This is a genomic window from Acidithiobacillus marinus (assembly GCF_002847505.1).
GTDB lineage: Bacteria > Pseudomonadota > Gammaproteobacteria > Acidithiobacillales > Acidithiobacillaceae > Acidithiobacillus > Acidithiobacillus marinus.
Map to the genome: position 1 here is coordinate 1 of NZ_MXAV01000002.1, position 41,928 is coordinate 41,928.

General features: G+C 54.2%; 47 protein-coding genes and 1 pseudogene. 20 read left to right on the forward strand and 28 right to left on the reverse strand.

The annotated features are described in order from the left end of the window. Positions 1–52 precede the first annotated feature (52 nt). Complete coding sequence (locus tag B1757_RS00200) at positions 53–1,267, forward strand: ISL3 family transposase (RefSeq protein ID WP_101536405.1); 1,215 nt, start codon at positions 53–55, stop codon at positions 1,265–1,267. On the opposite strand, the gene pelF is transcribed toward B1757_RS00200, so the two are convergent. From pelF to B1757_RS15280, 9 genes are all read right to left on the reverse strand, one after another. Continuing rightward, a complete protein-coding gene (pelF, locus tag B1757_RS00205; protein ID WP_101536406.1) occupies positions 1,225–1,947 on the reverse strand; it encodes a GT4 family glycosyltransferase PelF in 723 nt (240 codons plus the stop codon). The two genes, B1757_RS00200 and pelF, sit on opposite strands and share 43 nt — an antisense overlap. Beyond that, positions 1,941–2,864, reverse strand: coding sequence for a HEAT repeat domain-containing protein (locus B1757_RS00210; protein WP_101536407.1), 924 nt, complete (start codon positions 2,862–2,864; stop codon positions 1,941–1,943). The genes pelF and B1757_RS00210 overlap by 7 nt, the downstream gene beginning before the upstream one ends. After that, complete coding sequence (locus B1757_RS00215; protein WP_101536408.1) at positions 2,861–4,156, reverse strand: PelD GGDEF domain-containing protein; 1,296 nt, start codon at positions 4,154–4,156, stop codon at positions 2,861–2,863. Before B1757_RS00215 ends, B1757_RS00210 begins: the two co-directional genes overlap by 4 nt. Before the next feature lie 13 nt (positions 4,157–4,169). After that, positions 4,170–4,700 (reverse strand): hypothetical protein, encoded by a 531-nt coding sequence (locus B1757_RS00220; RefSeq protein WP_101536409.1) that lies wholly within the window; start codon positions 4,698–4,700, stop codon positions 4,170–4,172. A 23-nt stretch (positions 4,701–4,723) separates the two neighbouring features. Beyond that, on the reverse strand, positions 4,724–6,409 hold the full coding sequence (locus tag B1757_RS00225) for a hypothetical protein (protein ID WP_101536410.1): 1,686 nt from the start codon (positions 6,407–6,409) through the stop codon (positions 4,724–4,726). Beyond that, positions 6,402–8,066 carry a tetratricopeptide repeat protein gene (locus B1757_RS00230; protein WP_101536411.1) on the reverse strand — a complete coding sequence of 555 codons (1,665 nt, stop codon included), beginning with the start codon at positions 8,064–8,066 and terminating at the stop codon, positions 6,402–6,404. The genes B1757_RS00225 and B1757_RS00230 overlap by 8 nt, the downstream gene beginning before the upstream one ends. Further along, complete coding sequence (locus tag B1757_RS00235; RefSeq protein WP_143484184.1) at positions 8,063–8,698, reverse strand: hypothetical protein; 636 nt, start codon at positions 8,696–8,698, stop codon at positions 8,063–8,065. Before B1757_RS00235 ends, B1757_RS00230 begins: the two co-directional genes overlap by 4 nt. Positions 8,699–8,888: 190 nt before the next feature. Continuing rightward, complete coding sequence (locus B1757_RS00240) at positions 8,889–11,651, reverse strand: bifunctional glycoside hydrolase/polysaccharide deacetylase family protein (RefSeq protein WP_101536413.1); 2,763 nt, start codon at positions 11,649–11,651, stop codon at positions 8,889–8,891. 195 nt (positions 11,652–11,846) lie between these two features. Beyond that, complete coding sequence (locus B1757_RS15280; RefSeq protein WP_172437547.1) at positions 11,847–11,984, reverse strand: hypothetical protein; 138 nt, start codon at positions 11,982–11,984, stop codon at positions 11,847–11,849. 194 nt (positions 11,985–12,178) lie between these two features. Here B1757_RS15280 and B1757_RS15950 point away from each other — a divergent pair. From B1757_RS15950 to B1757_RS15955, 3 genes and pseudogenes are all read left to right on the forward strand, one after another. Next, a pseudogene (locus B1757_RS15950) lies at positions 12,179–12,517 on the forward strand (Druantia anti-phage system protein DruA); the annotation flags it as partial. A gap of 220 nt (positions 12,518–12,737) precedes the next feature. After that, positions 12,738–13,400, forward strand: a complete 663-nt coding sequence (locus tag B1757_RS14955) for an ISAs1 family transposase (RefSeq protein WP_143484185.1) — start codon at positions 12,738–12,740, stop codon at positions 13,398–13,400. A 43-nt stretch (positions 13,401–13,443) separates the two neighbouring features. Next, positions 13,444–13,836 (forward strand): hypothetical protein, encoded by a 393-nt coding sequence (locus tag B1757_RS15955; protein ID WP_368233151.1) that lies wholly within the window; start codon positions 13,444–13,446, stop codon positions 13,834–13,836. A gap of 168 nt (positions 13,837–14,004) precedes the next feature. Here B1757_RS15955 and nfsA read toward each other — a convergent pair whose 3' ends face one another. Both nfsA and B1757_RS00265 read right to left on the reverse strand, forming a co-directional pair. Continuing rightward, positions 14,005–14,640, reverse strand: a complete 636-nt coding sequence (gene nfsA / locus B1757_RS00260) for an oxygen-insensitive NADPH nitroreductase (RefSeq protein WP_101536417.1) — start codon at positions 14,638–14,640, stop codon at positions 14,005–14,007. A gap of 91 nt (positions 14,641–14,731) precedes the next feature. Beyond that, a complete protein-coding gene (locus B1757_RS00265) occupies positions 14,732–15,466 on the reverse strand; it encodes an SDR family oxidoreductase (RefSeq protein ID WP_101536418.1) in 735 nt (244 codons plus the stop codon). A 223-nt stretch (positions 15,467–15,689) separates the two neighbouring features. Here B1757_RS00265 and B1757_RS00270 point away from each other — a divergent pair, with 223 nt between their 5' ends. Next, on the forward strand, positions 15,690–16,706 hold the full coding sequence (locus B1757_RS00270; protein ID WP_253253633.1) for a potassium channel beta subunit family protein: 1,017 nt from the start codon (positions 15,690–15,692) through the stop codon (positions 16,704–16,706). Positions 16,707–16,788: 82 nt separating this feature from the next. Here B1757_RS00270 and tatC read toward each other — a convergent pair whose 3' ends face one another. The 17 genes from tatC to B1757_RS00355 form a co-directional block, all read right to left on the reverse strand. Next, on the reverse strand, positions 16,789–17,631 hold the full coding sequence (gene tatC, locus B1757_RS00275) for a twin-arginine translocase subunit TatC (RefSeq protein WP_101536419.1): 843 nt from the start codon (positions 17,629–17,631) through the stop codon (positions 16,789–16,791). Between the two features lie 128 nt (positions 17,632–17,759). After that, positions 17,760–18,161 (reverse strand): Sec-independent protein translocase protein TatB, encoded by a 402-nt coding sequence (gene tatB, locus B1757_RS00280; RefSeq protein ID WP_101536420.1) that lies wholly within the window; start codon positions 18,159–18,161, stop codon positions 17,760–17,762. Between the two features lie 6 nt (positions 18,162–18,167). Continuing rightward, complete coding sequence (gene tatA / locus B1757_RS00285) at positions 18,168–18,389, reverse strand: Sec-independent protein translocase subunit TatA (protein WP_101536421.1); 222 nt, start codon at positions 18,387–18,389, stop codon at positions 18,168–18,170. 74 nt (positions 18,390–18,463) lie between these two features. After that, entirely contained in the window at positions 18,464–19,156 is a 693-nt protein-coding gene (hisIE, locus tag B1757_RS00290) for a bifunctional phosphoribosyl-AMP cyclohydrolase/phosphoribosyl-ATP diphosphatase HisIE (protein ID WP_101536450.1), read from the reverse strand. Positions 19,157–19,238: 82 nt separating this feature from the next. After that, positions 19,239–20,000, reverse strand: a complete 762-nt coding sequence (hisF, locus tag B1757_RS00295) for an imidazole glycerol phosphate synthase subunit HisF (protein ID WP_101536422.1) — start codon at positions 19,998–20,000, stop codon at positions 19,239–19,241. Between the two features lie 4 nt (positions 20,001–20,004). Further along, positions 20,005–20,733 (reverse strand): 1-(5-phosphoribosyl)-5-[(5-phosphoribosylamino)methylideneamino]imidazole-4-carboxamide isomerase, encoded by a 729-nt coding sequence (gene hisA, locus B1757_RS00300; protein ID WP_101536423.1) that lies wholly within the window; start codon positions 20,731–20,733, stop codon positions 20,005–20,007. Positions 20,734–20,771: 38 nt separating this feature from the next. Beyond that, positions 20,772–21,437, reverse strand: a complete 666-nt coding sequence (gene hisH, locus B1757_RS00305; protein WP_101536424.1) for an imidazole glycerol phosphate synthase subunit HisH — start codon at positions 21,435–21,437, stop codon at positions 20,772–20,774. After that, a complete protein-coding gene (gene hisB, locus B1757_RS00310) occupies positions 21,434–22,033 on the reverse strand; it encodes an imidazoleglycerol-phosphate dehydratase HisB (protein ID WP_101536425.1) in 600 nt (199 codons plus the stop codon). Before hisB ends, hisH begins: the two co-directional genes overlap by 4 nt. Next, positions 22,030–23,097 (reverse strand): histidinol-phosphate transaminase, encoded by a 1,068-nt coding sequence (hisC, locus tag B1757_RS00315; protein WP_101536426.1) that lies wholly within the window; start codon positions 23,095–23,097, stop codon positions 22,030–22,032. Before hisC ends, hisB begins: the two co-directional genes overlap by 4 nt. Then, a complete protein-coding gene (gene hisD, locus B1757_RS00320; RefSeq protein ID WP_101536427.1) occupies positions 23,094–24,395 on the reverse strand; it encodes a histidinol dehydrogenase in 1,302 nt (433 codons plus the stop codon). Before hisD ends, hisC begins: the two co-directional genes overlap by 4 nt. Further along, positions 24,382–25,038, reverse strand: a complete 657-nt coding sequence (hisG, locus tag B1757_RS00325; protein ID WP_101536428.1) for an ATP phosphoribosyltransferase — start codon at positions 25,036–25,038, stop codon at positions 24,382–24,384. The genes hisD and hisG overlap by 14 nt, the downstream gene beginning before the upstream one ends. Beyond that, positions 25,035–26,312 carry a UDP-N-acetylglucosamine 1-carboxyvinyltransferase gene (gene murA / locus B1757_RS00330; protein WP_101536429.1) on the reverse strand — a complete coding sequence of 426 codons (1,278 nt, stop codon included), beginning with the start codon at positions 26,310–26,312 and terminating at the stop codon, positions 25,035–25,037. Before murA ends, hisG begins: the two co-directional genes overlap by 4 nt. Positions 26,313–26,330: 18 nt before the next feature. Next, positions 26,331–26,654, reverse strand: a complete 324-nt coding sequence (gene grxD / locus B1757_RS00335) for a Grx4 family monothiol glutaredoxin (protein WP_101536430.1) — start codon at positions 26,652–26,654, stop codon at positions 26,331–26,333. A 35-nt stretch (positions 26,655–26,689) separates the two neighbouring features. Further along, positions 26,690–26,944, reverse strand: coding sequence for a BolA family protein (locus tag B1757_RS00340; RefSeq protein ID WP_101536431.1), 255 nt, complete (start codon positions 26,942–26,944; stop codon positions 26,690–26,692). 71 nt (positions 26,945–27,015) lie between these two features. Beyond that, positions 27,016–27,810: an ABC transporter permease gene (locus tag B1757_RS00345; protein ID WP_101536451.1), complete on the reverse strand. Its 795-nt coding sequence runs from the start codon at positions 27,808–27,810 to the stop codon at positions 27,016–27,018. A gap of 22 nt (positions 27,811–27,832) precedes the next feature. Next, a complete protein-coding gene (locus tag B1757_RS00350; protein WP_101536432.1) occupies positions 27,833–29,272 on the reverse strand; it encodes a peptidylprolyl isomerase in 1,440 nt (479 codons plus the stop codon). Beyond that, entirely contained in the window at positions 29,272–31,461 is a 2,190-nt protein-coding gene (locus B1757_RS00355; RefSeq protein WP_101536433.1) for an LPS-assembly protein LptD, read from the reverse strand. The genes B1757_RS00350 and B1757_RS00355 overlap by 1 nt, the downstream gene beginning before the upstream one ends. 29 nt (positions 31,462–31,490) lie before the next feature. Here B1757_RS00355 and B1757_RS00360 point away from each other — a divergent pair, with 29 nt between their 5' ends. The 15 genes from B1757_RS00360 to B1757_RS00430 all read left to right on the forward strand — a co-directional run bounded on the left by B1757_RS00360 (position 31,491) and on the right by B1757_RS00430 (position 41,912). Continuing rightward, entirely contained in the window at positions 31,491–32,513 is a 1,023-nt protein-coding gene (locus B1757_RS00360) for an aminoglycoside phosphotransferase family protein (RefSeq protein WP_101536434.1), read from the forward strand. Next, the gene (gene murU / locus B1757_RS00365; protein ID WP_253253634.1) at positions 32,510–33,187 is read left to right on the forward strand and encodes an N-acetylmuramate alpha-1-phosphate uridylyltransferase MurU; all 678 of its coding nucleotides are present in this window, start codon (positions 32,510–32,512) and stop codon (positions 33,185–33,187) included. The genes B1757_RS00360 and murU overlap by 4 nt, the downstream gene beginning before the upstream one ends. Beyond that, a complete protein-coding gene (locus tag B1757_RS00370) occupies positions 33,177–33,611 on the forward strand; it encodes a hypothetical protein (RefSeq protein ID WP_101536436.1) in 435 nt (144 codons plus the stop codon). Before murU ends, B1757_RS00370 begins: the two co-directional genes overlap by 11 nt. Before the next feature lie 31 nt (positions 33,612–33,642). Continuing rightward, the gene (locus B1757_RS00375; protein ID WP_101536437.1) at positions 33,643–33,924 is read left to right on the forward strand and encodes a hypothetical protein; all 282 of its coding nucleotides are present in this window, start codon (positions 33,643–33,645) and stop codon (positions 33,922–33,924) included. A 12-nt stretch (positions 33,925–33,936) separates the two neighbouring features. Beyond that, a complete protein-coding gene (locus B1757_RS00380; protein WP_101536438.1) occupies positions 33,937–34,920 on the forward strand; it encodes a KpsF/GutQ family sugar-phosphate isomerase in 984 nt (327 codons plus the stop codon). Continuing rightward, positions 34,920–35,468 carry a KdsC family phosphatase gene (locus B1757_RS00385; protein ID WP_101536439.1) on the forward strand — a complete coding sequence of 183 codons (549 nt, stop codon included), beginning with the start codon at positions 34,920–34,922 and terminating at the stop codon, positions 35,466–35,468. The genes B1757_RS00380 and B1757_RS00385 overlap by 1 nt, the downstream gene beginning before the upstream one ends. After that, positions 35,468–36,022: an LPS export ABC transporter periplasmic protein LptC gene (gene lptC / locus B1757_RS00390; protein ID WP_101536440.1), complete on the forward strand. Its 555-nt coding sequence runs from the start codon at positions 35,468–35,470 to the stop codon at positions 36,020–36,022. Before B1757_RS00385 ends, lptC begins: the two co-directional genes overlap by 1 nt. Continuing rightward, on the forward strand, positions 36,012–36,557 hold the full coding sequence (gene lptA / locus B1757_RS00395) for a lipopolysaccharide transport periplasmic protein LptA (protein WP_101536441.1): 546 nt from the start codon (positions 36,012–36,014) through the stop codon (positions 36,555–36,557). Before lptC ends, lptA begins: the two co-directional genes overlap by 11 nt. After that, the gene (gene lptB / locus B1757_RS00400) at positions 36,554–37,279 is read left to right on the forward strand and encodes an LPS export ABC transporter ATP-binding protein (protein ID WP_101536442.1); all 726 of its coding nucleotides are present in this window, start codon (positions 36,554–36,556) and stop codon (positions 37,277–37,279) included. The genes lptA and lptB overlap by 4 nt, the downstream gene beginning before the upstream one ends. Before the next feature lie 12 nt (positions 37,280–37,291). Next, positions 37,292–38,725 carry an RNA polymerase factor sigma-54 gene (locus B1757_RS00405; protein WP_101536443.1) on the forward strand — a complete coding sequence of 478 codons (1,434 nt, stop codon included), beginning with the start codon at positions 37,292–37,294 and terminating at the stop codon, positions 38,723–38,725. Between the two features lie 121 nt (positions 38,726–38,846). Further along, positions 38,847–39,188, forward strand: a complete 342-nt coding sequence (hpf, locus tag B1757_RS00410; RefSeq protein ID WP_101536444.1) for a ribosome hibernation-promoting factor, HPF/YfiA family — start codon at positions 38,847–38,849, stop codon at positions 39,186–39,188. Positions 39,189–39,197: 9 nt separating this feature from the next. Further along, positions 39,198–39,644 (forward strand): PTS sugar transporter subunit IIA, encoded by a 447-nt coding sequence (locus tag B1757_RS00415; protein WP_101536445.1) that lies wholly within the window; start codon positions 39,198–39,200, stop codon positions 39,642–39,644. A 20-nt stretch (positions 39,645–39,664) separates the two neighbouring features. Continuing rightward, positions 39,665–40,597: an HPr(Ser) kinase/phosphatase gene (gene hprK, locus B1757_RS00420; RefSeq protein WP_101536446.1), complete on the forward strand. Its 933-nt coding sequence runs from the start codon at positions 39,665–39,667 to the stop codon at positions 40,595–40,597. Beyond that, the gene (gene rapZ / locus B1757_RS00425; protein ID WP_101536447.1) at positions 40,594–41,496 is read left to right on the forward strand and encodes an RNase adapter RapZ; all 903 of its coding nucleotides are present in this window, start codon (positions 40,594–40,596) and stop codon (positions 41,494–41,496) included. The genes hprK and rapZ overlap by 4 nt, the downstream gene beginning before the upstream one ends. Beyond that, positions 41,493–41,912, forward strand: coding sequence for a PTS sugar transporter subunit IIA (locus tag B1757_RS00430; protein WP_101536448.1), 420 nt, complete (start codon positions 41,493–41,495; stop codon positions 41,910–41,912). Before rapZ ends, B1757_RS00430 begins: the two co-directional genes overlap by 4 nt. The last annotated feature ends 16 nt before the right edge of the window (positions 41,913–41,928 follow it).

A 41,928-nucleotide genomic window follows, 5' to 3' on the forward strand; every position in this document is an offset into this window, starting at 1 on the left:
GGTAGGGGGTAGAATGCTGTGGAGCGGTCGTGCCCTGAATTGGAGTTAGCTGATGGTCCCTGAAGAGCTGTTTTCTCTCGCGTTAGGATTGGTTCCGCCGTGGTTGGTGGATCATGTGACTTTCACGGTGGAGGAGAAACGCCTGGATCTGCACATCAACTTTCCCAAGGGTAGTCGCTTTGCTTGCTCCGTCTGTGGTGAGGAGTGTCCGGTACATGATACCCGTGACCATACTTGGCGGCACATGGATTTCTTCCAGCATGAAGCCTATCTCCATGCCCGCGTACCTCGTGTGAAGTGCCAGGAGCATGGAGTGCATCAGATATCTGTTCCCTGGGCACGGGAAGGCTCGCATTTCACCCTGCTCTTCGAAGCGCTGATCATGACCCTGGTGCGGGAGATGCCGGTATTGACCGTAGCCCGCCTAGTCGGCGAGACCGACACGCTCCTGTGGCGGGTGATTGACCACTATGTGCCAGAAGCCCGTACCAGAGTGGATATGGCCCATGTCCATGCCGTCGGCGTCGATGAAACCAGCAGTCGGCGCGGCCACGACTACATCACGCTCTTCGTGGATCTGGATGCCCGGCGACTCTTGTTCGCTACTCCCGGCAAGGATGCCAAGACCTTTGAGAGATTCTCCGCAGATCTACAGGCCCATGGTGGTAGCGCGGAAGCGATCACCGATGTGAGCATGGACCTCTCGCCGGCCTTCCAGAAAGGGGCTGCCGAGCACCTGCCCAATGCGGAGATCACTTTCGATCGTTTTCACCTCATGAAGCTCGTCAACGAGGCCGTGGACGACGTGCGCAAGGGGGAAGTCCTCACTCAGCCAAATCTCAAAAAGACCCGCTGGCTCTGGCTCAAGAACGATTGCAACCTCAAGGTGAAGCAGAAAGAAAAGCTGCAGGCATTACTCAAAGACCAGAACCTCAAGACGGCGCAGGCCTACCAGTTCCGCCTGACCTTTCAGGACATCTTCACGATCAAGAATCGCCATCAGGGGGCTACCCTCTTGAAAGCCTGGTTGGAAAACGCCAGAACCAGCGATCTGCCGCCTATCGTCAAGGTCGCCTACACCATCATGAATCACTGGGATGGCGTGCTCCGATGGTTCGAGAGCCAGATCACCAATGGAATTCTGGAAGGTTTCAACAGCCTCATTCAATCCGCCAAGGCCAAGGCTCGGGGTTACCGCACGCACAAGAACTTTATCAACATGGCCTACCTGATCCTGGGCAAGCTGGATCTCAGGCTACCCACTTGAAATGACGAGGAACCAATCCGTCTTTCCTTGGTATAAATACCGTGTTCTGAAATAACTAGAGGACAATCTCTATGATTGCTAAGCAAACTTCCCAGATATCCTGCATAACCAGTTGAGGGACAATGGACAATACGTGTTGATGGTGCATTATTGAGCGCATTTTGTAGAAACCAAAGCGGTGCGTGCATTCCACGAATAGTCCAGAAGTAGTCCACAAAAGAGGGTTGATCGCTAATTTCTGAATAACAGGATAAAATGTATTCCCATACTTCCTTGCTTGCATAAAAATCATATTCTGAAATACCAAAATTGGTTGCAAATGCCCTGATCTCTAAATTGTTATGACCATGTAATGGACAATTTTTTATATTGTTATGTGCAGTTCTGGTTTTTTCTATAAGGTCAATCATGGCCCTTTTATGGGTTTTTCTTGATGGTGTTTTCTTATTAACATCGTAAAGAAAGTATTCAGCATAATATTTAACATTTTCGGGCAACGGGTAAGGCTCGCTTGTGTACTCCTCACGCATGCTCCCAAGAAAAATTATTCCAAATTGATATTCCGAAAATCCTGTTATCAGACGATTTACCCATGAAGACACTCCTCCACGGACATATGGAAACGTGCCTTCAAGCACAAGAAGGATATCTACCGACTCTGCTGGTGAGGTGCCTAGCATGTTTTCTGACCTAACCAATAGGATATGGAGGGCCCATAACGGGATGATAAATATATTTCAGGATATTTGCGATATATCTCACGAAGCTTGTCCATATTTTTTTTCTTGAAATATGCGGCCGCTAGATATGGTGCAATTGTAGAGCCAGCGATGTTTGATTTTTCGGCATCTTGGAGATGAGTGATCGCTTCATCTACTTCTCCAAGCTGTAGCGCATCAAGTCCTTGGAGCATTTTCATCGATGGTGATTGATGATAAATTCTTGTGGTGTCCACCGACCTCTTTGTGCTTGATGGGGATGCAGCAGTAGTTATTTCCTGAACGGCAGAGTGCCTTATATTCCAGTATATCCATTGTTTGTAGTCTTGCATGCGGATTAATGTTTTAGAGTTGCGTGTGAGTTTTATTTGTTTATTGAGGTTGATCAATAGTTCGGTATTTTCTTGTTCCCGTCTATCCAACGCGGCGTAAGCTAATAGTCGAACCTCTTCTGCATCATCGGATAATGCACCTCGCAGTAATTGAGATTGGCTATAAAATTGGGAATCAGCTATTTGCGAGATGGCTTCTAGTCGTTGGCGGGGGTCACGGGAATGACGGAGCCTTGCAGATACACTTCCGGGGGCTATAGTTGATAGTGTTAGTCGTGCATCACGCATTACAGCGGGCAGTTGTATTTTTTCAACAATCGGCGCATGCGCTTGTCTTAGAATGCTGCGCAGAAAAAATGCATAGACAAATACTATCACTGGGCCGAAGAGTGGAATGGTTGTTGCTATAATCACGATTAAAGAGAAAGAAAATAGTTTTTGCTGAGCTGCTTCGGATTTTGGGATAACGAGAAAGCTGAAGAGAACAAGGAGGAGCCAATATCCAGCGTATATAAACAGATCAATTTTGCTGAGTAATATACTCATGATGCTATGCCTTCTTCAAGTATCTGTCTGATCTGGCTTTCACAAGATCTATTGTTGACAGCCACAACTTTGTGGCTTGTATAACATTGATCCCATTGCTTACGATAATGAATATTGCTTTCGGCACGCATGCGTTGAAAGTGTCCTTCGGCAGCCATGTTTCCTGCAAAAGGTAATAAAGCGATTAAGTTAACTTTTTCATGGTTGTCATGGATCCAAAGAATATCCAATCCTCGCCGTAATCTCCCCAAATACTCCAGAACCTGATCTGAGGCTGGGCCCTTATGAAATTCATAAAGAACGAACATGCCTACCTGGGGGATGCGTTGTGCGAGTTTCTGTAATTGCATTAAGTCTATGGCAAACTCGGCAGGACAATCAGGCCAGATGTCTAGCAACGTGGCAGCTTTAATCTGAGAATCAGCATAATTACATAAATATTGGAAAATGACTTCAATGGTTTGTAAGCTTTCTTTATTAATGGCAAAAAATGACATGTCTTCGACTGTTAAGATGAAATGCATTCCGGGAGAGCTAGTATGAACATGCGCACTGATATAAGTATCGATCGCGGTTATTTCCAGGTTTGCCAGAGTTTGACTGTGTGCGCTTTCCATCGCTTCTCGCAGGACTGGATCATGGATTTCCCAAGGATGTACATCCCCAAAATTGGCAATGAGTGAAGGATTCGCCGCCCCTTTTTTAGTTTCGAAAATACTAGCAACTTGCACACCAACGAGTTGGTTCAAAAAATAAAGAATGCTTTCGCCAAGATCCTTATCTAAGACTCCCTTTTTTTCAGCAAGTTGTTTTTTCAGCTCGAGCATGGCACTGCGTATGGACATAGGGTGGTAAAGCAAACTTTGCTCTAAGCGATCCTGTGAGATTCTAGTAACATACAGATCATCTGATAACTGCCGGAAGCGCGTGGTGGTAATTTCTTCCTGTAATGATCTGCCTGCTTCTTTCCGTGTCCAGTAACCCGCATATTCTGAGGCAATCAAAATTACCAGTACTGTTCCGGCGAATACCTCAAGACCGCGAATTTCTGGATAGGGGTGCCATAAGAAGGTGCTTGCAAGAATTATGACGGACAGCAATGCTGGTAGTAACTCATAGCGAAGTGCAATCAGCAATGGAATAATCAAAAGCCAAGGGAATGGTTGTTTGAGCAATAGGGGATCTGTGGGGCTGAGCTCCCAGGCCAGCAGTAACCCAAGGACCGGAAACAGGAAAGCCTCTATCCATCCTGCTCCCCAGCGAGGGAGTGCGGTAATTAAGGTTATACGCATGCTGCTGAATTCTTTAGTGTAGAGCGCGCTGGAGCAGGCGCTGAATCAAGCCTTGGGCGAGTCCTCCAGTTCCGCCACGACCCAGACTACCACCATGGGCGCTCCCAACCCCGGTCCAGATGACTTTTTGTTCTGGCACATTGACGATCCAAAGTGTCATCGTCACTACAGGCTCCGCATTTATTCCTGCACGATAATTCCATTCGTCCACACTACCGCCCAAGGCATAGTGGATGCCGTCATTATGGGCACGACTCAGCGCTGCGGTATATTCTTTTTTCCAGTCACCCCCTAATAATGACTGGATACGGCTCCGTATAGGCAGAGTCCCTATCACCTTTTGATTATCACTTTGTAGAATGCCGGCCGCCAGCGCTGCAGCGCGTTCATTGGCCAGTGGGGTTTCGGTATTGTTGGCAAAGGGCAGTATGGTCCAGGTTGCATTCTTGCTCAAGGCAACAGGCTTAGCAGATTGTACGGTCATTCCAGCGCAGCCGCTGAGCATCAATATCAGGACGGGAATCCACAATCCTCTGGTTTTCATGATTTCTCCCTTTACGAGTCGTATTAAAAATAAAATCGATAATTCAATGAGAAGATTTGTTGATTTAATGCCAGACCATTCCCGCCTTGTCCCTGAGAATAGTCCAGACTGAGACGATCGGGCCCCAGTATTGCTGTGCTGATTCCTGCATTGAATTGATATTGAAATCCAAATCGGGAATTATCATATACGCTGAGCTGTAGGTCGGGAGTCCAGTCAGGGCGCAGTTCCTGATCCAGGGCGCCCCACTGGAGCCGCAGGCCATAATCGCCGTAACTTCCTGGTAGCACACTTTGCATGTTGCGATCATTCGCAGAGAGTACCTCTGCGACTACGCCCTCTGGTTCGGCACGGCGTTGGAGCGCGTGGTAGTCTGCAAAGGGACCGATATGAAATTCCCAAGGACCGAGATGGGTCCGCCAGAAAGCACCCAGCTCTCCATATTTATCCGTGCCCTGCTGGATGCCGTCTTGCCCCAGATATTGTGTCCAGCCTAATGCTGCATTAGCTGTCCAGGCATCAACTGTTTGCGTTAACTGCACTTGTGCTCGATTGGCCATGCCTGCAACAGCTAAAGCCGGGCTCTGAAAAGTCTGGGAATGATAACTGAGAAGTGTTGAAAGATTGGTTCCGTTCGTCAACTGCCAGTTCAGCACAAGCTTGCTGGTCCAGTTATTTCGTAGACCTCGGTATTCTCCGGCAGTGATATCCCCCTGCCAATGCAGGGTGCGCCAAAAAAATCCCATACTCGTACGATGTTGCATTCGAGGTGGCCGAACCAGTTGTGCATTTGGGCTGGCGTATTGCCACAAATTTTTACTTTTAAGCAAAATGCCCCAAAAAGGAGAGATGTGGATATGTGCGCTCAGCTCTGGCCCATACAACTGCAGCCCGTTGAAACTCTGCCAACTTCCCTGCACATGCACAAAACTGGACGTACGGGACAGACTCTCGACATACATGAGGCGGAGTTCGCGATCAAACGGGTTTACCTGCAATGCCTTGACGGCTAAGGCTTGCGCCTGAAGAGGGCGTCCCAGGTCTTCTTCGGCCTGAAATATCTCCTTGGGCGGCACGTCGGCAGGATGGGCCACGAGTGTCTGAATGGTATCCATGTCCCGTTTGTGTAAGGCCAGACTCAAAAGGGCCCAAGGTGGTGTTCTCGACGGATTGTTTTTGATAAGAAGCTCTGCCAATCCCCAATATTTTCGGGAAAGGCTCCAGGATATGGCGGGTAAATAGTTCCCACGCTCTGCAGCAGCCATAAGAATGGCTTGCGTTTGATTGCCCTCCTGGGGTGATGCGGACAGAGACTCAGCGAGTGTCTGCAATGCATCTTCCTGGCTTTGAGCCCCGAGCGGAGAAACTGATGATATGGCATTGGGTAGTTTGGCTGAGGCGGGCAGACTAGGTGCTGCCAGAGATGCACCTTCCATTCCTACAGGAATAGCCTCGTGTTCCAGTGCCTCTCTTTCAGCACGGTGTTTTTGATTGATCTCTTGATCGCGCAAAATAACCCGCAAATCAGGTTTGATGTTATTTTGCTCAGGATGGCTGTGCCGCTTTGATAAGGTGCTGGAGTCGGGCTTCGGCACGCTGTTTTGGGTATCCGCCAGCGCTTCCACGCTGGATGCCAAAGCGCAGGTGGCCAACAGCCACTTGCTGAAAATGCCAATTTTGGAATAAAGAGACATGGGAGCATTATTCATGAGTGGTCTCCTTCTTTTGCGGAAGGACGTGATGAAGTTGGGCCAGGCTACCTGCCATAGCTTCTTGGCGCATTGACCAGGCAATACCGGATTGGCCGGTAGATTCCCAAAGAGAAGCTTTATTGAGTAGTTGACGGTTATTCAGTTTTGACGGTTGCGAAGTTCGTTGAGCAAGAAATAATGCGCTTCTGTAGTGTCCCAAACGTTCCAGTGCATTCATAACAACGTCATGAAGCTCAGTTGATGGATGCAGGACGTCACCTACCAGCAAAGCTTGCAAAGCAGGCACATTACCGGAATCAACCAACATCCAGAGGAGATTGTTTTTGGCAATATTATCTTCTGGATTCATATGCAAAGCTTCTGCATATGCGCTCTCGGCTAGGTCATAGTTTTTCAGGGCATTGGCCCATTGACCCATGGCTAACCAATAGGTGGCATAGGAGAGGAGTCCCTGAGGATCATGCTTCGGAACAGATCGCAATAATTGTCCCAAAGTCTTCCAGTGTTGGGCCTGTCCTGCGTATGTCAGGCTCTCAAAATAAAAATAGGGGAGCTGAAATTTTTTCCAGCCCCGTTGGGCAACGGCAAGAGCGGCTTCCGGATTCTCTGCGCCAACCAGCATGATCAAACGTTGCAGGTCATATTGGCTGGCAGCATCAAGCAGATAGAGTTTTTTTTCGGCATCCAGAGCCGCTTGATGATCATGGAGTTCCCAGGCCAGTACGGCAAGTAAATGCCAGAATGGCACATCATTTAAGGTTGCTTGATTCCGTGTCCGGTTCATAGCGGCAAAAGCTTCTGCGTATTTACCTTGCATGGATAGCAGGCGAGCTTCCTGAATGGCAATATCCGGGGTGGCCTTAAAGTGTTTTTGAACACTTTGCAGTGCTGCCAGGCTTTGCGCGATTTCACCCCGCTGATAACTGAGATAAGCTTTTTGCTCTAATAAAAAGCGATTCGGTCCGGTGTGTTGCAGCGACAGATTGATGTCAGAAATAGCCTTGTCTGGCTCGCTCAGTTGTCCATAAGCATAAATCAGGGTTTTCCAGTCGGCATTACTCAGCCGACCGGCTCTTGCCAGAGGCGAAAGTAGCTGGATAACAATATCCGGCCGGGATAGTGCAGCGGCTAATTTGACTGCGGCCGCGAGGGCCCCCGGTTCCTTGTGGCGTGCTAACCAACGCCACTGCTGTAAAACGGTTTCGCGTTGCCCAAGCCAGGTACCCACCTGAATGAGCTTTTGGCGCCAGGAAATACTTTCTGGCTTTTGCAGCACAGCGGTGTAGGCCAGACGATAAGCTTCGTCCAACTGCCCAGATTGCAGGAACGCGCTATAGGCTAAATCGTAAAGTTCAGGAGAATAGCTGCCAGGAAAAGGCTGAACGACCATGGGAGGTTTATACCAGGATGGTGAAATGCCACCCTGATCCAGATATCCCATACCCTTTCCCGATTTGATGCTTTGCGCAAGGCTGGCCGCAAAAGCATCAACATTTGCCTTTTGCTGAGCATATTCTGTTCGCCATTTTGCGTCATCAGCGGCCAGGCTGCCGGGAGCTTTCCACCACGGTGTTACTGTGGCCGCATCATGGGCGAAAGCGGCGGATCCTGTGGCGATGAGAAAAATCCCGAGCAGTAAGGGGAAGTGTTTCATGGCTGATGAGCCTGTACTGGTTTTTCAAGTTCTGCTTTTAACCATCGGGCGGCCTGCTTGGGTTGTCCGGTGGATATGGCCAGACGAGCCATGATCAGAACAATCTCACGTTCCTTGGCGATGCCGGGGAGCCGGGATAAGGTTTTTTCTCCTTGGAACAGTGCGAGCTTGGCGCCCCCTCCTCCTTGAATCAGAGTAAGACCACGGATGAAATAGTCTTTCTGCAGTGGCGCTTGATCACAGTGCAGCGCCATTTGCAGCAGGAGTTGTCCAGCTTTGACGCTTTTGCCATTAGCTGTCCACGCTGCAGCTGCCGCGTGCATGGCATGAACGGCTACAGCAGGGTTTTTCCGGGCTACCGCCAACCAGGCTTCTGCACTTTGATCATAGGCTCCAATTCGCAGGGCATCGTTAGCAAATTGTGTATATTCTTTGGCAGACCAGCCGCCTTCCTTGAGTAATTGCTCCAAATAAAGGATGAGTGCTGCCTGCGCTCTTTTTCTAGCGAGAGAAGCGGGTGGCAGCGCCATGGCATGCGTCCAGTCTATTTTCCATTGCATGTGTTGCGCCTGCCGATATACCGGATCTTGAGGGTTACCAAGAATCGGTTGCAGTTGTTTTCTTGCCGCCATGTACTGGCCGCTGTGCAGCAAAAGCTCAGCGCTCTGGATACGGGCTATACCGTTTGCTGTTGAGCTTTGAAAATTCAGGCGCCCACGCCATCCATAACCCCAGGCAATAGCTACAATCACTATCAGTATGGTGAATACGAAAATCCAAATGCTAGCAGATCGCAGTACAGGTTGCGCCGGCGGCTGAGATTTATGGTGTGCAGGTGACATGCAAAGTGACATGCTGGGCTGAACTTTGAAGTTGTTCACTGGCTGGAACTTTTGTTGTCTGGCCGTTCATGCTTGCACGACAATTGCGGGCATTACCTAATTGTATTTGTACGGGAACAAAGCCCTCCAGTTTGGCGATAAAGCCGTTGTTTTCAGATGTGAATCCAGAGATGGGTGCGTTAGCGCTGACAATATAGGGAAGCGACCTGGGGTTCTTGCTGAGCGATAAATAGATAGATGGAGCTCCATCCATATGCACATAGAGCTTACCGTTGGGGCTCTGATTATATCCTGCTATGCCGTGGCTTTGGGCGATGTCAGGAATCCCGAGGCTGCTCGGCATCCGCAGCTCCCGCAGAGCACCAGCCTCGCCAATCCAGAAACCGCTTCCCTCGCGAGCGAGATGAATCGTATAAAAATTGTTGGCTATATGTGCGTAGTCAGCCACATAAATAGGGGTGATGGACTGCGTCAGCACCCAGTTATAAACTTTATCTACAGCTGAAATGGAAGCCAGTTTCGTGGCGCTGTACCAATGCGTATATATGTCTATGGGTTTAAGTCGATGCGGTTTGTTGGTCATTTCAAAGGTCTGAATGACATTTTCAAAGCCCCAGTATGGTCCGTGCCATTGATTGGTAAAGTAATCTTCATTCGCATCTGGCGCAAAAACCTGCAGCCATTTGCCCCGGAAAATACCAATGGGTGGCACTGCCGTAATACTGGGATCTTTTTTGCTAATGGTGCTTTCGCCGCCGTTGATATTCATAAGCCCGGCCTTGTAGGCAAGACCAACCACCTGAGCATCGGGTTCGCAATCACCTGACCACTGATCAATCACCACCTTTTTGTCCGGTGGGGACAGGTGTTTATCAATCCATTTGGCGGCGCCAACCGCTTCCATATAAGGACTGAATTTGTAACCCGGTACCGGCAGATTGATGCCGGGATAATCCTTGCCGGCCTCAATGGCGGGCCAGTCAAAGGGATGCGACCACATGTGTGAACCAATTTCCACATAAGGTAACCGGAATACCTCACGCGCCACTTTGGTGCCCAAAGGTACCAGAGCCGGATACAGGCCGCGGTCACCCGGTAATAAATCACCGACTATGATAGAGCCGGTAAAGGGTAGTTTATATTTCTCCAGGATCCGGTGCATGTAGACCTCCCCGGCAATGTGGTAGGGAGGAAACTGCGCACGGCTGACAAATCCATCGCCATCGGTATGCGCCATAAACAGTCTGCGTCCACTTTCTGTAGTGGTGTCGGGAACCGGTATATCCGGCAAACGAAATGCCTCGGTGTATAGCTGGAAGGGATTGATCAGCCAACGGGTATCTTTATTAGGCAGGGTAGTGAGGAGATAGGGTGAGAGTACATAGCCTCCCCAAGGGGTTATGGCTGCAGCATCTTCAGTTTGGCCCCCAGGACTTTTCAGCGTGAGCCATACATGGCTATCGGAAGGCGCGGTGATTTGCAAAAAATCTCTGGGGTTTGCCGTAATGGGCATCTCATAGCTCATGTTTTTGTTTTGAGATGTAATGCTCAGGGAACTGACGTTCTGGCTCACTGGCTTGCTCATGCCCAGGTCCATATAAGTTTTGTCATCCAGAGCATCCTGAAAATCGCCGATCAACAATATAGGAATGCCTGCTGCCTTGGCTTCATCCAGCCAGTGAGATATGCCAGCAACATCTTTGACAGGCTCACCATCACTCCAAAGTATGACGCCGGCATATTCTCCGGGGCGAGGACTATCGGGTAATCCTTCGGATAGGCGACGAAATTGCGGAACATAACCGAGGTATTCAAGAGGCATCGCGCCATTGGCAAAGGCAGAGCTATATTGTTTCGGATCAGAGCTGTTATACAAAATGAGCACGTGGCGAGGCATGGGTTCCCGTAAACCAGCACCCACAGCACTTAGCCCAGCATCAGTAACATACGGAACAAAACCCAGAGATTGGATTTTTTGTGCATCTTTCCACCAGCAGTGACGATTCAGCTGGGGTGGCATGTAGTCGATCACAATAGCGGGCAATCCATACGCCTGAACTTTCCTGAGTTCGGAAATCAGCTCTTTCTGGACAGGCTCAGGAACGGACGAGTAGCTTCTTGTTTCTTGATCCCACTGTTTGAACAAAGATTCTGCAACTACTCCGACAATATCTTTATGAATCTCGGGAAGCACTGAAAAACCGCGATTGGCGATGAGCTGAACATTGGGGTGGGCGCTTTTAATGGCCTGGATGAGTTGCACTAATCCATTTTCTTGCGCTTTTTGAGCCATGGGATTTTTATCAACGAGCTTGAATGAATCCAGAGTGTCCATGAAAAAGGCGTGATAACCTTGTTGCCATATAGGATTAATCACCTGCTTCAGCAAATAGTTGCGACAGTCAGCATGAGAGAGATTGATGATTTTCCCTCCCCAAACTGCATTGCTGCCCAACACGCAACTCTCTGGAAGGTTCTGGTAGCGGGCATCTCCCGGGGTGGTTTCGCCGATGCTGACATAAGCAAAAACCTGTTGGTTCTGATCAAAGTCGCTCGGCAGTCGCTGATTGCCGGGGTTTACCACAACCCACTTGAAGTCTCGGAATGCTTCTGGGGCAGAACCAGAACCATAATAGAAGCCTACGCTGGGCAGGGTGCTGGCCAGGGCTGACCAGGGCAGAAGCGTCCAACACAAAAGCAAGATACTTAATCTGGGCCGCAGCAGCGTAATGAATTTTGTCATGAGGTTCGCTCGTTATCACTCCATTTTGCGTATGAGAATAACATAAAAACCTATGCATAACAGGAGCGACTCAGGACATTATCACTTTCTAAAATCTAATGTATGTATTCGCATGAATAGCGAAGTCTATAACAATTTTTTATCAGGGCGCTGAGTTATATTGAAAATATACTCAGGGGGACCTTACTGAATCTCTCAACGCAGTAAAAACCCTTGCTGACGCAAAAATTCCGCCATGTGCGGGCGGGCCTCACGTCCAGTCAGGCCTGCAACCTCCTGACTCCAGCTGCTGGTTTTCTGTCCTGCGGAGCGATTTTGGTAGTAGGTAGCCATGTCAGGGCCCTGTCAACCTTCCATCTAAGCTGCTGATGGAGTAGCACAAAGGGTTTTTCTGGACTTCTCAGGATGAATGCGGTAACTTTTGCCGCATGGAAGTCCCAACTCTCACCGAAAACCAGCAAGCCAGCCTGCACCGTGTTCAGGTGCGACCCATCCTGCCCACGGAGCGGGAACGCTGGAATACGCTGATGCAAACGTATCACTACCGGGGCTTTCGCACCTTGGCGGGCCGTAACCTGCGCTATGTGGCTACGCTCGATGGTCGCTGGGTAGCGTTACTGGGCTGGCATGCCGCCGCTTTTCAATGCCAGGCGCGGGATCGGTGGATCGGCTGGTCCTGGATCTTGCGCCGCCAGCGCTTGCATCTCATCGCCAACAATGCCCGTTTTCTGATCCTGCCCGGAGAATCCTTCCCGAATCTGGCGTCCCGTATTCTGGCGCTGAACCTGCACAGGCTCTCTGCGGACTGGCAATCCGTCTATGGGCATCCCATCGTGCTGGCTGAGACCTTTGTGGAATCCCCCCGTTTTACCGGTGCCTGCTACCGGGCCGCCAACTGGGTGGATGTCGGCGGAACCAAGGGCTTCGCCCGCCGTCCCGGTGGTGGCTATGTCCACCACGGCCAACCTAAACGTCTTCTGCTCTTTCCTCTCCATCCACAGGCGCGGGCCTGGTTGGCCCAGCCGCAGCCCCAACTCGAATGGACCCATACCCCCATGCAAACCGTGACGTTGAGCGACCGCGCAAATGGAAGGCTTGCGCCAAATCTTTTTCCGCCTTCCCGATACCCGCAGCAAACTAGGCAAGCAGCATCCCCTCCCGGCCATCCTGACGGTGGCCGTGGCCGCTGTCCTGACGCGGGCCGAAAGTTATGCCGCCATCGCCGAGTGGGGCGGTCGCTTGACCCAGGCTCAATTGAAGCGCATCCGCGCCCGATTCGATCCCAAAACCAAGCGCTACCTCGCCCCCTCCGAACCGACCATCCGGCGCGTCTTGCAAGGGGCCGATGTGGAGGCGCTGGATGCGGCGATCGGCGCCTGGCTACTGGGTACGGCGGGCTTTGAAGCGGTGGCCGTCGATGGCAAAGTCCTCAAAGGGGCCGCACGCGCAGACGGCGCTCAGGTGCATCTGCTCAGCGCGTTCCTGCATGGACAGGGGGCCACCATCGCGCAAAAAGAAATCGCCCGGAAAACCAACGAAATTCCAGAACTGCGCAACCTGCTCCAGGACGTCAACATCGCGGGCAAGGTCGTCACCGCCGATGCCCTGCATACCCAGCGGGAGACCGCCCGCTTCCTCGTCGAAGACAAGAAAGCCGATTATCTCTTCACCGCCGTCAAAGGCAATCAACGAAAACTCCGCGACCGTCTGACGTGCCTCCCTTGGGGCGATTTTCCCCCTCAACGCTGAAACCACAGAGGTCGGGCATGGCCGCTTTGAATACCGCAAAATCATCGTCGCCACCCGGGCAACCGGCCTCCATTTTCCGCATGTCGGACAAGCTTTCCTGATCCAACGCTCCACCATCAACAGCAAAGAGGGCACGATTCGGGATGATTATGCCTTCGGACTCACCAGCCTGACCCCGGATCGTGCCACGCCCGAAAATCTGTTGGGCTTGGCCCGTGGTCACTGGGAAATTGAAAACCGGAACCATCATGTCCGCGATGTGACTTTCCACGAGGACCTCTCCCAAGTCCGTACCCAGAACGGTCCCCATATGATGGCGACCTTGCGCGAACTGGCCATGAGCATTATGCGTCTCACTGGCGTCAAGAATATCGCCAAAGCGTGCCGGGATTTCGCCGCCAGCGCGCACAAAACGCTCCGCCAACTCGGATACTGAGGCGCCACCACGGGGTTTACCTATCCGAGAATAGCTCCGGAGGGCGAGCTGCGTCCGTCAGCCACCCCATTCACGATTCTGCACCCAAAATCGCCTGAAAATGCCGCATTTCCACCAACTATAGCCCCTTCAAACCACCATTAAAATCAGTGGCGAAAACCTCTGCTACTATATCTGGCGAGCTTGACGGAGCCCTGTAGCCATGTTGCGATCGTAGTCTTCGATGAGTGCTGCATCCTGGCTTTCGTCAAAGCGGTTTTCCTGAAGGACTGCTGCCAATGGTAAGCGGGGTTTGACCTCCACTTCCTGGGCGGGATACCCGAGACACAGGCCAAAGAGCGGATAAACCTGTTGGGGTAATCCTAACAATGTGCTGATTTCGGCAGGATGGTTGCGTACGGCCCCGATATAACAGGCACCCAAGCCTTGAGATTCTGCTGCTACGGTACAGTTTTGCGCACACAAAGCCGTATCAACGGTGGCAATCAGAAAATGCTCAGTCATACCGGCCACGAAGGGCGGCCCTATCTGATCGCAAACCCCTTGAGCACGCCGCAAGTCCGCACAGAACACCAGAAAAACGGGGGCCTCCAGCACATATGTCTGCTGCCCTGCCAGTGTCGACAACTGTTTGCGTAAATCCGGATCGGTAATTTGAATGATGCGATAGGCTTGCAGGTTACTGGAGCTGGAGGCCTGCTGCCCGCATCGGACAATATCCTCAAGAAGACCATCGGGCAGAGGATCAGAACGAAATTTTCGAATCGAACGATGAGACTGCAAAAGTGGGAGAACATCAGTCATGCGTCAGCTCCTGGATAGAAGGGTTCGAAAAGGAGTAAAGCCATTGGCGCAAATTTCATTGAGAATTTGACGATCTCTGCGCGCTTGTTCCTCAAGGCGTGATTTGCTTCACGGGGCGCACCAGAATTTCCTCAACCAGAACATGCGGCGGCTGGGCAAAGCTGTACACGAGTGCCTGGGCTACATCTTCTGGATGCAGGGCCTCCAGGGACTGTCGCCTTTCGCGCATGCTTTCTTCGGGAACATTGAACCCCCATTCTGTCCATACAGCGCCGGGTTCAATGAGCGCCACGCGAATGCCCTCAGGTCCCAATTCCTTACGCAGGGCATCGTGAAATCCCACGACCGCAAATTTTGTCGCATTATAAACGGACCATCCCGGTAGTCCATAGCGGCCCCCCACACTGGAAACCGTGGAAATCATGGCGCCAGGGCGACCTCTGAGTAGAGGAATAGCCAAATGAGTACAGCGCAGGACGCCATATAAATTGGCTTCGATCATTTCCTCCCATTCCACGACCTTGCTCTCTGCAAAAGGGGCGTGATAGCCCAGCCCGGCATTATTGAAAAGTAGATCGATTCCCTGGTATTTATTGCCTATAAGCTCAAAAAGATGGTGAACTTCTTCAGGATTTCGCAAATCGGCCGGAACAACTTGTGCTGATGCACCTATTTCCTGTGCTAATTTTTCGAGGCGCTCTTTTCGCCGCGCCACCAGCACCACTTGCATGCCCTCTGCAGCAAGCAGGCGGGCGCTAGCCTCACCGATTCCACTGGAAGCGCCAGTGATGACGGCAACTTTATGGGTTAAATCTTGCATTTTCATGGTGATTACCTCGTTAAATGGACAGTGCAAGCCGATTTTTGCTATAAATTGCCCAGTGGGTCTAAAATACCGGCTAGTTGGTATTTAAGCTAGTCAATGTGACGTTTTACGTCAAGGCAAAAGTGAATGTCATGCAGCAGTCGTGTCGAATGCAGCGGTATATTCAGTCCGTGTTCTCCGGGAGTTAATGGAGAAATCACCATCATTTCACAAGGAGAAAATCATGTCCGTAAACAAAGACCAGACATCCATGATATACCGCAGGCTCGGACGCAGTGGTTTGCAAGTGAGTCTATTTTCGCTGGGTTCCTGGGTTACCTTCCATAATCAAGTCGATCATGTCGGCGTGCGCGAGATGATGGCCATGGCATGGGATGCCGGGGTCAATTTTTTCGACAATGCCGAAGTGTATGCCAATGGTGAAAGTGAAGTCTTGATGGGAAAAGCACTGAAAGAGCTTTCCTGGAATCGGCTGGATTATGTGATTTCCAGTAAATTTTATTGGGGATTGAAAGGCGGCGAAATGCCGCAGTCGTCGATCAATAGCCGCAATACGCTCAATCGAAAATACTTGCTGCAGGCGGTTGATGGTAGCCTCCAGCGTTTGGGTCTGGAATATCTGGATCTGATTTACTGCCATCGGGCAGATCAGCATACGCCTATCGAAGAAACCGTGTGGGCCATGCACCATATTATCGAGCAAGGCAAAGCACTGTACTGGGGAACCAGCGAGTGGAGTGCCGCTGAAATCATGGCTGCCTGGGAGATTGCCGAACGTCACCATTTGCACAAACCGGTGATGGAACAACCAGAATACCATTTATTCCATCGGCAGCGGGTAGAAAAAGAATATGCGCGACTCTATGAGCATATGGGTTTGGGGTTGACTACCTGGAGTCCCCTGGCTTCCGGATTGCTCACTGGAAAATATTTAAACGGTGTTCCGGAAGGCAGTCGTGCCTCCTTGCAGGCACTCTCTTTTTTGAAAGAAGGTTTGCTGGACCCGGATAAAAATGCTGCTGTCGCAGAGCTGCGGGATTTCGCCCAATCTATCAATTGCAGCGTTTCGCAGTTAGCCTTGGCCTGGGTGGCTCATAACCCCCATGTAAGTTCTGTCATTCTGGGGGCCTCCCGCCAGGAGCAATTGCAGGAGAATCTTGCCGCCCTCCATGTTCTCAAAGCATTAACGCCCGAAAATGTGCAGCGAATTGAATCCATCACGGAAAAATATGCGGACTGAAAAAACAGGATCAGGGCAGAAGATTACTCTCTACAAAGCGCTTCTTTAGGTAGTCCATCGTTATTTTCCATAGCGGGATGACTTATTTCTGGTCATCCCCGTTCTCATTCCTGAAGCTTGCTTCTGCGGCATCCATTTCATCGGCGGCACTACGTTCAGGGATCTGCTCGTCTTCATCGTTGCTTTCTTCCACCACCGGTTTAGGTGTCGGTATTCTGGCCGCGAAGAACAGGCCCAGCTCAAAGAGCATGTACATGGGGATGAGAAGCAGCACCATGGACATGACATCGGGAGGACTCAGAATGGCTGAGGCAATGGCGCAGATTAAAAAAGCGTAGCGTCGGCTTCGCTTTAATGTGGCGACCTGAAGAATACCCACGCGCACCAGTACAACAATCAAAATGGGAATCTGAAAAGCCAGACCAAATGCCAGAGAAAACTTCACGATCAGGGCCAGATAACTGTCCACTTTTGGCATGGCGGTAATATCCGACCCGGAGAAGCTGGTAAAAAAGCGAAAAGCGTTGGGAAAAACGATAAAGTATGCGAAGAGCATACCGCCCACAAACAAAAAAATGGAAGCAAATATAAGCGGGAAAAAAGCCCTGCGCTCGTGTTCATACAAGCCTGGAGCCAGGAATGCCCAGAATTGATAAAGCACCACCGGCAACGCGATCACAAAGCCTGAAATCAGGGATAATTGTACATAGGTCAGAAATACTTCCGGAAGGCTGGTGTAAATCAGATGGCTGCCCTTGGGCAGAACGGCAATCAGGGGAGCGGCGAGAATATTATAAATACTTTTGGAGAATGGATAGGAGACCAGGAAGCCGACAAAAATAGCAATAATAGCAATCAGTACCCTTCGGCGCAGTTCCAGCAAGTGACCGATAAAGGTGTTTTCCGCCAGCTTCTCCTTCTCCATGTTTATACAATTTCCTCAGGCGGAATATCAGAGATAAAGTAAAAACGACAAGATGAGATGATTCCAGAAATCAACGGAAAACCGAGGGCATTGAAGCTCATCAATCCATTAGCGGGCTTGTAAATGCATTAATGAAGCCGATCTTCCGGGCCGGGACGGTCTTCAGCATGAATGCTTGGCGGGAAGGTATCAATATCCAGTTCTGCCTGCCGACCAACATGGCTCTCCGGTGGGGACACAGTGGCGCTGACTGGTGCGTTTTCGCTGCTCGCCCGTAAGGTGGACGATGCAGTAATGTCACCAGGCAGCAATTCCTCATTGGCGTAATCCCTGAGATTGTCGGCCTCTTTGCGCAACTCGTCCAGCAAAAGCTGCTGCTCTACTTCGGAGCGCAGACCGGTCATGGTACGACGCATTACCCCGTACCATTTCCCCGCCGTACGTGCCATCTCAGGCATTTTCTCGGGTCCGACCACGAGCAGGACAATAATCCCGAGAAGCGCCAGTTCGCCAAAACTGAAATCAAACATGGCGGATCAACGATTGACGGTTTCGTGCTCTTTACTGGGCTGGACACTGGCATCTATGGTATGACCGATGCTCGCGTCCTTTTTTTCTTCCTCTTCCTTAACGGCGGAGCGGAAGCTTTTGATGGCGGAACCCAGATCCGAACCGACATTACGTAATTTGGCGGTTCCAAAAAGCGCTACCACAATCAATAAAATGATCACTAAATGCCAGATACTAAAAGCGCCCATCACTGCTCTCCTTGCCCCGAGGGGCTATGCGCTACAAGCTAACTCTTTGACCATAGGAAAAAGTATTGGTTGCGTCAAGCTGGTGGACGGCGTGCTGCCTTTTCCTCCAGACCGGAAACACCCTCACGTCTTGCCAGTTCACCGAGGACGTCATCAATATGCAATTCCTGTTCCTCCAAGGCGACCATCATGTGAAAGAGCAGATCGGCGGCTTCGGCAATAATCTGTTTTTGCTCATGATTTTTGCATGCCAGAACAAACTCCGTGGCTTCTTCACCGACTTTTTTCAAAATCCGGTCCTGTCCGCCATGGAGCAGCTGCGCCACGTAGGACTGGCCGGGATCAGCCTGCCGGCGTTGCTGCAGGGTGGCCTGCAGGCTGTCGAGAATGCTGCCGGGCGGCGGTGCCTGGTGTTGCCAGCCATCGCTGCCCGCCACCCCCTGAAAAAAACAGGTGGGCTCTCCGGTATGGCAGGCTGCTCCTTCCTGAATGACGCGCATCAGCAGGGTATCTCCATCACAATCCAGCCGTAGGTCGACCAGGTGCTGATAATGCCCGGAGCTTTCGCCCTTGCGCCACAGTGCCTGGCGGGAGCGTGACCAGTAGGTGCCCATCTGGTCCTGTAGCGTTGCCTGGAGGGCTTCGGCATTCATCCATGCCAGCATCAATACCTGACCGGTGCGGGCATCCTGGGTGATGGTGGGTACCAGACCATCGGCATTCCAGCGGATCGCCGTCAGCAGCTCCCTGTATTGTTTGTCACCCATGTGCTTGTCCATCTCCATCAGTGTCTCATGCTTGCTCATTGAATACGCAAAATATTCGCGGCTGGATGCAAGCCCACGATTTTCAGGTCGATTCCCGTACGGGAATGCCGGACTTGGCCATCTCGGCCTTGACCTCAGCAATACGAAACTGGCCAAAATGAAAGACGCTGGCGGCCAGGACCGCATCAGCATGGCCTTGCAATATCCCTTCGGCAAAATGATGGATGGCGCCGACGCCGCCCGAAGCAATGACCGGAACTGCAACCGCATCGCTGACTGCGCGGGTGAGATCCAGATCAAATCCCAGGCCGGTACCATCGCGGTCCATGCTGGTCAGTAGAATTTCACCAGCGCCGTATTCTGCCATGCGTTGGGCCCAGTTCACTGCGTCAAGGCCGGTGGCGTGACGGCCGCCATGGGTAAATACTTCCCAATGATCTCCTACCCGCTTGGCATCAATGGCCACGACGATGCAGGAGTTACCGAAACGCCGGGCTGCCGTCCGCACCAGTTCCGGTTCCTTGACAGCGGCGCTGTTGATGCTGATCTTGTCAGCACCCGCCAATAAGATTTGCCGGATGTCTTCTACGCTGCGCACCCCACCACCGACGGTCAAGGGAATGAATACCTGGGCGGCAACAGCAGAAACTACATCGGCGAGGGTACCTCTTTGTTCATGGCTGGCTGAAATATCGAGAAAGGTCAGTTCATCCGCCCCTTCGTCGTTGTAGCGCTTTGCGACCTCTACGGGATCGCCGGCATCGCGCAGGGCCACAAACTGGACGCCCTTGACGACGCGTCCGTGGTCAATATCCAGACAGGGAATGATGCGCTTGGCGAGCATCCTCCTAAGCCTCGGCCTGAGCACGGGCACTGGCGAAATCCAAGCTGCCTTCATAAATGGCCCGACCGGTGATGGCGCCGGTAATACCATCTTCTTCATGGGCCTTGAGTTCCAGCACCTGCTGCAAATCGGCAATTCCTCCGGAGGCGATGACGGGAATCGGCACTGCCTGAGCCAGCGCGACGGTGGCAGGAATGTTGGGTCCGTTCAACATGCCATCGCGGCTGATATCTGTATATATGATGGCTTCGATACCATCAGCAGCAAAATGTTGGGCCAGATCTACCGGATCATGACGCGACAGCTTGGACCAGCCTTCGGTGGCGACTTTCCCGTCCCGGGCGTCGATGCCGACCATGATGTGCCCCGGAAAACTGACGGCCGCGTCTCGCACGAATCCCGGAGCCTTGACAGCCTGTGTGCCGATGATGACATAGCGGACTCCCGCCTGGATGTAGATTTCGATTTGTTCCTCACTGCGGATGCCGCCACCGACCTGGATTTCCAGATCGGGAAAGCGGTCGCAGATAGCGGCAATAGCCTGAGCATTGACGGGGGTGCCTTGGACCGCACCATCCAGATCGACAATATGCAGGCGTTTGGCGCCACCATCCACCCAGCGCTGGGCAGTGGCTACGGGGTCATCGGAAAAAATGGTATGGTCTTCCATCCGTCCCTGGCGCAAGCGCACACAACTCCCGCCCTTGAGGTCGATGGCCGGAATCAACAACATGACAACATCCTCCGTAAATTCACTTTTACATCATCTGCTTAAATGACACATTGGGAGCCGCAATCGCCATCCCAGGTCAGAAAATTACCGAGCAGGCGGAGTCCGGCATTGCCGCTTTTTTCCGGGTGACATTGCAAGGCAAATAGATTGTCTGCCGCCACTGCTGCGCAGAAAGGGAAAGCGTAGTCGCTGAAGGCTGCCAGAATTTCCGGTGCCGCAGGCTCCACGTAGTAGGAATGCACAAAGTAAAACTGAGCATTCTGAGGGACACTGGCAAAAAGCGGATGATCCACCAATTGATGCAATTCATTCCAACCCATATGGGGGATTTTCAGGCGTTGGCCATCAGGTTTTTGCAGGGTTTCTTCGGGAAAAGGAATGACCCGCCCCGGCAGCAGGCCAAGCCCGGCATGTTCGCCATGTTCTGCGCTACTGTCCATGAGCATTTGCATCCCCAGGCAGATCCCCAGAAAGGGACGGGTCTGGGCTGCCACCCGGACAAAATCACTGAGTTCACGGGCTTCCAGGGCGGCCATGCAATCCCCGAAAGCACCGACACCGGGAAAAATGATCCGATCGGTAGTGGCCAGTTCGCTCACCTGATCGCTGACGACGGCTTTACCACCCAGATATTCCACGGCTTTGGCCACGGAATACAAATTGCCCATGCCATAATCAACAATGCCCACCCGCGCGCCATTCATAGGCTCAGAGTACCTTTGGTGCTGGGCACATGGCCGGCCATGCGCGGATCGGGAGTAATGGCCATACGCAGGGCGCGGCCACAGGCCTTGAACAGGGTTTCGGCAATGTGGTGGGTATTACGGCCGCGCAAGGCATCCAGATGCAGGGTGAGCATGGCATGGTTGACAAAACCCTGGAAAAACTCATGAAAAAGATCCACGTCAAAGCCGCCGACCTGGGCACGGGGGAACTCCACGGCAAAAACCAGACCCGGGCGACCGGAAAGGTCTACCACGACCCGGGACAAGGCTTCGTCCAGCGGCACATAGGCATGTCCGTAGCGCTGAATGCCAGATTTATCCCCTACCGCCTGAGCAAAGGCCTGGCCCAGCGTGATGCCGATGTCTTCGACGCTGTGGTGGGCATCAATATCCAGATCTCCCTGCGCCTGAATGTGCAGATCAAAAAGTCCATGGCGGACAATCTGATGGATCATATGGTCCAGGAAAGGCAGGCCGGTGTGTAAATCTGCCTGGCCGCTGCCATCCAGGTTGAGCTGCACACGAATCTGGGTTTCCAGAGTGTTTCTTTCGACTTCGGCTTGACGCGACTTCACAGTAATGACTCCAGCACGGAGAGGAAACGATCATTTTCGGCGGGTTTGCCGACACTTACCCGCAGATAGTCGCCGAGACGGGGGTGACCTGTAAAGGCCTTGATCAATACCCCGGCGTTTTTCAGGCCTTCATAAATGGCGGGAGCTTTGCCGGGAGCGTGAAACAGCAGGAAATTGGCGGCACTTGGCCATGTCTTCAGATGCAGGGTGGTGATGGCCTGGAACAGCCTTTCCCGTTCAGCCCGGAGAATCTCTGCCTGATTATCCAGCACTTGACTGTGCTGAAGAAAAAAAGCGGCGCTGCGCTGGGTGAGGACGTTGATGTTGTAGGGCAGGCGCAATTTATCCAGTTCCTGAATCCATGCGGTGGGCCCGGCGAGCATGCCCAGGCGTAATCCTGCCAGCCCCTCCTTGGACAGTGTGCGCAAGAGCAGCAGGTTGGGATGCTGTCCCAGTCTCCCGGCAAAAGTGGTCTGGCTGAAGGCATGATAGGCTTCATCCACCACAACCAAACCTGGCGCTGCCTGAATAATGGCCTCTAGAGCGGCCTCAGGGAACAGGCTGCCACTGGGGTTGTTGGGCCAGTCGAGAAAAACGATGGCTGGCTGATCCTCGCTCATGGCCCGAAGCATGGCGGGCAGGTCCAGCTGAAATTCCGCATCCAGAGGCACACCGACAAAGGGCAGCCCCAACTGCTGGGCTAACAGGCGATACATGACAAAACTCGGATCTAGCGCCATGATCGGCCGCCTCGCCCCGGCTACGGCGGTGACCAGAATCTGAATCAACTCGTCGGAGCCGTTACCGAGCATCAGTTCGATGCCAGCTGGCAAGCCAATGTGGGTCTTGAGCGCAGTAATGAGGGATTCGGGACGAGGATCCGGGTAGCGATTCAGCGGGGCATCCGTCAGGCTCTCCAGCCAGGCCTGGCGGAGCAGATCGGGAAGTCCATAGGGATTTTCCATGGCATCCAGTTTGATCAGCCCAGTACTGGGCGCGACCGCATAGGCCTTGCTGGCCAGTAGTTCCGGGCGCAGCAGCGCGGCCATCAGGCTGCTACTCATGATTGAGGGTCCGTCACCCGGCAGGCAGCCGAACGGGCATGGGCGGTCAAACCTTCCCCCAGGGCCAGGCGTTCGGCCAGACGCCCCAGGGTGTTGGCACCGGCGGAGCTGGCCTGAATCAAGCTGCTGCGCTTGACGAAATCATACACTCCCAGCGGGGAGGAGAAGCGGGCGCTGCCGCCCGTGGGCAGGACATGGTTGGGTCCTGCCACATAGTCACCCAAGGCTTCGCAACTGTGGATGCCCATAAAGATGGCGCCGGCATTGTGAATATCGGGCAACCAGCTTTCCGGGTCGCTGACGGCCAGTTCCAGGTGCTCGGCGGCGACCAGATTGGCAATATGGCAGGCCTCGGCGCGATCCCGCACACGGATGACCGCACCGCGATCGGCCCAGCTCTTGCCGGCGATGGGCGCACGGTCGAGCATGGTCAGGGCCTTGTCCACGGCGGCGACCACAGCTTCAATGTGGGCGTCATCCCAGCTGATAAAAATACTCTGGGCGATTTCATCATGTTCGGCCTGGGAGAGCAGATCCCAGGCCAGCCATTCCGCTGGTGCTGAAGCATCGCTGAGAACCAGGATTTCACTGGGTCCGGCAATCATGTCTATGCCGACCCGACCAAAAACCATGCGTTTGGCAGTGGCCACATAAATATTGCCGGGCCCGACAATCTTGTCGACGGCGGGCACCGTCTCCGTGCCATAAGCCAGTGCGGCAACGGCCTGGGCACCACCGATGCGAAACACCCGATGCACGCCGGCAATGGCGGCAGCGGCCAGCACCCAGGGATTCACCTGCCCTTTGGGAGTGGGGACCACCATAATGATTTCTTCAACGCCGGCGACCTGGGCAGGAATCGCATTCATCAGGACGGAGCTGGGATAGGCCGCCTTGCCGCCGGGTACATAAATCCCCACGCGGGATAACGGAAGAATGCGTTGCCCCAGTCGGGTTCCATCGCTTTCCGTGAAGCTCCAGCTCGCACTGCGCTGATGTTCGTGATAACTGCGAATACGTTGGGCGGCGGCTTCTAAGGCTTCGCGCTGCAAAGGCTCCAGGCTGGTGAGGGCTTTTTCCAGATCTGCCCGGGGTATTTCCAGTTCGCCAGCGGTGCTGGTAGTGAGACCATCAAAACGCTCGGTAAAGCTGCGCAGGGCCGCATCGCCCTGATCTCGCACGGCCGTGACAATCTCCCTGACGCGGCTTTCCACCTGCATATCCAGATTGGCATCCCAATCATGCAGGGCATGAAATTGCCGGGTGAAATCGGGGTCGCGGGTGTCAAGACGGTTCATGGCTTACCTGTGCCTCCAGTTGAGCGATCAATTGTTCGATGGCACGGCGCTTCAGTTTCATGGCGGCTCGGTTGACCACGAGGCGGCTTGAAATCGGCATGATTTCCTCCACCTCGACCAGGCCGTTCTCGCGCAGGGTGCGGCCGCTGGATACCAGATCGACAATACGATCTGCCAATCCTACCAGAGGCGCCAGTTCCATGCTGCCGTAGAGCTTGATGATTTCGGTTTGTACGCCCCGGCCATGAAAATAGTCGCGGGTAATGTGCGGATATTTGGTGGCAATGCGCACCCGTTCCCAGCGTTGCGGGACATCGGTGGCCGCCAAGGCGGCGGGTTCAGCGACCGACATGCGGCACAGGCCAATACGCAGGTCCAGTGGCTCATAAAGATCCAGTCCCTCCTGCTCCAGGAGCACATCCTTGCCGGCAATGCCGACATCAGCGGCACCCCAGGTCACATAGGTAGGCACATCACTGGCGCGGATGACCAGAAAGCGGACCTGGGGATCCGTACTGGGGATGATGAGCTTGCGCGATTCGTCAGGATCTTCGGCCAGTTCAATGCCCGCCCCGGCGAATAAAGGGATGGCTTCCTGCAGAATGCGGCCCTTGGAGAGGGCGATGGTAATGCCGGTATTCATGATGCGCTCCTGAGACTACTACTACTGATGCGTCGAATATCCGCGCCGAGAGCGCCCAGTTTTTCCTCGATGACTTCATAACCGCGATCGAGATGGTAAATGCGATCAATGAGGGTTTCCCCTTCTGCCACCAGGCCCGCAAGCACGAGGCAGGCTGATGCCCGCAAATCCGTGGCCATGACCGGCGCACCATGGAGTTTGGGGACACCGCGCACCACGGCAGTTTTGCCGTCGGCAGTGATTTCGGCACCGAGGCGCTGCAATTCGGATACATGCATGAAGCGGTTTTCGAAAATAGTTTCAGTAATCACGCCGCTGCCCTCGGCTATGCAGTTGAGGGCCATGAACTGGGCCTGCATGTCGGTGGGAAAGGCTGGAAAGGGAGCCGTGCGAATATCCACGGCATTTGGACGTTTGTGCATACGCAGACGAATAAGATCGGCGCCCGTGGTTACTTCAGCCCCGGCCTCACGTAATTTGAGGATGACACTTTCCAGCAGGCTGGCATCAGTACGTTTCAGGCAGATGTCTCCCCCGGCCATGGTTGCCGCCACCAGATAAGTACCGGTTTCAATGCGGTCGGCTACCACGCTGTGTTCGGCACCATGCAGTTCCTTGACCCCTTCGATTTCGATGACCGAAGTTCCGGCACCAGAAATGCGCGCTCCCATGGCATTGAGGCAACGCGCCAGATCGACAATTTCTGGTTCACGAGCGGCATTTTCCAGGGTGGTGCGCCCTTCGGCGAGGGTAGCCGCCATGAGCAGATTTTCAGTTCCGGTGACAGAAACGATTTCCATGACAATCCGGGTACCGATGAGACGCGCCGCCCGGGCTTTGACAAAGCCATTTTCTACCGTGATTTCTGCGCCCAGAGCCTGTAAGCCGCTCAGATGGACGCTGACTGGACGACTGCCGATGGCGCAGCCACCGGGAAGACTGACCTCCGCCGAACCGTGACGAGCGAGCAGCGGGCCGAGCACAAGAATGGAGGCCCGCATGGTTTTTACCAGTTCGTAGGGAGCTACCAGGGAGTGTACGGGCCTCGGGTCTACTTCAATGCCGAGTTGACCATCCACCAGTACCCTCGCTCCCAAGGTGCTGAGCAGTTCTAAGGTAGTGGTAATATCCCGCAGATGAGGGATGTTGCGCAACTGCACCGGCTCTTTGGCCAGTAAAGTAGCAGCCAGACAAGGCAGCGCCGCATTTTTTGCCCCGGATATCCGTAGCTCGCCACGCAGGGGGCCGTTACCACGCAGCAGCAATTTGTCCATAAGGTCGTTAAAAACTCCTCAGGCGCTTTGGGCTTTCTCCACCAGTTTCTGGAGTTCACCCTGCTGGTAGAGGTCAGACATGATATCGGAGCCGCCGACAAATTCACCCTGAATATAGAGCTGGGGAATGGTCGGCCAGCTGGAAAACTGCTTGATGCCATCGCGGATTTGCGGATCGGCCAGGACGTCTACGGTGAAAAGTTCCTTGACGCCGGATTGTTGCAGCAACTGTACCGCACGGGCAGAAAATCCGCACTGGGGAGCGCGGGGGTTACCCTTCATGTAGAGTACAACCGGATGCTTTCCAACTTGTTCCTGAATCAGTTCTTGAATGGTAGCCATGCTAATCCTCGTTACGTGTACAGCGTGAATGGGTTTCAGTGGCGGGTAGGGTGACGTATCTGTTCCGCCTGGTCAGGGGTGAGGGTGCGCAGGGACAAGGCATGGATTTCTTCACGCATGCGCTCGCCCAGGGCAGCATAAACCCGCTGGTGTTGCTTGACCGGGGACATGCCGACAAAAGAAGCCGAAATGACGAGCGCCTCGAAGTGGGCACCGTCATCTCCCAGTACTTCTACCTGGGCGTCCGGGAGTTCCTGCTGAATAAGTGATTTGATCAAGTTTGCGTTCATGAGATCTATTGTACCTCATCAGCAGTGATTTGTGATCCCCTGTGACTGGTTTTTCAATACCCGATCCAATTCTACTGGCGGAGTTTGTAACCCCGATCCAGGAGGCGCCAAGCAAAAAAGCCGGTAATCAGTGCAAAGGCCAGGCTGACACCCAGGCTGACCCAGATACTGACATCCGAATCGGCAAAAAAACCGTAACGAAAACCATCAATGATATAGAAAAAGGGATTCACCAAAGAAATCTTCTGCCAGATACCCGGCAAGGATTGCACCGAATAAAACACTCCGGCCAGAAAGGTCAGAGGCATGATGACAAAATTCTGGAAACCGGCGATCTGATCAAATTTTTCGGCCCAGAGCCCGGCGATAAGGCCCAGACTACCCATACCACTGGCTCCGAGGATAGCAAAAACCAAAATCCAGAAAGGGTGAAGAATGGGAATATGCAAATACAACAAGGCCAGCGCAAAAATCGCCAGTCCCACCAAAAGGCCCCGAAACACCGAGGCGGATACCATGGCCGTAAATATTTCGCTGGGGGTGAGGGGGCTGAGCAGTACAAACACAATATTTCCGGTCACCTTGGACTGAATAAGGCTGGAGGAGCTGTTGGCAAAAGCGTTTTGCAAAACAGACATCATCATCAGACCGGGTACAATGAAAGCCGTATAGCTCACGCCCGGATAGACGGTGACATGGCTGCCCAGCGCATGTCCAAACACCACCAGATAGAGGATGGTGGTAATGAGCGGAGCGGCAATGGTTTGCAGCCAGACTTTGCTGAAACGCAGAGTTTCCTTGTAAAACAGGGTCCAGGTGGGAGCCAGGCTGCCCTGGATGCGGGAAGAATTCCTGTTTTCAGGCATGGATTGAAGGTGGTTCGAGATTTCAGACATCGCTACCGCGCAGGCTGGATTCCAGGATTTCTACATAGGCGCTATCACGAATGCGATGTTGCCATTCTTCCATGCGCTCGCGGACGATACGATTAAACAGTTGCATACGCGCGGCGGCCATCAGCTGTTTTTCTTCTACGGGTTGCTGACGTTTGCCCTGAGACTGGAGAATGTAGATGGCATCCCCTTCACGAATCGGGCTACTGACCGCACCGGGTTGCAGGGTAAGCAGCGTACGTTCCAGCGTATCCGGCAATTGTCCAGGGGTAATCCAGCCCATTTCTCCGCCTTTGGCGGCGGTATTGGGATCCTGGCTGTAATTTCGCGCAAGCTCAGAGAAACGACTGCCATCTTGCAGGGCTGTTTGGATATCCTGAGCACGCGCTTCGGCTTCCTGAAGCTGCAGACTGTTTCCGGCGCGCAGCACAATGGCTGCAGCCTTGACTTCAGTAATGGTCGGTTGCTCTTCTTTTTTGTCGAGAAGCTTGAAAATATGGAAACCAGTAGGGCCGGTGATCACCGGGCTGATATCTCCGATTTTCAGGGACATGAGGCTTTGGGATACCGAAGGGGGCAGCTCTCCAGCTTTCACCCAGCCAATGCGTCCACCCTGGAGCGCTTCGCGGCCACTGCTGACCTGCGCGGCGAGACGCGAGAAGTCCTCGCCGGCAATCAGATGGTCCCGCACCTCAGCAGCCTGCTGACGGGCGGCACTGATGGCATTAGGGGTCGGATTATTGGGCAAGGGGATGAAAATCTGCTGCAGATTGAAGCTGACGCCACCCATTTCCTTGAGTTGATGGGCGAAGGTTTTGACTTCATCGGGGCCAACATGGACGTGGCTTTCCACTTCTTGCTGCATAAGTCGATCGACAACAATGCGATCTTTGAGGTCATTGGTGAAGCTTTCCCAGGATTGCCCCTGGCTGGTCAGGGCTTCCCGCAGTTGATCGGCCGTCAGATGATTAGCTTGAGCCAGGTTATTGACGGCCTGATCCAGCATGCTCTTATCCACTTTGATATTGGCGCGGTGGGCCATCTGGAGTTCGATATCCTGCAGGATCATCTGCTGTAGCACCTGACGACGGAGGATGTCCTCGGGGGGCATGGCATTGGGGTCGCTCTGCTGGAGCCGAGCCCTGACGGCACTGACCCGCTGCTCCAGTTGCATGGAAGTGATAATGTTGTCGTTGACGATTGCGATGACTTTATCCAGATTCACGATATTGCTGGGCATGGGTGCCGTCACGGGGGCTAGCGTCGAGTTCTCTGAATAGGTATGGGTGGCTGGTGCTGACGTGGCGGCAGGCAGCGGTCTCTGGGCCAGAAGGGTATCCCGATTCAGAAAAGGGACGCTGGCCCAACCCGCTACAGGCAGTGTTCCGAGTAATAGACCCAGGGCAATAACAATTGGACGACGTTTGCAGGACATCAAAACTCCATACTGGCGCCCGGCACATACTGGCTGAGCAAACCGGTTGAGGCATTACCCAGGCTGGTTAGGCCGCGCAACACGATCTCGAAATAAACAGCATTATTGGACTGTCCGCCAAGCAGGATCTGATGGTAAACCATCATATGGGCTGCCCAGCAGCCGCCATCATAGCCGATCCCTACCAGCTCCTCCAGAGGCTTGCTGTCGGTCACATCATACTGATAGCTCCCCAGTAACTGCCAGTTCTTGAGCACCGGCCAGGCAGCAGAAACTCCGGTTTGATCGACGAAATCCCGGGTAAAGCGATAGTCGAGGTTGATGACCCGCTGGCGGCCAGGCAACCATTGGGCGCGAAAGTTGAGGCGGTCAAGCTGACCGCTCTGGGGATTGATCTGGGAGCTGGCGAGCAGATTCATGTCCGCCAGCGGCGCGTATTGCCCCTCGAAAAAATAATTGGACTGGACGCTCTGGGGAACGATGTCTCCGGCAAGGTTGATTTGCCGCTGGTTGAAGTAGCGAATCTGGCCCACGGCGGCTTCCCAGAGTTGACGCCCGCCGGGAGTCAGCCAGGTACCGCGCAGACCATAGGCGATCTGATTGGCGGCATTGATGCGATCACTGCCGGTATAGAGGACGTTATCGGTAAAAATACTGGGAAAATCCAGATAGGGGGTGCTGGCATCAAAATTGGGAATGTCATTCTGGGCCTGCAAAGGAATGTAGGTATATTTGAAAATGGGTTGCAGAAGCGCCGTGCTGCCATTGCTGCCATAACGGATAAAGTTTAGCCCGCCCTTTAGACTCAGGGCGGGAAGGGTACGGTTGACGGCACGGGCATAGGGCGCATTGCGCTGGACCTGGTAATGGCTATAGTACAGCCGCGCCTGGGGTTCAAGAAAACCCCAGCCCCGACTGAAGCGCCAACCCAGGGTGGGGGTCAGATCCAGGCGCTGACCAATGGGCCCGGTGTTTGCCGAAAAATAATTGAAGCTGCTCTGCCAGTTAAAATAGCCGTTACGGCCCACCCGCCAGTAGCCATCAGCATAAAGGCGAGGCAGTTGGGCGTAGGGTGCCGTACTATCCGGCGCGAGCTCCTGATAACCCTGCAACACCGCGCCCGCACTGATGTGGGCATTGTTGTAATAAATCCCCCCGTTAGAGGTGATATAGGGGGCATTACCAATTCCGCCAATGAAACTGCTGCCGAAACCTGCGGTGCTGCCGAAGTCCGAGAGAAAGTTTTTGTAACTGACACGATTGTAGTTGACATTGAAACTGAAGCCGTCGCCCAGGTTCTGGTTGTGTTGCCAGGAAAGGGCCCAGACATTTTTATGGGTGAGTTGATCCGAGGGGAGCAAATCCACAAAAAGCTTGCCGCTGTAATTGGGCTCTAAATAACGAAACTCGTTTTGCAGCATGACCCCACGGCGGGTGAAATAATTCAGGGTCAAGGTGTCATCCAGATTGCGGGCAATATCAAAATAATAGGGGATGCCCAGGTAAAAGCCGTTGATGGTGGAACTGCCTACCCCCGGAGCCAGAAAGCCCGAATGGCGTTTGAGGGGGAAGCTGAAATAGGGCATCCAGAATACCGGCACTCCCGCCACATTCAGGGTGGTATTTCGGGTGGTCACATAATTATTATTCTGGTTGAGGTCGATCTGGCTGCTCCAGAGTTGCCAGGCCGGGACTTTGCCGTGGCAGGTGGTGTAGCAGGCCTCATTGAGTTGATAGTGACCCTTGCTCAACTCCCGGCCACTTTGGGCGTGGCCGTGTCCCTGTTCGGCTTCAAGCAGATAACGGGGGTGTACGACCACACCTTCGTTGGCCTTGAGATGAATGGTGGCCTGGGGTGCGGCGGTGACCAGCCCCGGGCTGACCATGCGCACATGGCCGTCCGCCAGGATTTCATCCTTGCGCTGGTCGTAGTGCACAGTATCGGCATACACCCGTCTGTCTCCGTAGAGGACCTCGACATTACCGGTGGCCGTCCAATGGCCGCTTCCCAGCCCGTTGACCTGGTCGGCGTAAAGGGTGACGGGTTTTTCCGCCGCCCAGGCCAGGCCGGGACTCAACAAGGTTGCCAGCAGTGCCAGATAAATCCGCCGTCGTGATACAGCGCTGGGTCCGGACGGAAGCGGACTGCCATGCCGAAAATCACGAAGCTGCTGGAGAGGGCTTTTCATAGGCGCCTAAAATCGCACAAAATGCTTTTATGTCGCAATCTCTAAAATCGAACAACATCACTGCGCCGATGATTTCTGCGGAGGGTCTGACGGTACATGCTGCAGCCTGGTTACGCAGCCGGGGGGTGAACCCCGCGCAGGTCCAGGCCATTCCCGGAGACGCCAGCGCCCGGCGCTACTGGCGGCTGACCGGGCAAAGGCTGTTTATGGATGCTCCGGCGCCGGAGGATATTCTGCCTTTTTTGCGGGTGCAACGGCGTTGGCAGAATGCCGGGCTGCCGGTACCCCGCATTCTGGCGGCGCAGTTGCAGCCGGGATTTGTTTTGCTGGAGGATTTGGGGAATACAGACCTCAAGACCATGATCGATGCGGGTACCCATACCGATCTGTGGTTGCAGCAGTCCCTGGATCTGATCATCGCGCTGCAACGGGCTGGCAGTGCTGATCCATCCCGACCCCTCTTGCCCTGTTTTTCCCGGCAACGCCTGGAGGATGAGCTGGTTTTATTCCAGGACTGGTATTTGCGCAAACATCTGGGCGTGACTCTGGATGAAAATGAGCGACAGGTATTGCAACAGCTTTTCGGACTCCTGGTGGACAATGCCTTGCAGCAGCCTCAGGTATGGGTGCACCGGGATTTTCACGCCCGCAATCTCATGGTGCAGCTGGAGCCCCAACGTCTGGTCATGATTGATTTCCAGGATGCCGTGACCGGGCCCTGGACTTATGACCTGGCCTCCTTGCTTTGGGATCGCTATTGGGATTGGGGACAGGACCGACGGCGAGGCTGGATTCTCGATTTTCAGCGCAGGCTGACATCCGGGAGCAAGAAAGCTCTGCCGCAAGAAGCTTTCTTGCGCAGTGTCGAAAGGATGGCTTTGCAACGTAATCTCAAGATTCTCGGCATTTTCTGTCGTCTGGCTTATCGGGATGGCAAGCCCGGCTACCTGGATTTGCTGCCGCAATTTCGAAAATATGTGCTGGATGCCTTGACAGAAGATGCGCAGTTGAGTGCATATCTCCCGATCTTTGTGCGCTGGCTGGAGGCATGATGCGCGCGATGATTCTCGCCGCCGGGCGTGGCGAGCGCTTGCGTCCTTATACGGATCATCTTCCCAAACCCCTGCTGGAAGTGGGCGGCAAGCCCCTTATCGTGCGCCACCTGGAGTCGCTGGCGGCGGCGGGTGTTCGCGAGGCCGTCATCAATATCGGTCATCTCGGTGATCAGATTGTGGCGAGGTTGGGGCATGACTGGCAGGGTGTAAAAATCATCTACAGTGACGAAAGAGCGGGGCGACTGGAGACGGGAGGTGCTTTGATCCGGGCCCTGCCTTATCTGGGCAGCGAACCTTTCCTCTTGGTCAACGGCGATATTTGCACGGATTTTTCCTGGAATCTGCTCCTGCAGGAGAGCACGGCTTCGGTGCATTTGGTGCTGGTGCCCAATCCTGATCACCACCCTGCTGGTGACTTTGTCCTGGATGCGGGGGTAGTGGCTTTGCAGGGCGAAGAACGTCATACTTATGCTGGTATCGCGCGTATTGATCCGACCTTGTTGCAGGCTTATCCGGAACAGTCGGCGCCATTGGCTCCCTGGTTGCGGGAATGGATTGCCGAGGGCATCGTGGCGGGAACCCTGTATCAGGGAATGTGGACCGATGTAGGTACGCCGGAGCGATGGCAGTTGGCGCAAGAAAGATGTAGGGTACGGCACGATGGAATTTGATCTGGTAGCGGTCCAGAAGGCGACAACCGTGCCCACGGAAAGTCGCGAGCATTGGCGTCAGGACTGGTTAAAGTTGATGGATCTCGCGGTCTGGGGAGACTTACGGAGTCAGCAGATTGGTCTGGCTGGCAAATTGCGCAAAAGGGTGCTGGAGTTTGGCGAGCGGTTGCGCTCTTACGCCAGTGACCGGAGCTGGATACCCCATCCCCGTGAGCAGATTAAAAATGCTCTGAGTAGTAGCTTGCAACTACGCGAAGTGATGGCAAAAGTGGGAGAGGTGCTGGGCCAGTTCGCCGAGGGAACCGACCTCGCCGGTCTGCAGGTTTTCTGGGAGGCGTTCAGTGGCGGGCTGATGATGGATATTACGGAGCGCGAAGGCGCGCTGGTTGCCTTGTTGAACCAGCAATACCAAGAAGAAGTTTGATTTATTTTATTCAGGTCTATCAGAACCCTCTATGAAGATTGTTTATACGTTAGTCATTATTGGTGCCTTGGCATTATTTGCCCTGCTTTTGTGGTGGGCGCGTGGACAGGTGGCGATTGGCAGCCATGCGCCGAAAGACAGCAGCAACTGGTATGTCCAACATCCCCAGCACCTTGCCGCAGAGAACATGCGCTGCTGGACCTTGCTGCGTGAAACTTCATTTGCCGACCTTGACAAGGTCATGGCCGCCCATCCCCATTGTCATGCCGTATATGAAGCCATTCAGGAACAGGATGTGACTCGTGCGGATTGAGCGGTGCGTTCCATGATATCTGGTGTGGATGTCAACAGACTGCTGGTCACCGGGCGCGATGTATTGCGTCTCGAGGCGGAAGCAGTGGGCGCATTGGAGGCGCGCCTCGACAACAGTTTTGTCGAAGCCTGTGCAGTCCTGCTGCAATGCGCGGGGCGGGTGGTCGTGAGTGGCATGGGCAAGTCCGGTATTATCGGCAAAAAAATCGCCGCGACCCTGGCCAGTACCGGTAGCCCGGCCTTGTTCCTGCACCCCGCCGAGGGCAGTCATGGTGATCTCGGGATGCTGACCCGCTCCGATTGCCTTCTGGCCCTATCCAATTCGGGAGAAACAGCAGAGTTGCTGGCCATTCTTCCGGTGGTAAAGCGCTTGGCCGTGCCTCTCATCGCCATGACCGGCAATCCTCAATCGACCTTGGCACGCAGCGCCGCTGTGCATCTCAACTGCAGTGTGGAGCGCGAAGCCTGCCCCCTGAATCTGGCGCCAACGGCTTCTACCACAGCGACCCTCGCCATGGGCGATGCCCTGGCCATGGCCTTGTTACAGGCTCGGGGATTTTCGGCAGACGATTTTGCTCTTTCCCACCCCGGCGGCAGTCTCGGCAAGCGCTTGCTGCTGCGGGTCCAGGATGTGATGCATCGGGATCAGGCCCTGCCCAAAGTGCAAAGGGAAACCCTGATGCGTGATGCAGTCCTGGAAATGACCAGCAAGGGGTTGGGCATGACGGCGGTAGTGGACGCAGAGGACCGGGTGCTGGGGATTTTTACCGATGGCGATTTGCGCCGGGCCTTTGCCGAGCGTCAGGATCTCTGGGAGCAACCCATGGCGGCCCTCGCCCATACCCAACCCCGTAGCATCCGTGCCGAGGCGCTGGCCGCCGAAGCACTGGCCCTGATGGAAAGCCATCGAGTGGGTGCCTTGCTGGTCGTCGATGATGATTACAGGCTGATTGGCGCGTTGAATATGCATGATTTGCTGCGGGCCGGGATTGTCTGATGCTTTTAGCGCCGCAAGCCCTGACAGACCGTGCCGCGCAGATTCGGCTGCTGATCCTGGACGTGGACGGAGTGATGACTGATGGCCGCCTGTATTTTGATGATACCGGCTGCGAAAGCAAGGCCTTCCACGTGCGCGATGGTTACGGGATCAAACTGCTGCAGTCCCGGGGGGTGGAGTTGGCCATCATTACCGCACGCTTTTCGCCGGCGGTGGCCCACCGCGCCCGGGATCTGGGTATCCAGCATCTTTTTCAGGGCTGCAAGGACAAACTGCTGGCTTACCGTGAGCTGAAGCTGGCCTTGCAGATCGATGACCCCGAGGTGGCCTACATGGGCGACGATTTGATTGATCTCCCGATTTTGCTCCGCGCCGGACTGGCCACGGCACCTGCTGACGCGCACCCGGAACTGGCCCAGCAGATCCATTGGCAAAGCCGCTATCAGGGTGGTCGCGGCGCCGTGCGCGAATTGTGTGACCTGATTTTGCAGGCCAAAGGTTGCTGGCCAGAGCTGTTGCTGCAGGCCAGCCAAAAGGGACATTGCTGATGTTGCGCCTGCGTCTCCCCAGCCTGGGTTTCACGGTGCTGGTGCTGATTCTTGCCGGGCTGGTCTGGTGGTCCTGGCCGCAGCGTCCCCTGTCCTTGCCCCAGATTGACTGGCAAGGAGAAATCCACAAGGGCGATCAGGCTGCTGAAGATGTGGTCATGCGTCAGTATGATGCTGCCGGGAAACTAGACCTGCTGGCCACTGCCCGGACAGCCTATCACGAACCCCATCGCGATCAGACCATTCTCAGCGACGTAGAGGTGAAACGCTTCCGGCCCGGTCAGGAGCTGAACTTGCGCGCTGATCAGGGAAAAGTCCTGGGTTCCAGTCATCTCATTACCTTGTGGGGAAATGTCATCGGGACGTTGAAACCGGATACCCGCTTTCTGACCGCGAAGGTGCACTATGATCCGCAAACGGGCATTATTAACACCGACGACGCCGTTCGTCTGGAGCGTGGCCAGGATTGGATGACTGGCCATGGACTCTGGGCATCGGTCAAAACCGAGGAGGTCAATATTTTGCAGAATGTGCATGGTGTGTATGCGCCTTAACTACATGCGTCGCAAGCGTTTTTCGGCAAGGCCTTACTGGCCGCTGGCACTGGTCCTGGTTTCCTGGGCAGCGCTGGCAGCGCCCGCCGCCCAACCGCCATTGGCCAAGGGACCTATTCATATCAGTGCCGATACTCTCCATGCCGAAAATAAACCTTCCCAGCAGGCTACTTATCTGGGCAACGTGATCATGACCCAGGGGGATGTGGTCATTCATGCCCACAAGCTCGTGATTGATGCGCTGCAGGGTAAGGTGCAAACGGCCACTGCCACGGGAAGTCCGGTCAGCTTTACCATGTCCAGTGCGCAGCGGCACGGTTATGGCGATACGCTCATTTACAAGCCGGGAACGGCGGAAATTGTGTTGCAGGGGGACGCTCATCTCTGGCAGGAAAAAAACGAAATCAGCGGCCAGCAGGTGACGTACTTTCTCAACAGCCAGCAGACGGCAGTGACCGCCGCGCCCGGACAGCGCGTCCACTCCGTGTTTTATCCTGCAGCAGCCAACCGCTCTGCCAGCGGTGGGAGGCCATGAGCGACCTGCTCCAGGCCCAGTCCCTGGTCAAATCCTACCGGCGCCGCACGGTAGTCCGCGATGTATCTGTCGAGGTTGCGGCTGGCGAGGTGGTGGGCTTGTTGGGCCCCAACGGCGCTGGAAAGACCACGACGTTTTACATGATGGTCGGGCTGGTGCGTCCGAATCGTGGCCACATTTTCCTGCAACAGCGGGACATTACGGCCCTGCCCATGCATGAACGGGCACGTATGGGGCTGGGTTATCTGCCTCAGGAACCCTCCGTATTCCGGCAGATGACAGCAGCAGATAATATTCTCGCGGTTCTGGAAATTCTGCCCCTCAGTAAGACAGAACGGCAGGAGCGGCTGGAACAGCTTTTGGCCGAATTGCATCTGGGGATGCTGCGTGACACCAAGGGGCACAGTCTTTCCGGCGGTGAGCGACGGCGGGTGGAAATTGCCCGTGCCCTGGCCATGAGCCCACGCTTCATCTTGCTGGATGAGCCTTTTGCTGGCATCGACCCGATCTCGGTGCTGGAAATCCAGCGGCTGATTCAGGATTTGCGGGAACGCGGCATTGGCATCCTGATTACCGATCACAACGTGCGCGAAACATTAGGGATTTGCGAACGCGCCTATATACTGCATGATGGCAAGGTGTTGACGGCTGGGAGTCCCCAGGAAATTGTGGATGATCCTATGGTGCGTCAGGTATATCTGGGAGATCAGTTCAGAATCTGAATCTGGAAAGCCATGAAACAAGGTTTAGAACTCAAACTCGGTCAGCATCTGGCCATGACCCCGCAACTGCAGCAGGCTATTCGTCTGCTGCAGTTGTCGACGCTTGATCTGCAGCAGGAAGTGCAGGAAATGCTGGAAAGCAACCCCCTGCTCGATGAGGACGCTGCCGGCGATGAGACCGGGATGTCAGCTGCCGCTCCAGAAGCCAGTGAGGCGCCCGGCGAAGATCGCCAGCTGGATTTGTCTGCCGAAGATACCCTGCCCGATGAATTACCCGTCGACAGTCAGTGGGATGATGTATTTGATATGGGTTCCAGCACCTCCGGTGGCGGTGCTGATGATGAACTTCCCGACTTTGAGGCGCGCAACAGCCAGAGTCAGAGTCTTCAGGATTATTTGCGTTGGCAGGCGGATTTGACGCACTTCAGTTCTGAAGAGCGAAATATGGCAGAAATGATCATTGATGCCATTGATGAGCGCGGCTATCTGATCGAAAAGCCAGAGGATCTTGCGGGCGCTATGGGGGTCGAAACAACACTGCTCCAGGCCGTGTTGCAGCGTATTCAGGACTTTGATCCTCCCGGTGTGGCAGCCCGGGATCTGGGAGAATGTCTTTATTTGCAACTCCGGCAGTTGCCCGATGTGGATCCTGAGGTCCAACAATTGGCGATGAAGCTGGTGCAGGACCATTTGCAAGCCCTGGGCCGCCATGATTATTCCCGCTTATGTGCCAGTCTGGGGGTCGATGAAGTCAGACTAGGAGCAGCCATGGCGCTGATTTCTGCTCTCAATCCCAAGCCCGGTGAAGAAATCGGCAGTGAAAACACCGAGTACGTCATTCCCGATGTCATCGTCCGCTGGTCTGGCAAAAGATTGCGGGTGGATCTGAACCCTGAGGCTATGCCCAAACTCCGCATCAATCGCCGCTACGCCGGTATGGCGGGTGGTAAGGATGCCGCCCATAAATATATTCAGGATCAGCTCAATGAGGCACGCTGGTTTATCAAAAGCCTGCAAAGCCGCCAGGAAACCATTCTGAAAGTTGCCCGGGCGATTGTCGAAAAACAGAAAGATTTTTTTATCAACGGCCCCGAGTCCATGCGACCCATGGTGCTGCGCCATATTGCCGAGGCTGTGGAAATGCATGAGTCCACCGTCTCCCGGGTAACCAACCAGAAATACATGGTCACGCCTCGGGGTCTTTATGAGTTCAAATACTTTTTTTCCAGTCATGTGGGAACGGACAGCGGCGGTTCGGCATCGGCGACGGCCATTCGTGCCCTGTTGATCAAATTGACCCAGGCCGAGAATCCCAAACATCCCTTGAGTGATGCGGAAATAGCCAAGGTGCTTGCCGAGCAGGGCATCCAGATTGCCCGGCGGACCGTAGCCAAGTATCGGGAGGCCGCCAATATTCCTCCCGCGAGCCAGCGCCGGCGGCTTTAGGCTTCCATCTGCCACAGGACACAGCAGGGTTTTTTGTGGCGGCAGTTGGCGCTACACTGAAGTTGGACCCCATTCAGGGGGATTATCATAAGCAAGCCTCGCAAGAGGACAGGAGAGCGCCATGCAAATTACCATTACCGGTCAGCACCTGGATCTGACAGAAGCTTTGAAAAATCATACAGAAGAAAAAATTGGCAAACTCGATCGACATTTTGATCAGGTGATTGATGCCCGGGTTGTCCTGAAACATGCGCCTCATGAGAATCCCGAAAACACCGCTGATGTGACCATGTATGCGGCGGGCCACGTATTCCACGCCGAATCCCGGCACGCGGACATGTATCGGGCACTGGATATGGTAACGGAAAAGCTGGAGAGTCAAATTGATAGTTACAAGGAAAAGCGTCAGGACCGCCGTAACGATCATTCTGCCGACTTGGCCGTTATTGCCGAGACGGAATGAACCCTGACGATGACGACTCTGCCTTTAGCTCCCCAACACATTCTGATTGATCCCCCGGTTGCGGATGCCGGAGCAGCGCTTGAAGCTCTGGCGGCCCTGTTGGCAGAGTCTACGGGACAATCCCCCGCCCTGATTGCCGAGGCCCTGAAAAGCCGGGAGGCCCAGGGTTCCACAGGGATAGGACATGGCGTAGCCCTGCCCCATGCGCGCATTGATGGCGCCAGTGAAGTGGCTGTGGCGGTATTGCGCAGTGCTCAAGGCATTCCTTTCGCCGCTCCCGACGGGCTGGATGTACGGGTGTTTATTGCTGTGGCTGTGCCCAAGGCTGCTGCCACGGCGCATCTTGAAGTTCTTTCGAATCTGGCCGTGCGTCTGGCATCTGAGGAAGTGCGCACAGAGTTGCTCAAGGTGTCCGATAGTGCCGGTTTTTTTGCGGTATTGACTCATTCTGATTAGCTTTCAGGAGGGACGCAGGCATGGAAAGACAAATCAGTCTGCGTCGGCTGTGCGAAGATCTCCACAAGGAAATGTTCTGGGACTGTCTTTACCGACCAGATAAGGATTTTCACTTACGCGGTGATCCCTGGGCAGAAGACGATGTCGGCGGAGCCGCCCTGGTTGGATTCCTGAATTTTATTCGTCCTCATGTCGTGCAAATAGCGGGCACCTGTGAGCTGCAGTTTTTACACCAGCATCCCCAGCGTTTCGCACAGTTCCTGACGGAAAAGCTGCGTTTGATCGTGCTTTGTGAAAAGCAGAGCCTGAGCCCGGAAATGCTGGAAACCCTTCAGAATCGCCAAGTGGCGGTCATGGCGACCACCCTGGAGGCGCAGAAAGTGCTGGCCCGCCTGCAGCTTTATCTGCATCGTGTGCTCGCCGCCCGCCAGCAGGTTCATGGGGTGTTGGTGGATGTGCTGGGGGTGGGGTTGCTGTTGCAGGGCGAGGCGGGTATCGGTAAAAGCGAGTTGGCTCTGGAACTGGTCAGCCGGGGTCATCGTCTGGTGGCGGACGACAGCGTCCTTTGTGTGCGTGAGGCTCCTCAGGTCATCACCGGCCATTGTCCAGCGCCACTCAGGAATTTTCTCGAGGTGCGCGGTCTGGGCATCATTAATATCCGGGAGTTTTTTGGGGCGGCGGCCATCGTCCGTTCCAAGCGCATTCGCCTGGTAGTGGAAATTCAGGATATGCATGACATGGAAATGGCCGATATCGACCGTCTCCAGGGTAAAGTCGATCATCTCGATATTCTTGGGGTTCCCTTGACCCGGCTGCGTATTCCGGTATCGGCCGCCCGTAACCTTGCGGTATTGGTAGAAGCGGCGGCGCGCAGTCAGTATGTGAAAGAGTCAGGAGGCGATATGCTGGCTGACTTTGAAGAGCAGGTACGCCTGAGTGCCGGAGAGGAATGACGATGGAAAGGGATTTCATTATTGTCAGCGGGCTGTCCGGATCGGGAAAATCTACGGTACTTCAGGCGCTTGAAGATCAGGGTTATTACTGTGCAGATAATTTACCCGCTACCCTCCTGCAGGCTTTTGGTGCGCAGTTGGCGCATCGCGAGGGACATGCCCTGCTAGCCGCCGTCAGCATTGATGTGCGCAACCGTGACTTTTTTGCGGCTCTGCCCCAGGCGTTGAAGGATTTACGGGATGCTTACGGATTGCATCCGCGCATCCTCTTTCTGGAGGCCAGTGAAAGCACTCTCCTGCAACGCTATAGTGAAACCCGGCGCCGCCATCCGCTGACGGATGACAGTGCTGCCACTCCCGGCGAATCCCTGATCAAAGCCTTGCAGCGAGAACGGGAGTTGGTGCAACCCCTGGCCGATATGGCCGATAAAAGGCTGGATACCTCACAGATCAATACTCACCAGCTGCGTTTGCGAGTGCAGGCCTGGAGCCTGGCGTCCCGCCATTACGGAGAACTGGTGCTGCTCTTGCAGTCTTTTGCTTTCAAGCGGGGCCTGCCTTTGGATTCGGATTTTGTGTTTGATCTGCGTGCCCTGCCCAATCCACATTATGAGCCAGAACTGCGGGCCTTGACCGGGCGCGATCCGGCAGTGCAGGCGTTTCTGGCCAGACGCCCAGAGCTGCAAGCGGCTATGGGGTCTCTCAACGAGTTTCTCCGAAACTGGCTGCCACCTTTTGCCCGTGAGCACCGTAATTATGTGACCGTTTCCCTGGGCTGTACGGGAGGACAGCATCGCAGCGTCTACATGGTAGAAGTGCTGGCCCGGGAACTGTTGGGCAAGGGCCAACGTATCCTGATACAACATCGGGAACTCAACATCACCGAGACCTTGACATGATCCACATCGTGCTACTGACTCATGTGGGGATGGGGCAGGCATTTGCCAATACCCTGCGGCATATTTTCGGCACATTGCCGACGGCGGTGGAAGTGGTGGAGATTCTCCCCGATGAAAGTCCGGAAAATGGGCGTCGCTGTCTCTGGGAGTTGATAGAAAACCTGGCTGATGATGATGCCATGCTGATTCTTAATGATCTTTATGGAGCGACGCCAGCCAATCTGATTCCGGCGATTCTTCCCGAGGAGCGGGTGGCAGCAGTGAGTGGTTTGAGCCTGCCCATGTTGCTGCGCGCTTTGTCACGACGTGAAGAAGGGCTGGCTGCAGCCCGTCAAGGCGCCATGGATGGTGCTGTCCAGGGTGTCGTGGACATTCTGGCCAAGCGCGCGGCGCCACTTGCTCGTCCTTCCCCCTGACCCCGGCACAGGGCGA

What these genes read in the sequence shown, in the direction of transcription:
- hisH (WP_101536424.1), bottom strand. Translation starts at nt 21,437, where the DNA reads ATGAATGGCGCGCGGGTGGGCATTGTTGATTATGGCATGGGCAATTTG.
- murU (WP_253253634.1), top strand. Translation starts at nt 32,510, where the DNA reads ATGATGCGCGCGATGATTCTCGCCGCCGGGCGTGGCGAGCGCTTGCGT.
- B1757_RS00355 (WP_101536433.1), bottom strand. Translation starts at nt 31,461, where the DNA reads ATGAAAAGCCCTCTCCAGCAGCTTCGTGATTTTCGGCATGGCAGTCCG.
- hisF (WP_101536422.1), bottom strand. Translation starts at nt 20,000, where the DNA reads ATGCTCGCCAAGCGCATCATTCCCTGTCTGGATATTGACCACGGACGC.
- B1757_RS00360 (WP_101536434.1), top strand. Translation starts at nt 31,491, where the DNA reads ATGTCGCAATCTCTAAAATCGAACAACATCACTGCGCCGATGATTTCT.
- B1757_RS00220 (WP_101536409.1), bottom strand. Translation starts at nt 4,700, where the DNA reads ATGAAAACCAGAGGATTGTGGATTCCCGTCCTGATATTGATGCTCAGC.
- B1757_RS00270 (WP_253253633.1), top strand. Translation starts at nt 15,690, where the DNA reads ATGTCCGTAAACAAAGACCAGACATCCATGATATACCGCAGGCTCGGA.
- hisA (WP_101536423.1), bottom strand. Translation starts at nt 20,733, where the DNA reads ATGTTGTTGATTCCGGCCATCGACCTCAAGGGCGGGAGTTGTGTGCGC.
- hpf (WP_101536444.1), top strand. Translation starts at nt 38,847, where the DNA reads ATGCAAATTACCATTACCGGTCAGCACCTGGATCTGACAGAAGCTTTG.
- B1757_RS00380 (WP_101536438.1), top strand. Translation starts at nt 33,937, where the DNA reads ATGATATCTGGTGTGGATGTCAACAGACTGCTGGTCACCGGGCGCGAT.
- hisG (WP_101536428.1), bottom strand. Translation starts at nt 25,038, where the DNA reads ATGAATACCGGCATTACCATCGCCCTCTCCAAGGGCCGCATTCTGCAG.
- tatC (WP_101536419.1), bottom strand. Translation starts at nt 17,631, where the DNA reads ATGGAGAAGGAGAAGCTGGCGGAAAACACCTTTATCGGTCACTTGCTG.
- B1757_RS00200 (WP_101536405.1), top strand. Translation starts at nt 53, where the DNA reads ATGGTCCCTGAAGAGCTGTTTTCTCTCGCGTTAGGATTGGTTCCGCCG.
- grxD (WP_101536430.1), bottom strand. Translation starts at nt 26,654, where the DNA reads ATGGCTACCATTCAAGAACTGATTCAGGAACAAGTTGGAAAGCATCCG.
- B1757_RS00240 (WP_101536413.1), bottom strand. Translation starts at nt 11,651, where the DNA reads ATGACAAAATTCATTACGCTGCTGCGGCCCAGATTAAGTATCTTGCTT.
- B1757_RS00430 (WP_101536448.1), top strand. Translation starts at nt 41,493, where the DNA reads ATGATCCACATCGTGCTACTGACTCATGTGGGGATGGGGCAGGCATTT.
- tatB (WP_101536420.1), bottom strand. Translation starts at nt 18,161, where the DNA reads ATGTTTGATTTCAGTTTTGGCGAACTGGCGCTTCTCGGGATTATTGTC.
- hisIE (WP_101536450.1), bottom strand. Translation starts at nt 19,156, where the DNA reads ATGGGTGACAAACAATACAGGGAGCTGCTGACGGCGATCCGCTGGAAT.
- pelF (WP_101536406.1), bottom strand. Translation starts at nt 1,947, where the DNA reads ATGCTAGGCACCTCACCAGCAGAGTCGGTAGATATCCTTCTTGTGCTT.
- hisC (WP_101536426.1), bottom strand. Translation starts at nt 23,097, where the DNA reads ATGAGTAGCAGCCTGATGGCCGCGCTGCTGCGCCCGGAACTACTGGCC.
- murA (WP_101536429.1), bottom strand. Translation starts at nt 26,312, where the DNA reads ATGGACAAATTGCTGCTGCGTGGTAACGGCCCCCTGCGTGGCGAGCTA.
- lptA (WP_101536441.1), top strand. Translation starts at nt 36,012, where the DNA reads ATGCGCCTTAACTACATGCGTCGCAAGCGTTTTTCGGCAAGGCCTTAC.
- lptC (WP_101536440.1), top strand. Translation starts at nt 35,468, where the DNA reads ATGTTGCGCCTGCGTCTCCCCAGCCTGGGTTTCACGGTGCTGGTGCTG.
- B1757_RS00225 (WP_101536410.1), bottom strand. Translation starts at nt 6,409, where the DNA reads ATGAATAATGCTCCCATGTCTCTTTATTCCAAAATTGGCATTTTCAGC.
- B1757_RS00405 (WP_101536443.1), top strand. Translation starts at nt 37,292, where the DNA reads ATGAAACAAGGTTTAGAACTCAAACTCGGTCAGCATCTGGCCATGACC.
- B1757_RS00415 (WP_101536445.1), top strand. Translation starts at nt 39,198, where the DNA reads ATGACGACTCTGCCTTTAGCTCCCCAACACATTCTGATTGATCCCCCG.
- B1757_RS00340 (WP_101536431.1), bottom strand. Translation starts at nt 26,944, where the DNA reads ATGAACGCAAACTTGATCAAATCACTTATTCAGCAGGAACTCCCGGAC.
- B1757_RS00265 (WP_101536418.1), bottom strand. Translation starts at nt 15,466, where the DNA reads ATGAAAATGCAAGATTTAACCCATAAAGTTGCCGTCATCACTGGCGCT.
- B1757_RS00370 (WP_101536436.1), top strand. Translation starts at nt 33,177, where the DNA reads ATGGAATTTGATCTGGTAGCGGTCCAGAAGGCGACAACCGTGCCCACG.
- nfsA (WP_101536417.1), bottom strand. Translation starts at nt 14,640, where the DNA reads ATGACTGATGTTCTCCCACTTTTGCAGTCTCATCGTTCGATTCGAAAA.
- B1757_RS00230 (WP_101536411.1), bottom strand. Translation starts at nt 8,066, where the DNA reads ATGAAACACTTCCCCTTACTGCTCGGGATTTTTCTCATCGCCACAGGA.
- B1757_RS00235 (WP_143484184.1), bottom strand. Translation starts at nt 8,698, where the DNA reads ATGGCGGCAAGAAAACAACTGCAACCGATTCTTGGTAACCCTCAAGAT.
- B1757_RS00215 (WP_101536408.1), bottom strand. Translation starts at nt 4,156, where the DNA reads ATGCGTATAACCTTAATTACCGCACTCCCTCGCTGGGGAGCAGGATGG.
- rapZ (WP_101536447.1), top strand. Translation starts at nt 40,594, where the DNA reads ATGACGATGGAAAGGGATTTCATTATTGTCAGCGGGCTGTCCGGATCG.
- B1757_RS00385 (WP_101536439.1), top strand. Translation starts at nt 34,920, where the DNA reads ATGCTTTTAGCGCCGCAAGCCCTGACAGACCGTGCCGCGCAGATTCGG.
- hisD (WP_101536427.1), bottom strand. Translation starts at nt 24,395, where the DNA reads ATGAACCGTCTTGACACCCGCGACCCCGATTTCACCCGGCAATTTCAT.
- B1757_RS14955 (WP_143484185.1), top strand. Translation starts at nt 12,738, where the DNA reads ATGGAAGGCTTGCGCCAAATCTTTTTCCGCCTTCCCGATACCCGCAGC.
- B1757_RS00375 (WP_101536437.1), top strand. Translation starts at nt 33,643, where the DNA reads ATGAAGATTGTTTATACGTTAGTCATTATTGGTGCCTTGGCATTATTT.
- B1757_RS15280 (WP_172437547.1), bottom strand. Translation starts at nt 11,984, where the DNA reads ATGGCTACCTACTACCAAAATCGCTCCGCAGGACAGAAAACCAGCAGC.
- tatA (WP_101536421.1), bottom strand. Translation starts at nt 18,389, where the DNA reads ATGGGCGCTTTTAGTATCTGGCATTTAGTGATCATTTTATTGATTGTG.
- B1757_RS00345 (WP_101536451.1), bottom strand. Translation starts at nt 27,810, where the DNA reads ATGCCTGAAAACAGGAATTCTTCCCGCATCCAGGGCAGCCTGGCTCCC.
- hprK (WP_101536446.1), top strand. Translation starts at nt 39,665, where the DNA reads ATGGAAAGACAAATCAGTCTGCGTCGGCTGTGCGAAGATCTCCACAAG.
- lptB (WP_101536442.1), top strand. Translation starts at nt 36,554, where the DNA reads ATGAGCGACCTGCTCCAGGCCCAGTCCCTGGTCAAATCCTACCGGCGC.
- B1757_RS00210 (WP_101536407.1), bottom strand. Translation starts at nt 2,864, where the DNA reads ATGAGTATATTACTCAGCAAAATTGATCTGTTTATATACGCTGGATAT.
- B1757_RS00350 (WP_101536432.1), bottom strand. Translation starts at nt 29,272, where the DNA reads ATGTCCTGCAAACGTCGTCCAATTGTTATTGCCCTGGGTCTATTACTC.